Origin of the sequence: Bradyrhizobium sp. CCBAU 25360, assembly GCF_028128695.1 — a bacterium.
In the GTDB taxonomy this organism is placed as follows: domain Bacteria; phylum Pseudomonadota; class Alphaproteobacteria; order Rhizobiales; family Xanthobacteraceae; genus Bradyrhizobium; species Bradyrhizobium ottawaense.
Genome location: NZ_LBJA01000001.1, coordinates 950968 through 1008638 on the forward strand (window position 1 = coordinate 950968; position 57671 = coordinate 1008638).

47 protein-coding genes and 2 pseudogenes (1 of these 49 running past the window's edge) are annotated in these 57671 nt (G+C 58.3%); 26 read left to right on the top strand and 23 right to left on the bottom strand.

The features are described from left to right. The 6 genes from XH81_RS04075 to XH81_RS04100 form a co-directional block, all read left to right on the top strand. Positions 1-967: the 3' portion of a caspase family protein gene (locus XH81_RS04075; RefSeq protein ID WP_271595868.1), read on the top strand. Its footprint begins 410 nt before the window's first position; only the last 967 of its 1377 coding nucleotides appear in the window; its start codon lies off the left edge, out of view; the stop codon is at positions 965-967. Then, positions 964-2328 (top strand): hypothetical protein, encoded by a 1365-nt coding sequence (locus XH81_RS04080; protein WP_271595869.1) that lies wholly within the window; start codon positions 964-966, stop codon positions 2326-2328. The genes XH81_RS04075 and XH81_RS04080 overlap by 4 nt, the downstream gene beginning before the upstream one ends. A 185-nt stretch (positions 2329-2513) precedes the next feature. After that, a complete protein-coding gene (locus XH81_RS04085) occupies positions 2514-3278 on the top strand; it encodes a hypothetical protein (protein WP_271595870.1) in 765 nt (254 codons plus the stop codon). 43 nt (positions 3279-3321) lie between these two features. Further along, the gene (locus XH81_RS04090; RefSeq protein ID WP_271595999.1) at positions 3322-4209 is read left to right on the top strand and encodes a CHAT domain-containing protein; all 888 of its coding nucleotides are present in this window, start codon (positions 3322-3324) and stop codon (positions 4207-4209) included. 14 nt (positions 4210-4223) lie between these two features. Next, positions 4224-4505 (top strand): hypothetical protein, encoded by a 282-nt coding sequence (locus XH81_RS04095; RefSeq protein ID WP_271595871.1) that lies wholly within the window; start codon positions 4224-4226, stop codon positions 4503-4505. A gap of 206 nt (positions 4506-4711) precedes the next feature. Beyond that, positions 4712-4972 carry a hypothetical protein gene (locus XH81_RS04100; RefSeq protein WP_271595872.1) on the top strand — a complete coding sequence of 87 codons (261 nt, stop codon included), beginning with the start codon at positions 4712-4714 and terminating at the stop codon, positions 4970-4972. On the opposite strand, the gene XH81_RS04105 is transcribed toward XH81_RS04100, so the two are convergent. The 7 genes from XH81_RS04105 to parS all read right to left on the bottom strand — a co-directional run bounded on the left by XH81_RS04105 (position 4958) and on the right by parS (position 12831). After that, positions 4958-5911 (bottom strand): hypothetical protein, encoded by a 954-nt coding sequence (locus XH81_RS04105; RefSeq protein WP_271595873.1) that lies wholly within the window; start codon positions 5909-5911, stop codon positions 4958-4960. The two genes, XH81_RS04100 and XH81_RS04105, sit on opposite strands and share 15 nt — an antisense overlap. Beyond that, positions 5905-7092 (bottom strand): patatin-like phospholipase family protein, encoded by a 1188-nt coding sequence (locus XH81_RS04110; RefSeq protein ID WP_271595874.1) that lies wholly within the window; start codon positions 7090-7092, stop codon positions 5905-5907. Before XH81_RS04110 ends, XH81_RS04105 begins: the two co-directional genes overlap by 7 nt. Continuing rightward, positions 7079-9388 carry a ThiF family adenylyltransferase gene (locus XH81_RS04115; RefSeq protein ID WP_271595875.1) on the bottom strand — a complete coding sequence of 770 codons (2310 nt, stop codon included), beginning with the start codon at positions 9386-9388 and terminating at the stop codon, positions 7079-7081. The genes XH81_RS04110 and XH81_RS04115 overlap by 14 nt, the downstream gene beginning before the upstream one ends. After that, on the bottom strand, positions 9388-10575 hold the full coding sequence (locus XH81_RS04120) for a hypothetical protein (protein WP_271595876.1): 1188 nt from the start codon (positions 10573-10575) through the stop codon (positions 9388-9390). Before XH81_RS04120 ends, XH81_RS04115 begins: the two co-directional genes overlap by 1 nt. A gap of 719 nt (positions 10576-11294) precedes the next feature. Beyond that, complete coding sequence (locus tag XH81_RS04125) at positions 11295-11468, bottom strand: hypothetical protein (RefSeq protein ID WP_271595877.1); 174 nt, start codon at positions 11466-11468, stop codon at positions 11295-11297. Between the two features lie 380 nt (positions 11469-11848). Next, the gene (locus tag XH81_RS04130; RefSeq protein ID WP_271595878.1) at positions 11849-12361 is read right to left on the bottom strand and encodes an RES family NAD+ phosphorylase; all 513 of its coding nucleotides are present in this window, start codon (positions 12359-12361) and stop codon (positions 11849-11851) included. Then, positions 12358-12831: a type II RES/Xre toxin-antitoxin system antitoxin gene (gene parS / locus XH81_RS04135; protein ID WP_271595879.1), complete on the bottom strand. Its 474-nt coding sequence runs from the start codon at positions 12829-12831 to the stop codon at positions 12358-12360. The genes XH81_RS04130 and parS overlap by 4 nt, the downstream gene beginning before the upstream one ends. 300 nt (positions 12832-13131) lie before the next feature. Here parS and XH81_RS04140 point away from each other — a divergent pair, with 300 nt between their 5' ends. From XH81_RS04140 to XH81_RS04150, 3 genes are all read left to right on the top strand, one after another. Further along, positions 13132-13485 carry a type II toxin-antitoxin system prevent-host-death family antitoxin gene (locus XH81_RS04140; RefSeq protein ID WP_271595880.1) on the top strand — a complete coding sequence of 118 codons (354 nt, stop codon included), beginning with the start codon at positions 13132-13134 and terminating at the stop codon, positions 13483-13485. Then, positions 13482-14099 (top strand): hypothetical protein, encoded by a 618-nt coding sequence (locus XH81_RS04145; RefSeq protein WP_271595881.1) that lies wholly within the window; start codon positions 13482-13484, stop codon positions 14097-14099. The genes XH81_RS04140 and XH81_RS04145 overlap by 4 nt, the downstream gene beginning before the upstream one ends. A gap of 257 nt (positions 14100-14356) precedes the next feature. Next, positions 14357-14572, top strand: a complete 216-nt coding sequence (locus tag XH81_RS04150) for an AbrB/MazE/SpoVT family DNA-binding domain-containing protein (protein ID WP_271595882.1) — start codon at positions 14357-14359, stop codon at positions 14570-14572. A gap of 246 nt (positions 14573-14818) precedes the next feature. Here XH81_RS04150 and XH81_RS04155 read toward each other — a convergent pair whose 3' ends face one another. Then, entirely contained in the window at positions 14819-17107 is a 2289-nt protein-coding gene (locus XH81_RS04155; RefSeq protein WP_271595883.1) for a restriction endonuclease, read from the bottom strand. Positions 17108-17586: 479 nt separating this feature from the next. On the opposite strand from XH81_RS04155, the gene XH81_RS04160 reads away from it, so the two are divergent. Next, the gene (locus XH81_RS04160; protein ID WP_271595884.1) at positions 17587-19344 is read left to right on the top strand and encodes an SIR2 family protein; all 1758 of its coding nucleotides are present in this window, start codon (positions 17587-17589) and stop codon (positions 19342-19344) included. Continuing rightward, complete coding sequence (locus XH81_RS04165) at positions 19344-20795, top strand: argonaute/piwi family protein (protein WP_271595885.1); 1452 nt, start codon at positions 19344-19346, stop codon at positions 20793-20795. The genes XH81_RS04160 and XH81_RS04165 overlap by 1 nt, the downstream gene beginning before the upstream one ends. A gap of 198 nt (positions 20796-20993) precedes the next feature. Here XH81_RS04165 and XH81_RS04170 read toward each other — a convergent pair whose 3' ends face one another. From XH81_RS04170 to XH81_RS04190, 5 genes are all read right to left on the bottom strand, one after another. Next, on the bottom strand, positions 20994-22070 hold the full coding sequence (locus XH81_RS04170) for a hypothetical protein (RefSeq protein WP_271595886.1): 1077 nt from the start codon (positions 22068-22070) through the stop codon (positions 20994-20996). A gap of 92 nt (positions 22071-22162) precedes the next feature. Continuing rightward, positions 22163-23179 (bottom strand): hypothetical protein, encoded by a 1017-nt coding sequence (locus XH81_RS04175; RefSeq protein WP_271595887.1) that lies wholly within the window; start codon positions 23177-23179, stop codon positions 22163-22165. A 4-nt stretch (positions 23180-23183) separates the two neighbouring features. Then, positions 23184-24020 (bottom strand): hypothetical protein, encoded by an 837-nt coding sequence (locus tag XH81_RS04180; RefSeq protein WP_271595888.1) that lies wholly within the window; start codon positions 24018-24020, stop codon positions 23184-23186. Further along, complete coding sequence (locus XH81_RS04185; protein ID WP_271595889.1) at positions 24013-25461, bottom strand: hypothetical protein; 1449 nt, start codon at positions 25459-25461, stop codon at positions 24013-24015. Before XH81_RS04185 ends, XH81_RS04180 begins: the two co-directional genes overlap by 8 nt. Positions 25462-25474: 13 nt before the next feature. Then, complete coding sequence (locus XH81_RS04190; protein WP_271595890.1) at positions 25475-26221, bottom strand: thermonuclease family protein; 747 nt, start codon at positions 26219-26221, stop codon at positions 25475-25477. 603 nt (positions 26222-26824) lie between these two features. Here XH81_RS04190 and XH81_RS04195 point away from each other — a divergent pair. Continuing rightward, positions 26825-27667: a hypothetical protein gene (locus tag XH81_RS04195; RefSeq protein ID WP_271595891.1), complete on the top strand. Its 843-nt coding sequence runs from the start codon at positions 26825-26827 to the stop codon at positions 27665-27667. 436 nt (positions 27668-28103) lie between these two features. After that, a complete protein-coding gene (locus XH81_RS04200) occupies positions 28104-29153 on the top strand; it encodes a hypothetical protein (protein ID WP_271595892.1) in 1050 nt (349 codons plus the stop codon). A gap of 1016 nt (positions 29154-30169) precedes the next feature. Here XH81_RS04200 and XH81_RS04205 read toward each other — a convergent pair. Then, positions 30170-30475, bottom strand: coding sequence for a hypothetical protein (locus XH81_RS04205; protein WP_271595893.1), 306 nt, complete (start codon positions 30473-30475; stop codon positions 30170-30172). A gap of 288 nt (positions 30476-30763) precedes the next feature. Continuing rightward, complete coding sequence (locus XH81_RS04210) at positions 30764-31129, bottom strand: hypothetical protein (protein ID WP_271595894.1); 366 nt, start codon at positions 31127-31129, stop codon at positions 30764-30766. An 805-nt stretch (positions 31130-31934) separates the two neighbouring features. Here XH81_RS04210 and XH81_RS04215 point away from each other — a divergent pair. The 4 genes and pseudogenes from XH81_RS04215 to XH81_RS04230 all read left to right on the top strand — a co-directional run bounded on the left by XH81_RS04215 (position 31935) and on the right by XH81_RS04230 (position 37712). Beyond that, a pseudogene (locus XH81_RS04215) lies at positions 31935-33200 on the top strand (IS701 family transposase). 1311 nt (positions 33201-34511) lie between these two features. Beyond that, positions 34512-35191: pseudogene (locus tag XH81_RS04220) on the top strand (caspase family protein); the annotation flags it as partial. After that, complete coding sequence (locus XH81_RS04225; RefSeq protein ID WP_271595896.1) at positions 35192-36382, top strand: OmpA family protein; 1191 nt, start codon at positions 35192-35194, stop codon at positions 36380-36382. It begins immediately after the preceding pseudogene. Between the two features lie 143 nt (positions 36383-36525). Then, positions 36526-37712, top strand: a protein-coding gene (locus XH81_RS04230; protein ID WP_271595897.1) for an IS3 family transposase whose coding sequence is annotated in 2 segments (ribosomal slippage) — positions 36526-36778 and positions 36778-37712 — 1188 coding nt in all. Because the reading frame shifts where the segments join, the coding sequence is not laid out codon by codon here. Between the two features lie 390 nt (positions 37713-38102). Here XH81_RS04230 and XH81_RS04235 read toward each other — a convergent pair. From XH81_RS04235 to XH81_RS04260, 6 genes are all read right to left on the bottom strand, one after another. Next, positions 38103-38714 carry a hypothetical protein gene (locus XH81_RS04235; protein ID WP_271595898.1) on the bottom strand — a complete coding sequence of 204 codons (612 nt, stop codon included), beginning with the start codon at positions 38712-38714 and terminating at the stop codon, positions 38103-38105. Positions 38715-38734: 20 nt separating this feature from the next. Beyond that, entirely contained in the window at positions 38735-39277 is a 543-nt protein-coding gene (locus XH81_RS04240; RefSeq protein WP_271595899.1) for a hypothetical protein, read from the bottom strand. Positions 39278-39678: 401 nt separating this feature from the next. Beyond that, on the bottom strand, positions 39679-40833 hold the full coding sequence (locus tag XH81_RS04245) for a hypothetical protein (protein ID WP_271595900.1): 1155 nt from the start codon (positions 40831-40833) through the stop codon (positions 39679-39681). A 33-nt stretch (positions 40834-40866) separates the two neighbouring features. Next, the gene (locus XH81_RS04250) at positions 40867-42057 is read right to left on the bottom strand and encodes a hypothetical protein (RefSeq protein ID WP_271595901.1); all 1191 of its coding nucleotides are present in this window, start codon (positions 42055-42057) and stop codon (positions 40867-40869) included. A gap of 54 nt (positions 42058-42111) precedes the next feature. After that, positions 42112-44373, bottom strand: coding sequence for a S8 family serine peptidase (locus XH81_RS04255; RefSeq protein WP_271595902.1), 2262 nt, complete (start codon positions 44371-44373; stop codon positions 42112-42114). A gap of 92 nt (positions 44374-44465) precedes the next feature. Next, the gene (locus XH81_RS04260; RefSeq protein WP_271595903.1) at positions 44466-45401 is read right to left on the bottom strand and encodes a hypothetical protein; all 936 of its coding nucleotides are present in this window, start codon (positions 45399-45401) and stop codon (positions 44466-44468) included. Between the two features lie 352 nt (positions 45402-45753). Here XH81_RS04260 and XH81_RS04265 point away from each other — a divergent pair, with 352 nt between their 5' ends. The 6 genes from XH81_RS04265 to XH81_RS04290 all read left to right on the top strand — a co-directional run bounded on the left by XH81_RS04265 (position 45754) and on the right by XH81_RS04290 (position 50222). Beyond that, positions 45754-46089 (top strand): hypothetical protein, encoded by a 336-nt coding sequence (locus XH81_RS04265; protein ID WP_271595904.1) that lies wholly within the window; start codon positions 45754-45756, stop codon positions 46087-46089. 610 nt (positions 46090-46699) lie between these two features. Continuing rightward, the gene (locus XH81_RS04270) at positions 46700-47044 is read left to right on the top strand and encodes a hypothetical protein (protein ID WP_271595905.1); all 345 of its coding nucleotides are present in this window, start codon (positions 46700-46702) and stop codon (positions 47042-47044) included. 267 nt (positions 47045-47311) lie between these two features. Continuing rightward, the gene (locus tag XH81_RS04275) at positions 47312-47956 is read left to right on the top strand and encodes a HipA family kinase (RefSeq protein ID WP_271595906.1); all 645 of its coding nucleotides are present in this window, start codon (positions 47312-47314) and stop codon (positions 47954-47956) included. Then, positions 47953-48120 carry a hypothetical protein gene (locus XH81_RS04280; protein ID WP_271595907.1) on the top strand — a complete coding sequence of 56 codons (168 nt, stop codon included), beginning with the start codon at positions 47953-47955 and terminating at the stop codon, positions 48118-48120. Before XH81_RS04275 ends, XH81_RS04280 begins: the two co-directional genes overlap by 4 nt. Further along, entirely contained in the window at positions 48107-48796 is a 690-nt protein-coding gene (locus XH81_RS04285) for a hypothetical protein (RefSeq protein ID WP_271595908.1), read from the top strand. The genes XH81_RS04280 and XH81_RS04285 overlap by 14 nt, the downstream gene beginning before the upstream one ends. 1138 nt (positions 48797-49934) lie before the next feature. Further along, on the top strand, positions 49935-50222 hold the full coding sequence (locus tag XH81_RS04290; protein WP_271595909.1) for a hypothetical protein: 288 nt from the start codon (positions 49935-49937) through the stop codon (positions 50220-50222). A 176-nt stretch (positions 50223-50398) separates the two neighbouring features. Here the strand turns inward: XH81_RS04290 and XH81_RS04295 are convergent, their stop codons facing one another. Beyond that, positions 50399-50809, bottom strand: coding sequence for a gamma-glutamylcyclotransferase family protein (locus XH81_RS04295; RefSeq protein WP_271595910.1), 411 nt, complete (start codon positions 50807-50809; stop codon positions 50399-50401). A 707-nt stretch (positions 50810-51516) separates the two neighbouring features. Here XH81_RS04295 and XH81_RS04300 point away from each other — a divergent pair. Further along, complete coding sequence (locus tag XH81_RS04300; protein WP_271595911.1) at positions 51517-53916, top strand: GAF domain-containing protein; 2400 nt, start codon at positions 51517-51519, stop codon at positions 53914-53916. Continuing rightward, positions 53913-55553, top strand: a complete 1641-nt coding sequence (locus tag XH81_RS04305) for a CHAT domain-containing protein (protein WP_271595912.1) — start codon at positions 53913-53915, stop codon at positions 55551-55553. Before XH81_RS04300 ends, XH81_RS04305 begins: the two co-directional genes overlap by 4 nt. Before the next feature lie 59 nt (positions 55554-55612). On the opposite strand, the gene XH81_RS04310 is transcribed toward XH81_RS04305, so the two are convergent. Next, on the bottom strand, positions 55613-56416 hold the full coding sequence (locus XH81_RS04310) for a gasdermin (protein ID WP_271595913.1): 804 nt from the start codon (positions 56414-56416) through the stop codon (positions 55613-55615). 366 nt (positions 56417-56782) lie between these two features. On the opposite strand from XH81_RS04310, the gene XH81_RS04315 reads away from it, so the two are divergent. Beyond that, the gene (locus tag XH81_RS04315; RefSeq protein WP_271595914.1) at positions 56783-57052 is read left to right on the top strand and encodes a hypothetical protein; all 270 of its coding nucleotides are present in this window, start codon (positions 56783-56785) and stop codon (positions 57050-57052) included. The last annotated feature ends 619 nt before the right edge of the window (positions 57053-57671 follow it).

The following is a 57671-nucleotide window of genomic DNA, read 5'->3' on the forward strand; positions in this document are numbered from 1 at the left end:
TGCTGCTGGGCAATGTCTGGGCCTCAGGGCGCAGATCAATGCTTTCCCGGCCGAACCGGCCACTTTCCAGAATATCAAAACGGCTTTTGAAAGCTGGCTGGCCCGTGCCGGTACAAAGCTCGAGAATGCGGCTATCTGGTACTTCGCTGGACATGGGCTGTTTAAGTCGGAGGCGATCATCATGGCGCAAGATTCGCGCCTGCCCACCGAAGACATTCCGGGCGCTAATCTGATCGCGCCAACGCAAACGCTCTACCGACTTCAGAGCCGAAAGCCCAGCGTGCAATGCTTCTTTGTCGATGCCTGCTCAGAATACAACGCTTATGTAATCAACAATCCGGTGGAAGTACCGGGTGAAGCTCTCTGCGGGGCGAATAATGGCCCTGCGATCCCGAACCGGGATGCGACAATCTATTTTGGGTCTTACGCTGGCGGCAAGGCCTACGGCCCCGCCAATGACGCTCCCTATTTTACCCAAGAGTTGATTGCCTGCCTCACAAAGCGTGCTGGCGATCCAACCTATGAAGGGAGTCAAGTCACCCTCTCCTCGCTCTCGCAGGCTCTTAAGGCTGCCGCGTCCTATCGGGCAGAAATCGAAAAGAACGACGGCATAAGCTTCGCAGAGACCAAGCCGGGAGTGATCGGAGGAAGTGGAGTGCTATGCGATCTTATCGGCCCGCAAGAAATCATTGTTCAAGTCAGGTGCTTGCCCAAGGACGTAATGACGCGCGCGAAGCTCTATATGACGGACGCAAGCAACGGGACGCGCATTGATCGCGCCAAACCATTGGGCGGGTTCTGGTATACGATTGTCGCTCCGGGCAAATGGGCGGCAAATGCCGACCTCGACAATGCGACGTATGTCTGCTCGGCAAATCCGTTTGAGCCAAAGCCGCCCGTTTTTGATGCCATGATCAAGACGCAAGCTGCCATCCTTGCCGGAAAGCCTAGGGGAACCAAAACGTGACCCGCTATCTTGTCGAGATCGCCGCATCGCATGTACCAGACTCGCTCGTCGGCGCCCCGCTTGCGATCGAGCTCTTTTCCCAGGAGGGACGGGCGCGCCGTGCGGTGCTCGAACTGTCGGGCGACCCTCTAAGGTATGAGGTCACGAAGGCTGGCCGCTACTTAGTCAGAACGATCCTTCCTTCGGGTCGCGTCATTTCGAGCGTGGCCGAGATGCCCGAAACGGCGGATGTAAACGACGAGGTAATCGCGAAAACGGTTCTCAATCTTGAAGAAACGGATGCGCCCACCGATTTCTGGCGGGACGCGCGCTCGTTTGCGCAGATCGTCGCGCAAATCAAAGAGAACGTGAGAGCGGGGGAGCCGGTACCGGCTTGGTTCAGCGCGTGGGCTGGCGGTTTCTTCACGCGCGTTAAGAGTCGCTTGGGCGAACTGGCCGCGAACGCGATATCGAGCCTTGTCAGCGTGGTACTTAAAACGAGCACTACAGAAGTCGTCATCGCCGAACGCGGCACAACAGATACGCCGATCGGGCGCACTTCAACTGAGAAACGCGCGACAGGTCCGGTCCTTACCTTTGAGTGCGGAAAATTCAAGGAATGGCGCGACGATCAACACGCTAGCAATCCGACCATCAAGCTGACATTGCTCGCGAGCGGACGGTGCGGTGAAGATGGCACGGTGTGGGCGCCGCCTGCGGCTGAGGCGCGTGGCCCACTCTACCTAAGGATTACCAATCCAACAAAAAGCTTTAGCTCCCTGATGATCTGGAAGCCCGGGGCGCGGCGGGGACCGGCGCGCCTTTCGCTGAACACGCGCACAGTCGGATATCGAAGCGGATCTGTGCTAGGCGCCACGCCTGATCCAGAAGACCCAGTTACGACGATGCTCTTTCAATACGTTCGGAACGGCGCCTTCGAGGAGGCCCGTTTAGGTTTGGATACCCTGGTTGGGCAGCTTGAGAATGCCCCCCAAAGCGCCGATCCAAATCGCGATATTTTGGCGGGCTATGTGCTCTACAAGCTACGCCACAGTTACGCCGATATCTTGATTCCCCGCCTCTGCTCCACGCTCCCGGATTTCTCCGATTGCCACATCTTGAACTGTGCGCAAATGATCGCTGCCGGCAAAAACGACGACGCGCTTGGACCGCTGACCGAAGCGATAGCGCACGGTGTGCCGATTTACACCGAGGGCATTCGCCTTCTTAGAGACAGCGCAAACTTTTTTCGGGATATCCGGCCCGACGACGAGCAGATTGGACAGCAAGTACGCAAGGCGCGTATTTTGGCGGCGGCCGCGAATTTGGATTCGACACTGACTTGTCTGCGCCTCGGTCTCGACCTTTCGACCGAATGGTGAGGTCAAGTCGGAAAGGGCGTCGAATAATAGAATGCGCTTCTCCGGCCTCGGTTTTCAAATGCATTCAACTTTCAGGCCCGCATTAAGCTTATCCGGGTGAGTGCGAACATCCGGTTCCTTGTTCTCGGCCACGGAAACACGTCGCATGTTCGAATTCCATGGCCGACAATTGCTGCAAATGACCGATGATTGCTCCTGATATCCACCAGGTGAACCAGGTCCGCAAAATGGCGGACATCGCGTTCAAAGCTCGCCGTTGGACGCTTGCGGCTTGCCATTTGAAGCATTGCGCGAGACTGATTGGCGAAATCTGGAAACGCGATCTACTGCTACCGGCAGAGCTTCGACCCCTTGCAAGGAACATTGAAGGGCTACTCGCCTACGCCCTTGCCAAGACCGCCGATTTTGAAGCCGCGGTACTGGCACTTGAGAATGGACCGACTCGGTATTTGGACGTTGTTGCTGCGACACGCAACATGACGGACTTCGTCGAGGTCAACGAGATCAAGTATCTTCAGGCGGCTCAAGATTTGTTTGTTGCAAAGGCTCGAGAACGACACCGCTTACCTAGGCACGACGATTTACCAAAGGCCATAAATCTGCAGTTGGTCATCCATAATACCGTGAAGGGAGCGGACGCAGCAAGATTGAATGCCATAAGCGCTGAACTAGAAGCATTCACGCGCGACAAGGCAAAGGCCGCGCAACTGATGAACGTCTTCTTTCCAATTCTCGAAGGGCGAAAGCCTGTTGAAGGCTTCGTAAGAGATCCCGAATTTCTGACGCGCGCCTTCGATCTCTTCAAAGAACAGGGCCAAATTCTACGGAGGTACGATTTCTCCAACGTTGTGGATCCCGTTGCGGGCGAGGAGAAACGAGCGAGAGAAACGTTGCGCGATTGCTCAAGCCGCCTATCCGAGGACTGGTTCGACGTTACTTGGGAGAATTGAAGCTGCGACAAGGCGTATCGAAGTCACCGCGTTCTTGCCAATTGTGTATATGATCACTTGTGAACATGGCTGCTTAAGTTTGATTGTCCATTCTGCCGAGCGCGAGCAGCGTCGCATTGAAGCCATCTTCATGCGTGACGTGAATGCCTCGAAGGTCGAGAAATTGGTAACATCATTCGCCGGACTTCGCTCACGCATCACCGTAAGAAGGCGTTTCGGCCTCGGGCGATGGGTTTCAGACCTGGAACGAAAACTCGTTCAGCTGTGGCCGGTCATGGCGCGAACCTTGAGGGCCCTTGAAGCGGCGGATTGTCGCGCCGCGGTCCTAGTGCCTCACGGCGAACTAGCCCGACTTCCCCTTCACGCGGCCCGTTCCGGCCTGGGCAGCAGGTCTTACGCGGCGACCGAACGTATCGCGCTCTCATATAGTCCATCGGCCGCGTTGCTCGCGCGCGCTCGAGTAGTTGCGGGGAAGTTTCCTGCACTGGATTTTTTGGGAGTCGCGGCGCCATTGCCAACGTCACAACGTCCGCTACCTTGGGCCAAGGCAGAGGTAGAGATCATATCGAGCAGATTTTATCGGACGAGTGATAAGATCATCTGGATGGCGCCCAGCCTCTTGGTTGGAAGTGAAGCAGAGCGTGACATGGTCATGAGCTCCCTGGGCGACTATCATCCCATTCGGCACTTCGCCTGCCATGCAAAGTACAATGAGTCCGATCCACTTATGAGCGGAATTTATGTCGCACACGACGACCTATGCTCCGTCGCCGACTTTCTGAGGAGAAGCAGCGCGTTCAGACTGACTGTCTTGTCTTGCTGTGAATCGGGCCTGGCTGGACCTGCCATCATCGGCGACAATTTTGGCCTGCCTGGCCTTCTTATGGCTACCGACACGGCAGCTCAACATTTCGACGAGTTCCAGATCTGAACGCGACGCTTCTAATGTTGCGCTTCTACGATCACTGGCTTGATGATGGCGAGCTTCCGCTCGTAGCGCTCGCAAAGGCACAGACCTGGCTAACGAGATCGTCCCGCGCCGACAAGTGTGCTTATCTTCAATCAAAGCGACAGGCCAACGACGCGCTCGTCGTTCCTGACAACGTCAAGACGACGGCGAGCGCCCATTATCGAAGCCTTGAATCTGAATTGCGGCAGACAAACGCGCTTGAGGAACAGGTGGCCAATCTAGTGACTGCGTCGACTTTCTTCATAACCGGCTTCTAGCAGTGCGCGGCTCGATTGTGATTTGAAACTTGCTATTTGACCCGAACAGGCGACGGCCACGGATCGGTACCTGGAGCGCGATGGACGCGGGCGCAAGGGAGAGACCATGGCTACCGCTCCGCTTGCGTCAGTGCCCCTCTGTCCCGTACAGCGACTGCGACATCGCCATGATAGAGCCGGAGGGCTCTACGGCGCCGGAGAGGGTCATGTGCACCGATGCCAAGACCCGCTGGATCATCGGCAGCCCGTCCATCGGGTCGAACCGCCGCGACGGTGACATCACACCTGAAGAGGTCATCCGGATGATCGGAGGCACTTACCGCCTGGCCGCTGTCGCCATCGACGTCGGGACGGAAGAGTTTGCCAGGCAGGCGCGCCGGATCTCCGATGAACTGCAGATCCGGCGGCGGTTGTGGCGCTGGCGGCGAAGATCGCGCAGTGAGAGCCTGGTCTCAACGAGGATATGACCGCCGGGCAACGTAACGTTGTCGCAGCGTGTCGTCATTCATGTTGAGAAGTCGTCTTTTCTTGGACACGTAGCGCTTCGTCGACGAAACCTCTTCCGAATCCGACTTGAGGTTTACGGCGACGAAGTCGCCCGTATGCTCTCCAACGGACTTGACCACAACATCGCCGGTCTTGGTGGTCATGAGATCGATCCCTTGTTTCCTGAGAAGATCCGTAATCTCCTCGCGAGGGTGTTCGTACTGATTGTCGTAGTTCGAGGAGCAGATGGCCAGGCCAGGTTCGAGATGCGAAAGGAAGGGCTTTGTCGTAAAGCCGTTATCCGCCCCGTGATGGGCGAGAATCATGACGTCCGTCTCTGACCGGAGAATCCGAGAGCGTCGTAGACGGGCGGAGATCATAGAGCATTCGACGTCGCCGAGGCTGAGTACGTTGAAGCTGCCTTTCCTGAGGTGTTTGACGGTGGAGTTGTTGTTGGCGCACTCCTCGTCGATATGCTTCGGATTGTAGTAGGTGTTGCGGTAGGCGACGGCGGAGGCTTTATCCAGCGCCTCAATGTACTTCGGCGTGATGTGCTCGATCTCTGGTATTCGATTGCACGGCGCTCGACGGCTCTGATAGTCGGCGATGATCTCGAGACAGCCTTCCCCATGATCGCTGTAGGGATTGTATCCGGGGCACTCGATCTCGGCAGGACGAAGGAGCTCCAAAAGTTCCTGAAGTTCGTGCTTGTTGCAGTGGTCGGAATCCCAACTGGTGATGTCGAGCGCGTCCGCATACTCGACGCCGCAGATGTCCATTTCGTGCATGAGCGTCCGCCGGTTCACGTCGGTCAATCGACCCTCGATGACCGTGAAGTGTCCACCCGCAAAGTAGGAGAAGGACGAACCAGGGCAACCGAGCTGGTAGGCGCGAAAGCGCGTTACTACACCTTTCAACATGCGATCGGCTCCCAAGAAAGCGAACGGCCAAAGTGTTTGGTGGCGTACGTAGTGAGGGTGATGTCGGCGGCTTCGTATCCATGTCGAGCGAGACGGTCGAAACCCTGTTCGCCAAGAGCCTTCAAGTCGGTTGGATGCCCCGCGGCAGCAGCGGCTTCTTGGTCAGGCTGAACTGCGTCGTAAAAGCCTACGGGCCGGTCCGCCGAGGCCTTTATGTCCACCTCTCGAACAGAATTTCCCATGCGGACCAGCACGCCAGGCACGGCCCCGGTCGTGAGATCCGCAACCAGCATTCGGCTTCGAAGCGAACGAAGCTGATCACTCGCGATGTCGAAGAGTCGAGGTGAAGCCAGGCGGCCGCTTGCCAGTGCGGCAAGTTTGGAGCGAGTCGGCGGGCCGAGGGGGCCCGAAGCATCGCTGCAAATGAGGAAGTCGGATCTCGCCAAGCCCTTTCCAGGCTTGTGGAAGAACTCGAGGCCGAGATTTTCGTAGGCACCACCGTCCCAAAGGCGCACCTCTTCGAAGGGTGGGGCTTTCTTGCGGGTCGGCTTTCTGGTCGCCGGGTCGGTGTCCCACCATCCGTCCTTCGGCAGCGCGATTCGCAGAGCTCCGATGGCGTACGGGACCGCTGCGGATGCGGCGACTGCCGACGACAACGGCACGTCGGGGTCGTAGTGTCTTCCGAATTTCCAGTCGCCCATCTCTCGCTTGGCAAAGCGCCAGTTCTTTCCCGTTTCAAAGCAGGTGGTGTTGATCAGCCAAGTCGGTTCGTCGGGAAGATCAGTCAGTTTGCCACGGACACCCCACCGCCGTTCTAGCAGTGTGGCCAACACTGAGGCACGATGGCGAAGCAGTCGCAGATTGAATTCCAAGACTCCGCTCCAGCCGATCGCGCTCAGACTGAAGAGATCGGTGGCGGATAGGATCTGTCGAAGTTCCGGGAAGATGGTCTGCTTGAATTCGGCCGAGGTCGGCCATCTCATGCCGGCATGGGATACGATGGCCGCGGTGATGAGGCTGCCGCCCGAGACTGTCGACAGGGCAGTAACCGTCTCCATGAGCTGTTCGTCGGCGAGGCGCTTCAACACACCGAGATGAAAGGCGGCGGCCCTCACGCCTCCACCGGAGAGGGCGAGGCCTAGTTTCAGCGGCTGCTGTGCGCCGAGATCAGGCTCGCTCATCGGTCGCCTCCTTGACGATGATCAGCGAAACGGGAAGATCGACGTCGGGCTTGGTAGCGGAATGGATTCGTACGCCGTCGTCGTTTGCGATTCCCATCAGCGCGGGCACGCCGTTCATGTCCAAAAGTTCGGCCAATTCGGCGAGTTGAAGGAGGTCCTTCGGGCTGGGCGTAGCCGCATAGCCTTTCGGATGAGAATGCCATTCGCCGACGTAGACTAGCTGTCCACCTGTCTGCTCGGTGATCGCAGCAATCCGCGAGCGGAGTCCAGACACGCCTCGTTCGAACTCGCTCTCGCTGCCCTTGCTGTCGGAAGGAGGTTCGAGTGCGACGCTGACATGGATGGAGTGCGCTTCCATATCCAAAACGCCGAGGAGGACGCCGCCTGTTTCCGCTGGCAGGTGCTGCTCTCGGAATCCTGTGATCGCCTTGGCCACGTCGTCGGAGAGGACGATGGACCAATCGTCAATCGCGAGACGTTGCCATTTTCCAGCGGAGGCGCTGACGCGTTCCACTGCGCCATCCTTCGTGCGCCAGATCGATATCGAGCCCTGTTCGGTGGACAGCGCACCCGGGATGGCCCCGGAGATGAGAGCCGACAGCAGCGCGGCTCGAGTTTCCGGCATCCGATTGGTCGCTTGCCTGCAGGCGCCCGAGTAGGGGATGGTCGCCTCGGAAGTGTGGAGATGTCCCCGCAGAGCGGGAACTTGAGCGACCATGGCGTAATGTTGCGCCTCCAATTCTCGCAGAGAGGTCGAGCGGTCGTTCGGCTCGGCGAGGAGCACCGCGTCGGTGCCGTCGGAGTTGAAGAAGAAGCTCAGGCGCCGCGTCATGGTGTCCGGCCATGCGGCCAGCCGACGGGATACGGCGATGGAGGCAGAGGCGTCCATGATCATGTCCGCCGTCTCCAGCTTCGATTTGACCGCGGCCTCCGTCGATGGGTCGTTGGAGAGAACATCCGCGGTTAGATGGCCGGACTGCTCCGGATATCTGTTCATCCCGTCCAGGAAGCGCGCGAGGGCGGCGGCCTTGGAGCGCCCTACCTCGGCTCTAGGCAGCACATGGCGCGGGACATTGTGAGGAAGAAGGTAGTCGCCATCGATCACGTCCCAGGTGTAGCGACCCTCCTTCGCGAGGTTTGCTGCCACGTGGGAGCCGACCGTGCCCGCGCCAACGAGCACGGCGCGTCGCAGGTCCACGCCTTCGGCTCCCGAAATCTGGGATGCGAGTTTTCTGTCGTGGCCGAAGTGAACCTCGCCGCAAACGAGCTCGACCGCGTCGGCGGCCGCACTGTCGCGCGTCGTTAGAGACCGGGCGTGAAGTCCATTAGCTTCTTCGAGGCATCCCATCTTCACGCCGATCTGGGCCACGGTCTCGAAGGTCATAAAGGCCTTCAGATCCAGGATCCCGACCTTGTCGCCGCTCTCGGTCGCGACGGGAAACGCAACGAGGATCCCGAGCCGCCATCCCAACTGGTCGGGGTCTCGCTGCGGCTGCGTCCCTTTGTTCCAAGCGTGGCTGGTCCATTCGAGGATCCTGGCCCGAATGAGCGCTTTGAGGCCAATGTCGCCGAGTTCATCTGCCAATTCGCCAAGAGTGCGAGGCGGGAAGCGTAGAGCTCCCATCTCCCGCCGCTCTGCGACTATCGCGATTAGGGCGATGCCGAGCCGTGGGAACGGAAGGGGCGTCGATGGCAAAGTCGCGATCAGAATCTCTCTGTTGATCTCCGCATCGGCGCGGTGAACTGCCAACTCCGTAGGCCCCGTCCCGGCCGCGTCGATAAGAGTGCGGTCGACGATGACGACTGGACCTGCCGCGACGAAAAGCGGCTCTGGTGCGCGCACGTCACCATGAAGCTCGCCACGTGCCGTCTTGCCGAGCCAGATGTGGATCCGAACCAGGAAGTCTGAGGGGGTCCAGTTTAGCTTGGCTTCAGTCCAGGGTCGGTCGTCGATGCAGAGGCTACGAGGATCGTCCCTGTGCCCGGGATTCGTGTGCGGGACGTCGGGAAAATCGTCCCGAAGAGCGAGAATCGTGGGCTGACGGTCGTCTGCAGGGAAGTGAAGAGCAAGGAGCTCGACGGCCTTTAGCGGATGCACGTAAAGCTGCGGCCGGTTCACGTGCACATCGACGATGATAGTCTCGTCGCCGGACCCGGAACGCCGAGCCTCGACGAAGCGGTATCCTTGCGTCCCAAAATCGCAGATCAAGCGAGCGACCGAGTGGGACTTCGCGTTTCGCAAAGCTTCCCACTCGACGGTCTCGCCGAATTGCTCCGAAAGCGGGCGCAACGGCATCAGCCAGCTCGCATCGTCCTGGCGGCTGCGTAGTCGCCGGGGATGGAGGCCATCGCAACGAAGGCGGCACCGGCGGTGGTGATGCTGACCTGGCTAGGCTTCGGATTGCGCAGCGGGGAGTTCTCCATGGTGACCTCGAACTGCCCGTCGATCGCGTTCACGACATCCTGGTAGTACGCGGCGGCCTGCCGATGCGGGGGCTGGACGTCCTTATCGCGTGGCGTCCCCTTGCCGGGAATGATCTCGCTGGTGGAAATCATGATGCCACGGGGCTCGGCGCCTTCTTCGCAGAGCCAGCGAACGTCTTCGATCGGCACGGTCTTATCGACGCCTTTGTCGGCCGAATTCAGCGACTTGTAGCTGCAGTGATGCGGGATCTTGAACACGTGCCAGCGCAGCCGATCCTGATTGCCGTGCGCCTTCGAAGTCTGGACGATGTGCCCGAGCGAGATGTCGTCCACGTCGGAGGCGAAGAGCACTCTGGTATCGGTTGCCCCTTCCCGGAACGTGGCTTGAAAAACCACGGCGTCGTCGTTCCGCTCCTCAACTTCGCGGTCGTTGAGCCGCCAGGCCATCGGGTTGTGGATGAATATCTCGATGCCGCCCGGGGCGTTCAGGTTGTCGAAGCCAGGCACCAACTTTCCGGCGTCGGTGACCAGATGACGGCGATCCTCAAGGCGGATCCCGTTCTTTTCGCAGAAGTCCTTGAGGCGACCAGGCCGCGAGAATACGCGGATGCCTTTGCCCTCGATGAAACGGTGGCGAGCCTCCTGGCGAATGATCTGGGCATCGCCGTCCAAACCCTCTTCCGTGAGCGCGGCCGCCGGCACCCAGAGTTCGCGCATCTTGATGCGGCCATCGCCCTGACGCGTCGAGAACCGTTCGAAATGGAAGAACTCGCCGGCGCGGTTCGTGTGATCCTTGTCGAGATGAGTGAACAGCACGACGTCGAAATAGTCGCGGTCCGCAGCCCGAAGGTCTTGGCGCAGCGCGGTTGGAAGGTCGATGCAGGGGTCGCTCGGATTGTCCGGATTCCGCATGTCGGCGTAGTCCACCAGGATTTTGCGGCCGTCCTTGAGATCGATGCGGGTACAATCCGCATTGTTGAGGGGGTGGAATGTCAGCGTTGCCAAGTTGTCCTCCTGCGGGACCGGCACGGCCGACCCGATCATGTTTTGTTCGCGCAAAAACTTTTCCGGCGGGCGCGAGCGCCTGCCGGTTGGTGATCTTGTCGGAGGGGAGCCCCCGCCCGAGATTGCTAAAAATTTAACGAAGTTCCATATGGACGCGGGGTTGTGACGTTTCAAGACCGCAAGCTACCGGAGAAATACTGCTCCCCAGCTTCTTTTATGCTGCACCGCAGCTCGATGATGGATTCCCATGATCCCGGTCAGGCGCGCGAAGGCCCGAACCCGCAATTGATTAGGATTTTTCGTGGAAGCTGGCGTTCGTGTACAACCGGCGCGGCGACGGCCCGAACGGAGTGCGAGGGCAGAATGGGCTATCAGGTCCTGATCGACGACAACTTCCACTACCAGGACGAATCCGAGCGCGTGAAGCACGGCATCTTCGCCACGTCGGAGGAAGCGGTCGCCGCCTGCCGATCCATCGTGGATGGGTACCTGACCGACGCCTTCAAACCTGGCATGAGGCCGACGCGCTGTTCGAGAGCTACACGCTATTCGGCGAAGAGTCGTTCCCGACAGCCCAGGGGATACGCCCATCAAGTTTTCCGCCTGGGACTACGCCCGCCAGCGGTGCTCGGAGATCGCTGGTGGATGAGGTTTCCTGATCGGCCGTGCCGCTGCGCTTGGTGATTCCGCGGGCCTAGGCGTCCCGCCTGCCCAGGAAGCGTCTCTTTCGACCCATCCTCTTCCTTGGCCCGTTTTTGCCGACGACAGACCCCTCAATTGATCCCGAGGGCCTTAAAGGCCGCCGTCTTCGGGTCTCCGTAGAAGATGGGGTCGACATGTTCCACGACGTCCCCCGTCACCTCCAGGAAGCTGCGCTTGTTCTCGATCGGGATCAGAGCCCGCTTCAAGGCAGTGCGGCCAGCAGCTCGCTTGGTGGCTGCGCGCATGATGGAAGACTCTGCCACTTTGATATCGACGCTTCCGCTTGTGAGACGGATCGGTTGGCCGCCAGGAAGCGCTCCAGTCATCTCCAGGAGCTTGCTGAGTCGGCGCGGGGCGCGGCGGCGGGACCGCCTTGTCTGCCCGCGGCCACCCGGAGGTGCGATAGACTCCGATTGAAGCAGAAAGACTCAGATCGAACGGTAAACGACAAGCTGCGTCGTTTCGCGTTGCTGAGTCTCGGAGCGAGAAAATCCATTAATTTCAGTCTGGGGATTATGGCTCCTTCGGAGTCTATTCTGGTTCAATCGGAGTCAGGTAGCGAGAATTAGGGTTCCATTGGGGTCGCTTGGTCGGTCAGGCGAGATCGTACTGCTACGGCGAAGAATTAGGGCGGTGATGTCGAAGGATGAAGGCGCGTATCTAGCGCGAACGCTTCCTGAAGATGCTGCTGGTACGCGCCTTTCGCCCTGGTCGGGTCGAAGATCAGATTCCAGCTGTGATTGGACACCACACTTGGGATCACGACGAATTCGTGCTTGGCCAGGAGCGCATCCCCGAACGCCTGCTGGCCTGCGCCTGGGATGCCCGGTCGCAGCCAATTGGCGTTCGGAACGTCGGCAGGGCGAACAATATGAATGTCAGACACGTCGGCGATATGAAGCGCGGTCAACACGTGCGGGAGAGTGTCGAGCGCTTTGAAGCCTTTGTGAACCGCCACTTCGAGTATCGCGGTCGCTGGATCAAGCGCGCAATACACAACGCGAACGCCTTTGCTGTTCCACCGGCCGCCGACCTGGAATGCGCCTTCGCCACTATCCCAGGTCGACGCAAAGCGCGCCTGATCGAGGCGCCAAGCGATGAGCTTGCCGCCTCCCAATGGCCCTACAGAAGGCGTCATGCATAGACGCCGTATGCGAGGCGTGTGAGGTACTGTTCAACGAGCTCGATGCCGGCCGGAGTGGCAAGCAGGTCGATCGGACGACGCTGGTCAAGACCGATGGCCGGACGCTCGAGCCACTGCTCGGCTTCTTCCTGCGAACCGAACACGTCGGTGGCCTTGGCCAGGATTTCGGCAAACTTCCAGGTCCGCCCACTTTGCTCCTGGCTGAGCGGCTTGTCCGGGGCGTCCTTGCGTCGCTGAAAGGTGCGAAGGCTCATTCCGAAGGCTTTTTCCAACGAGTCCGTTTGAATGATAAGGAGGTGACGGACGAAGTGGGTCAACGCAGAGCCTGGCAGTCCGTCCAGCAGCAGTTCGTGGGCGTCGAGGGCGCTTGTGATCCGGCGCGACAGGATGCGTGGCCCGCCGAGCAAATCGGCCACCTTCTGTAGATCATTGTCCGGCCCTGGTTTCTCGGCTGTGGCAGTCATAGTAGCCCTCGCGTCACGTGTCGCCAAATATACGTCACATGTCGCGACTAATCAAGCTTGGCCCTCCACGCGACACTCCCTCTCGTTTCGCATTCGATCTGACTCTGGAAGCCAGAAGCAGCAGGCGAGCCAGTCCGATCCTATTCTGGCTCCATCCGAGTCAGTCCAGCCGAATTTTGGTTCCATCGGGGTCGATCCGGCTAGAGAAGGTTAGGGCTGCGCAGCCGGGGCTGGAAGCGGGTCGGCTGGAGTCGGGCCGTTGACATTCGGATAAAAACACGTATTTTATGTATTATGTCGATGCGTCTATTTTCTTCTTTGGACCTCCAGCAGCAGTCCGGTGAAATCCAGCGAGCTGCTGCTCAAGCGCCGGTCGTTATCACCAGCCACGGTAAGCCGCGCGCTGTAGTGATGTCGGTCGAGGAATTCCGCAGATTGAAGACCCTGGCTCGCGAAGAAATCCCGTTCGAAGCGATTGCACGGCAGCCGACAGTGTTCGGCCCCGAACCCGACGATGTGCTTGGCTATCCCGAGCACGACCCGGTCGAGGCCGTCCATCACATGGCAAAGGATGCCGCTGCTGGCATCAACCAGGACCTGGTGCGCCGCGAAGCCGACAGGTTTGCAAAGCACTTTGTTCAAGGCGCCAAGTGAACGGTCAGGAGTTCAGCGATAGTCCGATATTCCTCATCATGGATGCGTCGCCGATTGTGATGCTGTCAGCGATCGAGCGCCTGGATTGGCTGATGGAGCCCTGCGGCACGATCTGGATGACCGACATGGTCATGGAGGAAGTCACGCTCGATCCGGACTCGGGTAAGGATCCGCGGAGCCGCAGGCTTGCCTACACGCGTTCGTGGATCGCCGCGAACAAATTCCGCATTCGCCGCGTGGAAACCGACACCTACAGAACGTACCAACTTGCGTTGGACGGCTGGAGGGCTCAGGGCTCGGATCCCGAGAGGAAGCCCAATTCCCGCGATCTAGGCGAAGCCAGCATTATCCAGACGCTGAAGAGCTTTCGTGGAAAGGTGCAGCCGCGGCAGCCAATCATCGTCCTTATGGACGAGTCCGATGGGCGAGACGCATTGAAGGGAATGCGCCGGATCAACCTCGATGTGTTCGGTACCCGCGCGTTCGTCGAGGCACTATACGCGCACTTTGGAATCGCGGAGGCCGAGCACGCCTGGCAGGCAATCTTGAAGGTCATCACCGCGGATGAATCCAAGGATGACGATGATCCGTTCATCGTTCGCCGAGCGATATAGGCCGAAGGCGGGTTAGAGCCGGTCGGACTTCCGACATTTCCCGCGGCGACAGACTCCGATTGAAGCAGAGAGACTCAGATCGAACCCGAAACGACACCGACAAAAACGCGCGAACCAAGGACAGTCTGGAAGGCCGATTATGAGCCAAGGACCTTCCTCAGCGATGGCCAGGGGCCCTTTTTCGAGGTCGCCAGGCGGCCGCATGTGTTAGCCTTGAACTTCCTTACAGAAAGGAAAATCCTTGACTAGAGGCGTGCATGATTACGAGTAAACTTACAACCAAAGCTCAAACCACGATCCCCCACGCAGTCCGATCCGCTCTGCATCTGAAGGAAGGGGACGAGATCGCTTATACGATCACTGGTGACAAGGTCATCATAACAAAGGCCGAGCTTGCTCAGGTTGATGATCCCTTCGCCAACTTTAACGAATGGGACAGCGAGGCAGATCGGAAAGCCTATGCCACCCTTTAAGCAGGGAGGCGTCCCGCGGCAACGCTTCATAAGACTAGCATAGACACAAGACGATCCATCCAAAGGGATCGCGAAAGTCGCCTATCTCATGCGTCGCGGAAAGATGGGAGCGAAACGACGCTTACGTAACAGACCTGGTGCCGCGCACAAGTTAGCCATTTATGCAGCTTAAAGTTAGTGGTGACTTACAACGGGCACACGCGCACATTGGTCATCGTCAAGTACTCGGCAATACGTAGAGAAACTCTAGTCTGCCCTGTCGCTTCGGAGCGAACCGAACATGTCGCGGACACTGTCCTCCGAATGGCGGGACTCGCGTTGGCGATCACGGTACTCGTCCATCATCCCCTCAGCTCGCTGCTCTTCGTAATCAGTGTACTCAGCGTATACCTCTTCCAGCCTCTCCAATTCCGGACTAACGTCCACACCAAGCGACGAGGCGAACAGCTCATAGGCGCCTCGAAGACCCTTGAAGTCTTCCTCTTTGCGGCATTCGTCGATATCAGAAGCGATCTGGTATCTTGAATTCTCGAACGCCGCCTGCAGCGCAGCCAGGCGCGGTGCGTTCCTAGGTTCTTCGAGGTCGAGCACGCTAACAATCTCGCTGAGTTCAACGGACCTGCAGGAAACTTGCGCCTGTTTTAAGAGCTGTTCAATCAGCTCTTGCTCCAGCTTTGGAGATCGTAATGGCTCCCACGAGACGCGCTCAAGAGCGCGGAGAGCATCGACACCATCGATGATCGAAATTGCCCGACCGCGCCAACTTGAGGACATGTCACCCCCAAGCGACTTAGCAATATCTCGCATTTCCTTAGTTCTCACCGCATCCGCGAGAGGGACGAACGCGGCGAAGCGCGCTTCTTCCGTCCACGCTATCAGGCCGGCCCCGTTCTGCAACTCAACCAGCCTATGCGACCTCGCTATGGCGCTTTCGATAGAAGCGGCAACGACTCCGCCGCTTTGGATAAGGGCTGCCTTAATGCCTTGGACGCCACTTTCGCTTATTTTCCAGACTCGTTCGATTTGGCTGAAATCTACAGCACCAACGACTAGATCGACTGCGTTCTCGGGCGCCCTACGAATGACTGCGTTGACCAGATCGATTACCGAGGGATCAAGAACTTCGAAGGCATTCCTGCCCGTCGGCCGGAGAAACGCATTTTGGAGTTCGGCCATCGCGGTCGCCCAATCTTCCGGCTTTCGTGGAAAGCCCCACCGCATCGCACGTGCTTTGTGTAGCTTTTTGAAAGTCGGTTGGAGGACTACGCCTTCCGCCTTGCCGCCATGGCTGTAAAGCGTGAGCAGCAGAGAGCGGCCAGCGTCGCTAAGTTGATGGTCGTAGGCATGCAACCAAACCTCGGAGGGGTCCCTGAGCAGGTTGCGAACAAAATCTTGGTACCCGCTCGGCGAAATAGATCGAATTCGGCTGAAGCTCGACAGCCATTCGATGAGACGCGGATTGAACTTTGGGTGCCGGACGACTTCGAGATAGAAATCGGATCGCAATAGAGCATCCCTGTAAGCGTCGGGCAGGTCACTGAAATAGAGATGATTGTACAGGATTTGAGCCTTCTGCCCGAAGTTGTAGTCCCCAACACGCAGGACGATCCTGTGGCCGTCGAGGCCAGCTTGACGGAGCCTTTCCGACGCGGCGACGGCTTGCCCAAAGATGTGCTCGCGAGTGGTTAGCACCAGCCGGGCATTCGGTGAGGCCCTTACCATTTCGATGAAGTCGGTAATGAGGCGGTCTTCGTTGCGAAGGAAACCGGATGCGTGATCGCCGAGGAACGTTGCGCCCATGAAATCGTCAAATTGGAAGATTTGACGCTTACCGCGCTGAAAGAGTTTCTGTCCTTCGGCAAGATCGCGGCGGATCACAACCGGCTCCCAACCGCGTTCGAGGTGCGTGTAGAGCAGCATGGAAGCCAGAGTCGTCTTGCCAACGCCCGGCGCCCCAGAAATGATAACCACTCTATTCTGTTCGAGGATCTTGAGGGCGTTCGAATAGGCGTCGCTCCGCACGTTGCGCCGGATAGTGGCGTGAATCTTTTCGATCTGAAACTCGGTCTGAGTGATGACATCGCTGTGCAGTACCCGGTCGAGGACCGCGCGGCTAGCAAGCCAAAGCTTGTAGTGCCTATGCTCAACTTCCGGATGCCTGCCAAGGAAATTGTTCAAGTCTTCTTGGCCAAGTACGTCGCCAATTGCCAATCCGCCGCCAAGGACTGCGGCGATCGCTTGCTTGTTGGCGGGCGAAAGGGGCACAGAGGTTACGAGTACATAGCGACTCGGCTTTAGCGCTGGGATCTTGCCTGCCTCAACCTTGAGATCGCGCAGGAGGCCGGCCAGTCCGGTCCGGACATAGTGCTTCACCTGAACCACAAGATTATTGCCCCCACGGGCATATCGCAGATCAATGCCGCCATCGCGGCCGGTCTTGAAACTTTCAAGCACAACGCCCCAGTCTGCCTGGAGGAGATCCCGAGCCAAGATTTCAAGGTCGTGAGGCGATAGTTGCTGAAAGTCGTATTGCATAGGGGACGTACTCCAGCGAGTCTCCATTTGACGGAAGGAAGCGCCGCTGCAAGCGCTCCGCACCAGACCGCTCATCGATGCCTGCGATGAAAATAGCAAACAAATCGCTTTGCGAGAACGTCGCGGTACCGGCCCCCCTGGCAACCCCGACGAGTTCTTCACCGTCGTCTTCTGCTATACTGCCCTGATTCAGAGCTGTTATTGTGCAACGCAACGTAAGGTCGAGGGCTGGTACCGCCTCTTTTTCTCTCTAAACCAACAGAATGAGCCGGAGTGCTCTGACTTCGGTCCCCGACTTTACGGGACGAGACCGCCTCCCAAGTTTTGCCTTTCAGTATCTAAGGAATAACACCATCAGCTCTATTCCGACTATGTCCACCGCGCAATTCGCGACCGCCTTCGCTCTCAGGCCAAACCTTGTGGCGTGGTTTCTCGGGGCCGGCTCATCGGCCGCATCAGGAATACCGACGGGTTACGCGATGATCCGCGATTTCAAGGCGCAGATCTTTTGTCGCGAGACCGGCCTCTCGAAGCGAGAAATCGACACTGCCGATCCGGTGTGGATCGAAAGGATCGACGCATTCTTCGAGCGGACATCGATCCTGCCGCCAAATGGCGACCCAACCGAATATGCAGTCGCTTTCGAAGCAGTCTACCCGCAGTCCCGACACCGTCGGCAGTACATCAATGATGCGATTTCCAAGGGCACGCCCTGCTTCGGGCACAAGGTTCTCGGAAGCCTCATTGCCAGCGGAAAGGTCAATTGCGTTTTCACCACAAATTTCGACCCGCTGATTGAAGAGTCCGCTCTTTCGGCAAATGCCATTTTACCGACCGCCAACCAAGTTCGTCCAACCGTTGCTGCGATCGACTCTTCCGACCGCGCGATGCGTTGCCTGAACGAATCCGACTGGCCACTGGTCGCAAAACTTCATGGGGACTACCAGTCGGTCGCCATCAAGAATACGGGTTCAGAGCTCGAGGAGCAGGACATCCGAATGCGGCACGTGCTGGTAGAAGCCGGCAAGCGCTTTGGTATGGTATTTGTTGGGTATAGCGGACGAGATGCCTCGATCATGGAGGCGTTGAACTCCGTTCTCGCTTATCAATCGCCGTTTCCGAACGGCTTGTATTGGGTCGCCTCTTCGGCCTCGCGCCTGTTGCCGGGAGCGACTGAATTCCTGAACAAAGCGCAGCTTGCGGGCGTCGACGTTGCTATCGTCGAGTGCGCAACCTTCGATGAACTGACCGCAGACATGGTCAAAACGGTCGACCTTCCGACGATCTTGCTCGATCGGGTGATGCTAGGCCGCACCACGCCGCGGCTCGTGCCCGTGAAGTTACCGACCGTCGAAGCGCGTTCATTCCCCGTTTTGCGGTATTCTGCCCTTCTCATCGAAGCCATGCCACGCAGCGCCAGGCGAATGACGCTCGCGACACCCACGACGTCGGTCGCCGTCAGGGAGTTGCTCAGAGAAAAGAGCTGCAAGGCGACCATCGCGGCGAACGGGCGCGAACTAGCTGTCTTCGGTAGAGATGAGGATATTCTAGAAGCTCTGGCATCACTCGGCGCGAGGTCAGCGGGAGAGGTAGCCCTTGATCCCGTCGCCGATAGCTGGGCATTGGGACTTCTCTACGACGCGCTCGTAAAAGGCCTGGCGAGACGGCGGCCGCTTATTCCCAGGTACAGGCGCTCTGGTCATTCGATAGTCGTTGCGGCGCCGCGTGATGGAGAAGATCCAGAGCGCGCCCGCCAAAACGGGCTGGTGCTTAGGAGGTTGCGAGATGCCTACGGAAGTGCATTGACCGGGACCGTACCGGAGCTCGGATTTCCCTACCAGGAAGGCGTCTTCCTGAAGTTAGACCAAGTCGGTGGACGCTGGTGGTGCGGCTTCGAACCTTTCACTTTCGTGCAAGTTCCGAAGCAAATTCCTCACCTAAGCGACGGTCCGGACGATCCGAGCGCGGTAGACGCAGATCCAATCGACGCTCCTCAGAATCGCGGGGGCGATCCTGTAGGCGACTGGCGCCGGGAACGGTGGGCTCTGCGCTACAATAGAAACTGGGCAGGCATCATAGATGCCTGGGCGCAGCTTCTCACCAATGCCGGCGACAAGAATAAGCGTGCCTTCGGGCTTGAGGACGGCACAGGGGTCGACGCGGTGTTCGAAGTGGCACCGATCACCGGCTGGAGTCGGCCGGGCCATCACCACGTCTATTTCGATAGGACGAAGTGATGAGCAATCCTGCTTTTGTGACGAAGCTTCCGCCGTTCACACTTCTGGACGAACCTCTTCTGGCATTCTCGCCCTCCGACCCCACGCAGGTAGATGTCCACCCGCTCCGGGGCCTCGTAAATTTTGGTCCTTATTCGAAAGGATCGTTCGGAGGATACACGTCGCGCGTACGAATCGCGACAGTGGGTCCGGAGAGTGCTTTCAAGCGTCGCGGCGAGCTCATGGCCTCGCTCCGTCAAACCCATCGCCCTTCCGATCGCTCTGAATATGTACCGGAGTATCCAGGCTTCGAGAGGCTCTTCCAGGTCGCACTTGAGGCCGCACCACGTGACGCACACATCAGATGGCCCGATCTCCTGCACCTACTTCCAGGCGAGGGTGACCCGCAAGCTCGGCTTTTTCTTGCTATGGAGGCCGCGCTCCGACGGCTCGATACGGTGCGAAGCGAATTTGACGTCGTGCTCGTCCATTTCCCCGACGGTTGGAATCCAGCCACACGCGGCAAATTCTTCGATGCTCATGATGCGCTCAAGGCCCTTGGCGCGAAATACAATATCCCCACCCAGGTGCTCAACGATCGAGCGTTCACCTTCGCCCATAAGGCATCCCTTGCGTGGCGCCTGGCGACTGCCTTGTATGTGAAGGCGGCCGGCACACCCTGGAAGCTGGCACCGCTGAAAGGTGTACCAACAGATACCGCCTATATCGGGCTCGCTTATGCGCTCCGCGGCGATCAGCGAGACGCGCACTATGTGACGTGCTGCTCACAAGTTTTCGACATGGATGGCGGCGGCATGCAGTTCGTCGCGTTCGAGGCGCGCGACCCGGTCGCTGACGTTGCCGAGGCCCGTAGAAATCCGTTTCTGAGCCGTGACGACATGCGAGCGGTACTCGCTCGCAGTCTCGAGCTTTATCAAGGCCGGAATGGCGGCAACCTTCCTAAGCGGATGGTCATCCACAAGACTACCGCCTTTAAGGACGACGAAATCGAAGGGGCGTTCGATGCATTGTCCGGCGTACCGGAGATCGAGTGCATCGAAATCAGTTCGGCATCCTGCTGGCGTGGAGTTTGGTTGATCAAATCTGGCCAGCGGACCCCTCCCACGCGACCGTCGGGCTATCCCGTGCCCCGAGGAACGATGGTGGTGAGATCAGGCAACTCCGCGCTCATATGGGTGGCGGGAAATGCTCCCGAGGTCTCGACCAAGGGGGACTATTATCAGGGAAAGAAGAGCATTCCGCGCCCGCTGCAGCTCATCCGCCATGCCGGCAGTGGCCCTCTTGAGCTAAACGCTCATGAGGCGCTGGCGCTGACCAAGATGGATTGGAACAACGATGCACTCTATGACCCCGTACCGGTGAGCATCCGCTACTCCCAAAAGCTGGCAAGGACGATTGCGAACGTCGCGGACCTGCCGAGAAACGTCTATCCGTATCGCCTCTTCATGTGAGACCAATTAATGGGCCAGGAGAGCAGGTCGAAGAGCGCTTCCAGGATCAGCAGCGAAGGTGGCGTTAGTAGGCAGGCAGGGACACCAAATCGTATAATCACAATTGCGATTTTGCGTCGACGCCTGGAGTGAACTGCAGCGTCAGGATGTGTTTTTGCCGGAATCCGGCGCATTAAGGCGAATCAGATCGTAATTGGATCAATTTGCAGGCGTGTTCCACGTTTGGGCAGAAGCCGGCTGCTTTGGCAACAACGACAATGGCGCGGGCTTTGCGGCCGGTCGCCGCCTCGGGGGCGGCGGCATCACAGGTGGAGCAATGCTGGTCGTGATTTCGTGTCCATCCGACTTGCGAAGCCGAATCTCAATGCGGCGCCGCTCTTTGATGTTTGCAGGTATTCCCTGAATGGCAAGCGTCTCATCCGTATTCACGAGTTGCGCGCCGGAGAGTGGGATTAGCTTGTACTTTGAAAGCGGACTTTGCCTCAGCACGCTCACAACTGACACTGCACGAGCCAATCCCAATCCGGCATTATCTGCTGGAACGAGGCTGGCCACATTTGTTGTATTCTTAAGGACGGAAGTCAGATTCCAATCGAGATTGGACTGGCGCGCACCGAGCGGCTGCTCGTCCGTGTGACCGACCACCTCGATGACATCCACATCGTACTGATCGATCAATTTCTGAACGTCCGGCACTTTGTTGAGAAGCTTGTCTCGGAACTCTGGCGTGAGCTCAGCACTGCCGCTCTTGAAGAAATAACCCTCGGCCTCGCTCAAGCTGATCATCGGTGGCCATTGATGGCCAGACGGGCCGTTTCCTGGAGCACCGCGAGCAAGCGCATCAAGTATGGCTTGAGTGGACGCAGGCGGCTCGCCTGGTTTGACCATGGCGCGGTTGATGGTAGCAATCGTGTTCGCATCCCGGACCGCCTTATCGACATCGATGCCGTCTGCACGCAGCGCCTTGATTTCTGCAATCCGGTCGCGCACTTCCTTGAGTGACAACCCGGATTTTTGCAGTTCATCTGCGGTCGCGCGGCTGTCTACCAGCTCGCGCCAGTACTTATCGATGGCCTGCGGATCGCCAGTCCCCGCGAGAGTTTTCAGCTTTTCAACGAGGGTCTCGTTATTTCGAAGAGCTTCCAAGAGATCCTGGTTACGCTGATTGTCCACCGATAGTCGCTCGACTTTCCTGTCCGCCTCTTCCCGCTTCACTTGCTCTTTGCGCAAGAAGGCGGCCATCGCTATGAGCAGGCAGAAGACCAGAAGCAGCATGATCTCCGCCATTGTGAGCCCGAGCACGAGCCCTTGGCGATATGAAGAACTCTGCCGCGTGATTTGACCGTTTGTGACTGACACGTTGCCGCCTAGGTGTTGTGGCCCCGACCCCAGGGACCGGTGGCATATCGTTCTGCATTCTCAGCGCGGATTTCTTTCGTAAGTTCGTTCAGTGCCGCCGCAAGGGCCTGCGTCTGCCGAAGATTTTCATCAATTGCCTTTGCCTGCGTCTCGCTGCTCTTGCTGAACGAGTTGACCGCGCGCGTCAGGCCCTGGATCATCGGTGCGAGCTTTATCTCGATGACCTGTTCCGGCGTTTGCAGGGACGCCAGTTTGCCCACCACGGCATCGATGGCCTTGACCATGCTTGCCGTGCTCCTCGTCAATCGGTCTCCCTGGTCGGTCAACTGCTTCGAAACAGCCTCAAGGGTCCGCACCACCTGATTATTCATCATGTTGAGCGCCTCGCCCGAGCGTTTCGACGCATCCTCGAGGGGCTGGCGGGCCGCTACCGCGAAGCCCTGCATTTCGCCGGCTAGCCCTTTGCGTGTTTCTCCGAGGGCCTCCTTAACCTCGTCGAGGGCGTCGCTGATTGACTGTTGGGCCATTCTCCGGAAGTAGCCGAATTCAAGAACGGCGCTCTCCAGCTCGCGCTTCACGTTTCGGGAGGCCTGGGCCAGCTCCATCCGCGCTGTCGCCTCGACCTCGACCGGATCACGGCGCATCTGGTTGAAGAAAATGCGAAGCGCAATACCGGCGATGGTCGACGCAATCGCAATCCCGAAATTCTTGACGATCTGCTCGGCGGCCCCATCGGAGGAAAATTGGTAGAGGGAGACGGCGAGGCTGGTCAACGTAAACAGAAAACCCATGTAGTAGAGGTTATCGCCGGACTGATCATCCCGTAGGCGAAACAACCGCGCCATCCCGAGCACGAGCGCGTAGCCGATCATAATCAGGACCGGGACGGCCGTCACTTGCACAGCGCTGAAATCATGCATTTTCGAGAAAATGATGTAGGTGCTGCCGGCCAGCACCACCGCAAAGAACAGCAGGCCGCTCAGGAGACCCGGAGGTAGACCCTTGCTGGCACCTTTGGGAGCCATCTCTTTACGCTCCCTGCAGCCGTTTGATGAAGCCGACCATGCCGCGGTTGTCGGAAATCCACTCCTGCCAGAACTTCATGAGCTGGAGATCGTCAACCACCGGCTTTCCATTGATCTGCCGAGTCACCAGCTCAACAAAGATTGTCGCACCACGAAGGTCGGTTTGATACTTCAAGTAGGCGGCGGATTGCTTGTAGCGCAGGTACGACAGGTCTCCGGCCCGAGGATACTGACTGTAATCCCTTGTGGACTCGATCATGTCCGAGATCACGTAAAGCGTTTTCTTGACGTCTTGCCTGGCATTTCCGGCGAACTCGTCAATTGCAATTTGTTGGATCGCGCCCATGATCGGCGAGGCATTGGCTCTTGCGGGGCCAACACTGCTCTTTATCGCTTCGCTCACAGGTTTTCGGAAGTTCTCAACCCAGCGTTTCCTGGCCAGCTCGCGATTGTTTGTCCATTCACTCAGACTCGTCCCATCGCCGGGGTTACACTTAGAGAATATCGACCGGCTGCCCGGCCCTGCGATATTGAGCACGCGAACATCGAGCTTATGGAAGGGGGGCAGCGTGGTCGCGATTTCATCGAGCAAGCGCAGCACCTCGCGACGCGTAGTCTCGGGCAGCTCGTCGGAAGTGTCGACAAGCACGACTGTCACCCCCTGCGGGCCGTTCGCCGGGCAGAGGCTCTGCTCATCCAGGACCGGTTGCCTCTCCGCAAAAATGTAGAAATAAGCCAGCGCGCCGGCGCAGGAGAGCGCAAGCAGGAGAAGCACGACTCCGATCACTCCCGCCCAGCCAATGCCGGGCGCGGTGCGCTTCCGGGGACGGGGTCTAGCCATTCTTGTCCTCCGGGAAGAACTGGTCAATCTCGCGGTACGAGCGCATCGCTCGTTCGAATGCTTCGTTAATGGCCTTGATCTGCTCTTTAAGCAGCCCCTGAGTCTCCTCGATCATCTGACGGAGCCGCTCGCGTGCGGTGGAGTCCGGTTCGCCGGCAGCATAAATAATCCGCTCCATTGTAAATGGCTTATCGAAGTAGGCTGGGGCGGGTGTGGATCGCGCCTTGCGGTTGGCCTCGCGATAGATCCCGAGTAGCGCGCGGCCGGCCTGCTCAATCTGGCTCTGATGCTGCGTGAAGCGCTGACCGAGCCGGCTCCGGCCCAGAAGGATGGAGTCATAGTCGGCGCGACGCCTGGATAAGTCGCTCGACGCTGCATTCATTACATCGGTCGAATCCTGGCGAATGTCCCGAAGCCGCTCAATCAGCTCGCCCTTCAAATTGGTGAACTGCTGGCTGGCCTCGATCCAGCGGCGCTCCAATCCGGCATAGCCGATGTAGGGATCAAAGAACGTCAGGCCATCGGCCATGGCCACTAAAGAGAAGACCAGTCCGACGCTGATGAAGACCCAGGAGTTGACATCGGTGAGGTCGAACGGGGACGTGAGCAGACGGTACAGGACGTCCTGCCCGACGTCGCCTTCCAGACTGGGCCGCATCTCGCGGAGGTGCCCGAGCGTCAGGTTCAGCGCCGACGCGAACGCCAAGTAGGCAAGAAAGAACACCGCCCCGACAAACTTGAGCAGGACGTTTCGATGGAAAATCGGACGAATCAACACCAGCCCCCAGAGAAAGCTCGCGAGAATATTCAGCGCCGCAAAGGTAGCGGCTTGTATTGCAGCACCGATGTAGCCGCCGGTGTTGGACTTCGCGAGAAAACCGGCGTTGACCACAACCTCGACAACAAACAAAATCGCGAGCAAACCGATTTTCAGGATGACCTTGCCGGAACTTGCTAACCGCGCCGGTCGCTCTAGGCGATGCCGCTTCCGGAATGCCTCCCGTTCCAGCTCGGACTCATTGAGGCGGCGACGATGCGTGAACAACTCGTCCCGGCCCATGGTCGCCTCAGCCTCGAAATCGCCAACGGCTTCGGGCGCAGCCTGCTGGATAATGGCAAAACGCTCTTCGAAACTGAGGGCGGTCACCCGTTCATCATAGGTATGCAGGTGGTCCAAATAGATGGTATGCGAGTCCTGCTTATGGGCCTCGATTCTTTCGACTATCAGATGTTCGACGTCGTCCAAGGTCTGGGCATCGGAAGCCGGCCGGTTCTGCGAACCGCGCTCCTTGCCCAGGCTGGTCAGCTTCAGTTCGTCGGCAATCCGGTCCACGTTGAGATCCAGAAAGACCGTCGTCGCGGGCCGATAGTCATGTGTCGGCTGGTTGAGAAGTGCCCGCAGCCGCGCAATAGGGGAAAGCCGGAATTCAGAACGGTTCATCACTGGTCCGCAACTAGAGCTTCGACTTGCGGCAACCGGCCGCTTGGGCCTCGGCCTCGCTGCAGAACCAGCGGCGTGAGGAAGTCGGCTGCATGCTGAGCCGATCGTAGAAGCGGCCGCCTGGGAGGTGGTAGATGCACTGGGGCGCGCTGGTCAGATTCCCTTTGATCAGACAGTTGGAGGGGTGCGGCGCCTCGTCCGTTGGCGCATGCGCGATCAACGCGCGCTGTGCATTGGTAGGAACCGCAAGGGCGCCCAAGACAACGGTTGAAGGATTGCGGTGGCGCCAATCCCACGGAGCGATGAAGGCACCGCTCCAAAGGCCGCGCTTATGTTCGCGGGCAAAGTCCTCGTCAGCGACGAAATCCGTGGAGTAGCGACGAAAGTCCAACGCCCAGCCGTTCCGGACCAGCCACCGGGAAACATTCTCACCATTTACCGTGCAGAAGCCCAACGAGCGCCGGTAGACGTCCTGGCCGGACAACTGACAGTTCCATTCATGGTTGCTGCTGAACGCCTGAAGCCGCTCTTTCGCTTCTAAGCCGCAGTTCCAGTTCGTGCCCGCAGAATCGAGGCAGATTTGCTCCGTTTCGGGCGCGTCAACCCCGCTGAACCGAATCTTGGTCTGTCCGATATAAACGGTGTCGGCATCCACAATTTGCGGCAGTCCTCGAACCTCCGCCGCTAAGGCAGGGTTGAGGCCCAACAGGAGGGCGAGCGCGATAACCACCCGGCGCATCAACAGGAACCCTGTTTTCAACAATCCTCGATAGTTAACAGTCTATTACACCTACTGCGCGAATGGCGAGAGTCGTTTCGTCCCTTGCTCGTATGGTTAATGCGCGAGATTTACTGCTTGGCATCGGCAGGTCGGCTTGGCTGCTCGCTTTGTAGGTGACTGCACATGGTCCGGGTCGATGGTCCGCACCGGCCGGTAGGTCGAGGTGAATGGCCCGCACCGCGTGCCGGCAAGGGCAATCACGCGCATCCCAGAGGGAGCCTTCGTGCGAACCCATCCCTGTCGCCGCCGCGCTGAGGACTCCGGACGTCGAATTCTCCCGACCGGCCGCCATGGCAAAGCCGATAACCAAAGGGAGACCTTATATGACCAACACCATCAAAATCCGCAGCTTGAACGAAAGCTTTCGCCGGACACTCGTCTTCGCCGGCACGCCCTAGTTACACCCGGTGTCCCGCCTTCCGATCGAGCGCCAGGCCTTGCTGCTGGAAATGATACGCAAGTTTCGACGGCCCCCCATGCGATGGACAAAGTTCGGCTTTGTTAACATTACACATCCGGCAGTTGCCCGCGTCTTGCTCCGCACGCAGTACATCACTTAATCTGCTGACTTAATTAAGTTCGATGGATTTATTTCATGCGTATCCTGGCCACCGCACTGTTTCTGCTCCTCGCTGCACCCGCCTATGCACAAGCCCCGACGCCGGATTTCATAGCGTCGCAGCTCAACCGGCTTCTGAACGGTCGCATGCCGCTTCCGCCGCCGGGACAACGATTTCCCGGGCAGCCTCAGCAGACACAGCCGGGTACTTTCCGACGCTGAAGGACCAGATCGAACGCGCGGGCTTCAAGCCGGACAGAAAGCTGCAGAAATGTCTCAATTCAGGCTATCTGCGCGCGGAAGTCGAACCCTTTCTGGAGAAGCTCAGGCAGGGCGAAGTCTCGCTGGAAATGCCGCCACCAGCTCGGGACGCCGTCATCGAGGAAGCGCGCCGGATTCTCGCGGAAGCTGAGCGTCCGATCGAGACCAAGCAGATGCTGTCGATGCTGCGCAAGAAAGTGCGCCTCGGGCCTTCGGACCAAGATCAGTTCTTCTACGCCACCATGAACGAGGAGCGGCAGGAGTTCGTCCACTTGGTCGGCGCGGGCTGGTGGTTGCGCCGGCGAGCGTTCATGGGCCGGACGTTTCCGGCGGATCGTGAGACTCCGAGCTACCACGACATGGTAGACGACGAGATCATTGCAATCGTCCGACAGGCCAAATGCCCGATGATGCCAGACGACATCGTGGCCGGCCTTGCAAAGAGGCGGATCGCGATCGCGTCGTCCGATCCGATTGTATACTTGCGCCGCATGGCCATCAGAAGGCCCGAGGTCGTGAGATTTCACGGCAAAGGCTACTGGGATTCAGCAAGGCCATGGCAGCCGGCAGGGTACGTGCCGACGGCAAAAAAGCGGGCTGCTTGAGAGGTGCAGATGTCGAGAACCGCAATTGCCGCAATCATGCTTTCGCAGCTCGCTAGCGGCGCCGCCGAGTGGAGCGCTGTAGATCCCCGAATTTAGCGCGCTCCTCCTTCAACGCAGCGAGCCTATTCTGCAGATGCAGAGCACTTCTTGTCTGGGAAACCCCAATTGGGCGTTGCGCTCGCGCAACTGACGAGACTTATTGAGCCAACTGAGGGTCTGTGGCGTTCTGATCGCGGGCGCCAACGGCCTTCGGCAGTCCACCTCTGGCATCATTTCATTTCCGCCTTGACCTTATTGGTGCAGACATGCGACGGCCGTCAGCATCCAGGATGCGTGCCTCCCCAGCTTCGAAGCGACCCTGCTCGCCCTGGAATTCTTCGCAAGCAACCGTATAATCGGTTCGGCCGAACCAAGTAGCTTCAAGGGGCACGTCAAGGTGGTTAAACGTCTGTTCGCGATCCTGACCTATCTAATGGTCTTTGCTATGGAGGGGCTCGCAGCAGAGTTTCGCGTTGTAGAGCCTGGGCGAGTGGACGCTCTGCACAATGGCAGTATCGATGTAGATGTCGTTCTGACCAGCAATCTGAAAGACGATAACGAGGTTGTGTGCAATTTCTACTTGGAAGGACTTATTCTCCCGGGCGACTCGGCTAAGTTCCGAAATTTCGTGCAGGCATCGCGGTGGCGTAAATTCGATAGCCCTCGCCTATGCCTTCGATCTCCGGGGGGAGCCTACGATGAAGGCCTCGCTATTGCACGCTACTTAATGGATGAGGCGATCGGCACAGCTATAGAATCGGGAGCAGTCTGCGGTTCTGCCTGCGCTCTTATTTTTATGGCAGGATCAGCGCCATGGAAAGGACAACTCAATCGATTTTTGCACGTTAACGGAGTGCTTGCGTTCCACGCTCCTTATCTTGATGCTTCAAAAATGGGCCCCAAAAACTATTCTGGTGCCGACGTTGCTGGATCATTTTCTCAGAGTGTGCAAGCAGTCAATGGCTTGATTAAACTCGGCAAAGATCGCGTACCGCATTTCTTTGATACTCAACTTCTCTCTGAGATGTTGGATCGTGGTCCCAATGAAGTGTTTGCGATCGATACTGTATCGAAGGCGATCAGGTATCGGGTTGCTCTTTATGGTGCGCATGCACCAAAGATGTCACCCCAGGTACTAGTCAACGCCTGCATCAATTATTTTTATGACGGAAACCTTGAACTCACCCCTCAAGAGCTGAGCCGCATCAAATCAACGACAATGAAACGCTTCCCTCAGGGTCTGCGCGCAGAATTCGATGTCGCCCCAAGAGGAGGATCGTGCGTCATTGATGTGGTGATGGGTGGTGGCGTGGCAAACCGATGGGCGTTCTATCCGAATTATCCTGGCGCTGGAGGCTTCGACGGACCGACGGGCATTACTCTTGCATATTGGTACTTGTTCCCGCCGTCGACGCCGATCGCTTCGATTCCCCGGCTGATGCAGTAGTGGGGCCAGCTCGGAGCAGCCCAAGGTGGCCTGCACTGCGTCGCACGGCTTGTGGTGCGCGCGTCCTTGAGTGGTCGAGAAGAAACTGGCGCTTGGTGGAAGCGTGTGTGATCCTCGCTCAATACTGGATGACCCGGATCGCATAGATTAAGCCCGGTTCCCTGCGGCTGTATCCAATGTATTTGACAGTAGCTACATTGCCACCGAACTGGCTAGCTGCCGCTCCCATATACTCAACTGGCTTGACGCAGATCCAATGAGCCAAATGCACGCTGATCTCATCTAGTGCGATCTGTTTGTAGCTGGCTTGACTAAGCCACGGGCCACCTATCAGCGTTTGGTTAGGGCCGCAATCCTAGATGATGGCAGCATACATTGCCTCTGCCTTCATCAGCTTGCCGTTCTCTGGCTTGTTCGGCTTGCTGCTTCTTGATTGCATCCAGGTCGTCGCGGTTCCAATCCACATCCCTGGTCCATCCCGTACTGGCGCTTTGCTGGGTCGACTGCATGTAACGGGTCATGCAACTGCCCACGAGTGAATTTTCTCGTTAGGACCAACGGTAACAATGATCTTGGCTGCCGCTATGGCACAGGATCCCTTCCGCAAAAGCAGTGGCGCTCGGGTTCAGATCACGTGCTGGACCTTGACGCCTACACGCCTACACAGCGTTGCTGCACCAAGTTTCGCATTGGCTGCAAGATGTCGCGGTACACGGCGCGATCATCCAAGAGTTTCTCCCGTTGCTCAATCGGGAACATGACGTAAACGCTGATGGTGCGAGCTGTGCAATCACCTGCTTGATTTCGGCCTGTGCCCAAGCGGTGGAGGCAAGGAGTAACGGAACCAGCCCAAATGATCGCCACATCACTTCTCTCCTGTGCAGTGCATTTATAGCAGGCTGAAGAAGTCTTCTACGAGCGCGCGATGAATCACATCAATTCATCCGACTTCTCGGATCGGCTCTAACGGAAGGACGTTTTGGCCTGAGAGGCCGGACCAGCCCTATCCGCGCTTCCTACTCAGGGCAGCCTCGGACCAAACCTGTCGGATCCCATCCTAGAGCCATAGCTGCGAGTTGTCGGTCAGAACCACTCGCGCTTAGTGCTTGGGTCGCCTTTTGCCGATCATGGGGCGATCTCTTCGGATCGTTCGCGACAAAACGCAAAAAGTTCGTTCCAACCCCATCTTCGGGTGGCGCGTTCTTTGGAGCCACACACGGCTTGCCCGTGGGATTGTTGTTGGGATTATTGTTATAGTTCTGAGCCAATACTGGCGCGGCGATTACTGCCCCCAGGGCAGCAGCGATGAGAAGTTTTTTCATTGTGATTGCTCCTGTGTGCCGATCGCAATTTCAAGATGTCGCGTAGCGAGGTGCTCACTTAATCCCCACTCCAAAAAAACGGCGCTGTGAGCTGCCCCGGTTCGGTTGCCGCCAGAGCAGCCAAGCGGCCTCGGCGGAGCCACGCTGGTCTGGTCCACCGATGATCAAGCCGGAAATACGACCCCCTTTGCGGGTTGCTCGGATAGGCCATCGATCACACCCAAGTGGCCTCAAAGAAAGCCTTAAATCACGTTGCGTCTGACTGAGACTCTCAAGAGTCCACACAGCCTAAGGTAAATCGCAAACCTTGCAGTTGATGGCAACTAACACCCAGCCACTGTTCCGCTTTTCGTAAATCATCACAACCCTCTGCGTCGTGCCGAGTGGTGTACCATCTGCGAAAATGAAATCGGCATCCAAGAATGCTTGGTAAACCGGAATGCCCATGGGCTTGATGTCCTGGCTATCGACGAACGTTGCCGATCTAGCCTTGAGCGATTGCCCCATCGCTCGGATGGTCCGAGTGGTAAGATCGGATACAACGGCTGAATTCGAAGGAGGACAGTCAAACATACACCAAGCAGATGCAACGGTCGGCATAGAGAGACCTGCGAAGAGCAGGATCAACTTGAAAACTGTTTTCCTCTGAATCATTTGATGATCCTCGACGTTTACTGTGGTTATCTCCCACCGAAATACATCAGCTGGACCAAAAGTCCGTAGCTGCTCGCCTAGGACGCAAGAGCCTACTTGGTTATTTGGTCGGCATTTTCATCTGAGTAGAATGCCTTCGCTGCAATAGCGCCTCCGGCGCAATTAACGCCAGGAAGGCGACAAATCGTTCCTGGCAAAGAGATTACGGTACGTGTCCAGACCGGAAGGCATTTTATCTCGCAATTGGCTTCGGTCAAAAGAATGCCGGTGAACTTTTGGCGTCACAATCTTTCGTGCCACAGAAACTCGCCGTTTCAAAACTCGACAGTTGTCCGGCGTATTTCCTCAGTTTCTTCATCGGTTGAACACTCTCGGTTTGACGATGCAGCGCGGCTCGCACAGTGACCATTGTCATAACCGTTCAGAACTGCGGCGACTCGCCCGTTTATCGGTCGGTAAGTATCCGAACCCTGGCCTGACTTTTTGCCTGATCGACGCCAGAGCGACTGAAGCATTGGTGAATTATATCACTTCGAAGCGAGGAACATAGCAACAGCAGTCAATCCGCCGACTCCGCTCTGGTTTTCCGTGTAAGCCATCTTGACCCATCTACGGTCATCGACTGCATGACGGCACAGCTAATGTCTCGCCATGCCAGCCGCGCACGGCACCGTCTACTGTCTTGGCCCACCAAAGGTTTCGGCCCGATGCACGATGTAGTACTACTGAGTCAGGTGGTCGCAGGAATTGAGGCTGAGAATCAAGTAATTGTTTAGATTCAATCTTTTGGCAGGCGGAGGGCCAGATGGATCTCGATCAGAGTGAAGCACGGTTCGCGTGGGAGCTTGGGAGCGTGCTCGGTCACGCGGAGCGGCTGAGGCCGTTGCGCGACTATTGCACGGGTCTGATGTTGCCCGGTGAACGCAAGAGCGTCGAACCGATGGCGGCGCGCACGGCGCCAGCCCGGACGGCGGCACAGCATCAGTCGTTACTGCACTTTGTCGCCAATGCGACGTGGTCGGACGAGGATGTGCTGGCCAAGGTGCGAGCGACGGTGTTGCCGGCGATCGAGACCAACGGACCCATCGAGGCCTGGATCATCGACGACACCTCGTTCCCCAAGCAAGGCAAGCATTCGGTCGGCGTGCATCACCAATATTGCGGGCAACTCGGCAAGCAGGCCAATTGCCAGGTCGCGGTATCGCTGTCGATCGCCAATCACTCAGCGAGCCTGCCGGTCGCCTACCGACTGTATCTGCCGCAGGAATGGACCAGGGACCGTGCCCGGCGGAAGAAGGCGGGCGTTCCGAAGGAGATCAAGTTCAAGACCAAGCCGGAGATCGCGCTGGAGCAGATCCGATGGGCGTGCGAGGCCGGCCTGCCGCGAGGCACCGCTTTGATGGACGCGGCCTATGGCAGGGACTCGCGGTTGCGCAACGGCATGACGGAATTGGGCGTGCTTTACGCGGCCGCTAGCACGTCGGACATATTGATGTGGCAGCCCGGCACCGGCCCGCGGCGCATGGACAAGCCGCTGAACAATACCGGCCGACGCGACGAGCCCGATCTGGTCTCGGCCAAGAAAGTGGCGCTCGGTCTGCCGAAGCAGGCTTGGCAGACGGTGGCGTGGCGGGAAGGCTCGGCCGAGCATTTGGCCTCGCGCTTTGCGCGCGTGCGCGTCCTTGTCGGGTCACCTAAAATGATCCCCGAGAAATTGTCGCTCGAATGGCTGTTGATCGAATGGCCACAAGGCGAAGCGGAGCCGACCAGATACTGGCTCTAGACGCTGCCGGAGACGATCGGCTTCGAGCAGCTCGTCGATTTGGCCAAGCTGCGCTGGCGCATCGAGCGCGACTATCAGGAGCTGAAGCAGGAGGTCGGGCTTGGCCACTACGAGGGGCGCGGCTGGCGCGGCTTCCATCATCACGCAACCCTGTGCATAGCGGCTTACGGATTCCTCATCGCCGAGCGGGCGACGATTCCCCCCTCAGGACCTCGTTCCACCGCGCCAGTCCAGGTCCCTCCGTTACCCGACAATTACCGACCCAGAGGCTCCGCCCTCGCGGCCTGAACGCCACGTCCCGAACTCGATCGCAACCTTGCGCGATCGCCTCATCAAAGGGCTCATCAAAACTCTGCCGCGATGCCCTTGTTGCGGCGGCACCGTCGCATCACGCATGCGCCGGCGGCCATGACGCAGTAAGAGTAGGCCGCGCTGCAATGCAACGGAGGGGATGGAGCTCTCGTCCGACACAAGGTGGGCATCATGTGAAGCTTGCCGCACAGCGCAGCCGCCTTGAATGCTGCTGGCAGATTGCAACACTTCACTTCGAGAGTTAGAATAGTACTTTCTCGTGCGTGTGGAAGCTGCTGCCGTAGCCGACGCATCTTTCGAGCCCAGCAATGAGAGCTACAAGATTGTTGAGTTTATCGAACTCGCGACGATTCCTTCGTGACCTCAGCATAAACCGCCGATTGTAAGTGCCGGTGCTAGAACTCCGCTTTTTTCAAATGACGGCCGCTTCGAGAGTCACGAACTAGGAGCCTGAGCGAACGATCAACGCGGCAAGAGGGTACTTTCCCGCTCGCCCTGCTCGCGTTTTACTTCGTTGTTAGATGATTGCTCTTGTGCTGCAGAAGACGAGGTCGAGACTGGAGCGTAACATGCCGAGAGCCACATCTCTGATTGGCGCGGCGGTCTACTCGTCTTGAACATCCTCGCTTGTGCGGCGCTAGACATGAATGTCGCTGTCAACAAATCCGAGAAGCACACATACGTGAACAGGGGGCGCAATACGCCCCGGCGACGATGCGAAGTTCAGGCAACTCATTCTTCCTTATCTCCGGTCCGGTCATCTGATTTGGCAAGTGAATATAATCAGCCGTGGAGGTGACGTGCGGGCAGCGATGAGCATCGGCGATCAGATAGTCAGCTTCAGACACGAACGGTCACTGCATATAACGAGCGAGTTATCATCGATAACCGGAAAGTCGCCACAGGGAGAACTACTTGTATCATCAGCGTTTACGTCAGTCTGGGGCGGCGGATCCTGGGCTGAGGATGAGGGTTGCCTCGAAGACCATTCCAGGTGCCACGTCGACCACTCCTGAGCCCGTTGGCAAGAAGCACCAATCGGCCAGCACTTTTGCTACGGTATCGGGCCCCTGAGTGAAGCCTGGTACGAGGAGGAGTTGTTAGGCTCGCTCGTTAAGGTCGGCTGTTCGAAAGGAGACGCCAGCAGCGGTTTGAACGTTGAACTCGGACAACCGCAGCGGTATCGTGTGGATCGCAAATCTTGCTATTTCAAGCGCACCAGACCTCACTGTCGCATTGTCTGTGCATTCTATTCGCAGTTCTTTGCGCAATTTATGAGAAGGACCGATGCAGCAACTTCGTCTGTTCATCGCAGGTCTGTTGATTGTCTTCTCTTCATCGATTGTCAGCGCTGAGACGAGAGTTGCCCCTGTCATCGGCAACTCAAAATATTTGAAAGCCTCTCGTCTGATCAACCCTGTCAACGACGCGGCAGACATCGAGGCGTCTCTGAAGCGTCTGGGGTTTTCAGTGTCAACTGTTTTGGATGCAAACTACGACGCGATGAGGCGTGCTGTCGGTGAGTTCACCAGGCGAGCGCGGGGCGCAGAATACGCTCTCTTGTTCTACTCCGGTCACGGTATGGAGATTGGGGGCGAAAACTGGCTGATTCCCGTCGATGCCGAACTACAGGCCGACACCGACGCGGAAACCCAGGCTATAAACATGAAAACCGCCATGTTGGCGGTTAGCAGTTCAAAGACGCTCGGACTCGTTATCTTGGATGCGTGCCGCAACAATCCGTTCCTTGCGCGCATGGAGCGAACCAACCGAACTCGTGCCGTGCAGCCCGGATTTGCTCACGTAGAGCCGGGCGACAACATCGTGGTAATCTTCGCGGCCAAGGACGGCACACCGCTCTTGATGGCTCTGGTCGCAACAGCCCGTTCTCGGAGGCCCTCATCCGCAACATCGAAACGCCAGGACTGGAGATTACGCAGCTGTTCAGGGTAGTGCGTGACGACGTCATGCAAGCCACAGGACGGAAACAGCAGCCTTTCGTCTACGGCACTCTCTCCAAGCAACTTGTCTATTTCAAGCCACCGGCGGCCGAACCTTCGCAAGACGAGCTGCGCTGGCAACTGTTAACGCAGGCCGCGGCCTCGCAGGAGTTTAACGAAAACACACCGACGCGCGTGAAGCATACCTTGGAACTGAAGGCGGTGGAGCAGTTCATTCGTGACTACCCCAACAGCAAGCTAACTCCTGTGGCGCTGGGCCGGATTCGCGCCTTAAAGAAACTGATAACCGAAGACCCGCCCACTCCAGATACGACACAAGATGAGGCCGCCTGGCAGCATCTTCAGGAGACGAGATCTGGAAGGCTTTTCGCGGCGTTGAGTTTGCCTGAGCGACTCCGGGCGGAACAGACGGGATTGGAAGAATTCAGGAAACAATACCCTAACAGCCGCCACGACAAGGAGGCGGCAGCTCGCTTGGCAGAATTGAGGGGCGCAATGGAGCAGAATCCATTGCCGGACTCGGAAGAGGAACATGCGTGGCGGGTTCTGAACGAAATCGAGGCTGGAACGCTATTCAAGAATATGGGAGACCAGCAACGCTTAGTGTTGGAAGCAAGCTCGCTCGAAGAGTTCCTCAAGCATTGGCCAAACAGCACTCATTCGTCTGATGCGCGCGTCCGACTTCAAAGATTAGAACAGAAGCTGGCTGGCAAACTGAATTCGGCAACTCAGAGCGGTGGGGCGGCCCAAAAGGGTGCCGACGACGCTTTCGTTTCGAATCTTTTGGGGCGTCCGGCCGGATCGCTGCGTCCGGACGAGCGGAGGCGTCTCGCTGCACTGGCCGAACATCGGCCCAACCTCGAGTTGGACATCCCTTTTGAATATAACTCCGCTATCATCTCTGCTAGAGCTCTCCCCGTACTTCGCGCCCTCGGACGAGTCCTCGGCGGCGAAAACTTCAGGCGGGCTTCATTGCTCGTTGCTGGACATGCCGACGCTTCGGGTGCAACAGAGTACAACCACGAACTCTCGCAGCGTCGAGCCGAGGCAGTCAAGAAATTCCTCGTTGACGAGAGCAAACTGACTCCAAGCAAACTCATTGCCTGCGGATTTGGGCAGGGCTACCCCAAAAACAAGAAAAATCCGCGAGCTGATGAAAATCGTCGAGTACAGGTAGTGAATTTCAGCGGATTCTGACTTCGAGAAATGAAACCGCGCCGATTGGGTGACTTTTGGACGCCGAGATTCTGGACGCACAGGCGACAGCGACGGCGGCATGACCTGCCACTGCGTATTTCCTCCAGAAGGAGTTAGAGTCCGGCCCGAAGAGGGACGGACAGATGAAGCGAGCAAGGTTCACGGAAGAGCAGATTATCGCGGTATTGAAGGAGCATGAGGCTGGGGCGAAGACAGCCGACCTGGCTCGCAAGCACGGTGTTTCCGAGGCGACGATCTACAATTGGAAGGCCAAATTCGGCGGCATGGACGTTTCCGAAGCGAAGCGGCTGAGGGCCTTGGAAGAGGAGAACGCGAAGCTGAAGAAGCTTCTGGCCGAGCAGATGCTCGATGCGGCCGCACTTCGCGAGCTCCTTTCAAAAAAATGGTAGGGCCCGCCGCCAAGCGCGCTGCAATCGCGCATCTGCAGGCCGTCATGAGCCTGTCGGAACGGCGGGCCTGCTCGATTGTGGGGGCGGATCGGAAGATGATCCGCTATCGCTCCAGCCGCCCGCCGGACGCAGTTCTGCGTGGCCGATTGCGCGATCTCGCCAACGAGCGGCGGCGTTTCGGCTATCGCCGGTTGTTCGTCTTGCTGCGGCGGGAGGGCGAGCCATCGGGGATCAACCGGATCTACCGGCTTTACCGCGAGGAAGGGCTCACCGTCCGCAAACGGCGGGCTCGCCGCAAGGCCGTGGGGACCCGTGCCCCGATCCTGGTCGAGGCGAGGCCGAACGCGCGCTGGTCGCTGGACTTCGTCCACGACCAGTTCGCCAATGGCCGACGCTTCCGCATCCTCAACATCGTCGACGACGTCACCAAGGAATGCCTGGGCGCCATTCCGGAGACGTCGATCTCGGGGCGGCGCGTGGCCCGCGAACTGACGGCAATCGTCCAGCGACGCGGCAAGCCAGGAATAATCGTGTCCGACCATGGCACCGAATTCACCTGCAACGCCATGCTCGCTTGGTGCAAGGACGCAGCCATCGATTGGCACTTCATTGCGCCGGGAAAGCCGATGCAGAACGGCTTCGTCGAGAGTTTCAATGGCCGGATGCGCGATGAGCTACTCAACGAGACCCTGTTCTTCGATCTCGATGACGCCCGCGCCAAGATCGCCAACTGGGTCGCCGACTACAATCTCCAGCGTCCCCACTCGTCGCTGAAATACCTGACCCCCGCGGCCTACGCCGCCCACCTCACCGCAACGGACGATCGGCTGCGCAACCCCGACCAGCTCCGCCGATCGTCCGTTGCTCCATCCGCGCCACTTGGCGCACAAAACCCCGAGACTCTAACTGCCGCTGGATGAAAATGCAGTGGCAGGTCAGGCAAGGTCAAAGGTCAGCAGAACCCTCGGCATACAATAAGCATCTGACTTACAGGGCTTTGCGGTATGCTGGCGATGGTGTGACGGTTTCGGCCAAATATATATAGAACTAATCTTCTTTCCGACGTGGTCGGCCAACTTGAGTTCTCTCTACGTTACGAGAAACACTATCGCAATTGTCTCAAGGGTTGGATTTCTTTTGGGAGAGGCTGAGTTTCCAAGAGGTTGCGCCCTGCGAGGGTTTGCCGGAGACTATCGATAAGGCCTCGCAGACTAGCGGAGAGGCAATGGAGCGATAACCACACAAGTGGTGAAGGTCCGTCTGCTCGCCTGTAGCATTCTTCCATTGAGAGGTGTTTTGTGAAGTCGTGTTCAATCCTCGTCCTCCTCCGGCGTCCGCAGCGGATCAGGACTCGGAAACAGTTCCCGCTCCCGAAGGGCCGCCCCGATCCCCTCAGCCGTTAGTTCGCCCTCCAACCGCAATAAGCGCGCCTCGGCCCACTCCAACATTCGGGCCAGTTCGCCGGAGGCATGCTTCATCAAGTCGCCGCGCGACCTCGCGACAAACGGTCTGAGCTCGTTGACCTCTGCTAAAATCGCAACGAGTCGCTTGAAAAACGAGCCGCGCTCTTCCTCCCGCTCCTCGCGCGCTCGCGCCAATGCTGCAAGACGTCGTTCCCGCTCCCATCGGCGCTCACGGCGTTCAAATTCTTCGCCCCTGGCTTTGACCCCAGCTAAATAGGCCACGATCCCGCCGACAATGGAGTTGATGAGATTTTCGAGTCGTTGCCGGCGTCCATCGGCCCAGTTGCGGCGTAGTTCGACATACTTGTTCTCGATTTGAAGGCCCAGTTCGCCGGATCGGACAAAATCGAACGCCGGATAGGCACGCTTGGTGTCGAAGGACCAGAGATTTGCGCGTTTGTCGCGTTCCCGATTCCGTTTCTGCCGCTCTTCAAGCGCGAGCTCCTTCACCGTCGGCACGTGAGCGCCTTTCGATCCGCTCAATCAGGGAAAACGTCAGGTCGTCCGGCGCGACTGCGACCCGCATGTGACCACCGAGCAACTCCATGGTCAGTCCACGCGAAACGCGCGAGCGCATCACGAATCGTGATCACACGCTCAACACTTTCTATGCTAATTTCGATTCCGCAATTGCCCGGCCCACTGGCGCTTACGACACCCTTGCGGTTAGGTTTGGCTTTCCGCAAAGCCTTTGCGGCTGGTGCGACTGATGGATGAACCTGGATCGGACGCATCTGCGCAACGGCGGCTAGGGGCAGCTTCATCTTTGGGGTGGCCTTTTGGCGCTGGCGTCCCCGCTCCAGGACCCCTCGAACCTCGGGCGCCAAATTGCGTTCTAAGCCGAAGATGGTGATCTGCTCGTGTTGCGGATCGGCCGGGCCGTGGAACGGAATCTGCCTGGCTTGTTTGCCTGCCGATTTCTTGGCCCAATAGCCGCGCGCCGGCGTCGGCACGCGATGCTTGTCGCAGATCTTTTTCAAGGCAACATCAGATATTCCAAAACCGTCAGCGACTTTGGTCATCGGCTGCGACCACACTAGATCGTACATTGCTCGCCGGGTGAGTTCGTGCTCGGGCATAGCGCTTGTGCGGACCAGTTCTGGCAATTGCAAATCTTCACGTCAGGAGGAACACCGATCGAAGGGTCCTTCCGAGGTCCACACCCCACACGGCCCAAACGCGCCCCAGAATTTCTCCAGAGGCAAAGCTGAGAAACTGGGTTGACACGATTGACACCTTGACAGCCTACCACAAGTAAAACTCGACGGCAGGTTCATTCTGCTACCTCTTAGGTACTCTTCGTCGGAGCAGACTTCCCAATGCTGACCACTGATAAGGTTTCGTATGAAATCTAATCAGAAAAGAGGGCTAGTGTAGCCGCTCCAAACTCCGCTGCAATCCTCCGCGACGAAGTGTATGTTACCTAATTGCGGTTGGAGGCCTGGGTCAAGGACCACATGAAATCGAGTTGCATGAATAGGCGTTCGCCATTTTGGTTGAGAAACCAGTCCGTCGGGGGCGGTCCAACGATGAAAGCAAAATTCAGACCCCCGCCGTTCTTATCGATGGTCGCGAACGCGTGGCACGTGATGCAAGATGATCTTGCTTGGATAGCTTCCAGCTTGCTGTTGGCAAGCTTCGTCGGAACGCCCTTCGTGTCAACGAAGTCTGTCTGCGTTCCCCTTAATCGATAGTTCTCCCATTTGGTCCCTTGGAGTCCGATGCCCGTCGGCGCCTGTTCGCAATCGTGGGGCGCCGTTGGGCATGCAAAACGATCGACCGACTTGAGCTCCCACGCTCCGCCCTGCTTGTTGTCGATATGCTCGAACGTCATCCACAACCAGTTGGGGAGGTCTTTGGTGCTGATGTGCAGCGCTGTCAATCCCCAGACCTCCTTGCTACCGCCCGCCCTGGAAACCTCAGTCCAGTGATATCTGCTCTTATCGGCCTCGTTTGTTAGCTTGCGCCAAGTCGCCTTGATCTCCTTCGTATTTGGAGGAAATTTCAGAATTTCGATTCCTTCATTGACCCTCTTGATCTGTCCTTCGATATTGAAGAGTTCCTTTTCCTTTATGAACGCATAAGCGGTCTCGTTCAACCGAACTTCGTTGCCTCCATCGGCGACAGGTTCGTCGAACTGTGGAGAGATCCCGGCCGACAATGGCCCTCTCGGACGAAGTGCAAACCCTGTCATCTTTTTAACGGGGGCTCGGACGAATTCTCGCTCCTCCCGGGCCACCACGGGCCCTGCACCGCCGCCCAACCAAGGGCCGGGATCCGCACCATCTCGCCGGAACACTGTGTCCGGCGCGTCGGGGCGAACGTTTCTCCAAGTTTCCCAGACGACAGGCCCTGGCGCTCCGAATAGTTTGCTGGAATCCGCTTGCTTGCCAGCGACATTGGCGGGCCAATTGAGAGCGACAAAAACCTTCCAGGCGTAACGATCGCTGTCGAACAAAGCCGCACTCGTGTCCTGCGGCTCCTTCCATGGCTCTGCGGCTGGCTGCGAATGGGCGGATGAGGTTGCACCCACGAATAAAGCAATTACAGTTCCGAGCAGTCCACGATTGACTCGCATAAAAACCTCCTCGTAAAAATTGCTCGTGATGAATTAAAGTCCGGGAAATTTGACTTTAGCCTGCGCCTTTGACGGTCCAGCGCCAGGTTTGAAATAGGTGAGTTCAGCGTCGGCGTCGGCTGGAGCTGCGGGAGCCTCAAACCAGAAATTATAGGAGGTCCCCCACCGGATGGCATTCGCCCCCTCGTTTTCCGAGAACGCCTGGGTTGACCAGCCGATCCGACCATCGCTTGTCAATGATACCCAAGGATCGTTCGACAGTGTCGCATCGCCGTGTGAACGCACCGCGCTGAATCCGATGTTTGAAACGGCAACACTTCCTATCGGAATGCTGAACGACCGGACGCCTCGCTCGCTGTTCATGTTGTAGATGGCATATTCATATCGATAAGTCGTGCGCGATAGTCTGATGACATTGCTGGCAACAATGACCGTGCCGTCATCCGGTGCGCCGCTCACTCTGCTGAATTCTGCATAAGGCCAGGCGCGAATAGCGGGTAACTCGCGGCGGGTCGGATGATTACTTGGATCGACATTCTCGATCGAGAATTTTCCGTCGACATTCCGCGTCACGCGCACTTCAAGATGTGAAACGTTGTTGTCGCCGTTGCCGGCTGCGGAGTCGTCGGCCGCGACGTACTGTCCTTCGACAAAATAGCGTGCGCCGGTCACCGCGAGATCCGACTCGCTTACTTGAAGCCCGTGGTCGATCCCCGAAGGCGATGGCTGAAACGCGCTGAGCTCCTGCGCAGCCTTCTGGCCGTCATAGAAACCCGTGGTTGGATTGATCAGGCGGCGCGAACCAAGATCGGGGCCCTGGTTGGTATTGGCGCCGTAGGGGTCAGAGCATCCTACGCCCAAACCGCTCCCGCTCGGATTGGCTTGGCAACCAAATCCGCAGACGTTCTGCTGAAGCGCCACGAATCCGTGCTTCACCCAAGACTGACCGATCTGGGTCATGCGTCCGTCGAGCAGACGGTACATGTTCATGGAGATAACAGGGTGCTTGTTGTCTGGGAGCTTCAGCCAATTGAGCACCGAATCGCCGGCATTGCAGGAAGTCGTGCCGACCGTCAACGCGGCGATGCCATTGGACTGTGCATACACGCGGGCGCCAACTAGCTCACCCAAAATAACATCCGGTCCTCCGGCGTTCGCCCGATGAGTAGGAGGGCAGGTCGCCAGTGCAAGTGTCATTAACGTCAAGCAGACTAAGCTTCTCATGGAATTCCTCCCCCGCCTGATGAAACATTGAACCGACCGATCTCAGCCCACCATCTACTCTTCCGTTGAGACGACGAGCGAATAGCTCTGTCCTCCTGTAGGGGATCCGATCTTCGTCGCGCGCACCGCAGCGCTCCAGTTGCCGGCGACGGGATTGTCGACAGTCACCTGTTCGACCACATTGCGATGGTCGACGCCGCGCCCGGCAACTTCGTTTTCCTTTCCGGGTACCGTATTGAGAATGAACGGCAGATGCTGCTCCGCGCTCGGAGAAACCAGGAGCAGATCCAGATCGTTGGTAAGCGCTTCGGAAGTGAAGGGGCCGGTTGCCCTGTCATCCCACGCGAGTGTTACTTTCAGACGCTTGCGGTTCGGCGGCACGACCACAACGCGTGTCTGAATTTCATTCTCACGAGCCACCGTCGCTTGAAAAAATGCTTTCTGATCCATCAAGGTCAGAGTCGGTATCAATCGAACGCGACCGAAGCCATAGACGAAATCGGGCCCTGGTCTTCCGAGGTCTTCCGCGCCGTGAATCAGCAAAGCCTTGTATGTTGAAGGGTAGACGTCCGACTTCTGGAAGCCGAGTTTACCCATCTTTTCGATCAAAAGCGCTACTGTGCCGGCTACTGCCGGCGCGGCCATCGATGTACCGCACATCCGTCCGATGCCGGTGGCCGGAACCGCCGACACAATACCCTGCTCCCCTGCTCCCAATTGCCGGCAGCCAGGCGCGACGACATCCGGCTTGATCCGTCCGTCCGCTGTCGGTCCCCATGATGAGAACTCCGTCATATTGTTGTTGTCGGCATCGATCGCACCGACCGTAATGACATTCTTGCCGGTCCCAGGGGGAGTAATCGATCGGAAGTTCGGAAATCCGAGCGCAAGGCTCATGCCGCAAATGCCGTCATTGCGAGCGTTCCCGGCCGAGAAGATGATTGGGATGCGGCGAACGGTCTGGTTGCCTCTTTCTCCGCTAGCGATCGCGTCGAATTCGGCGGTCCCCAGCGGCGAATAGGTCGCAAGTTGGCTACAATTCTGCGAAGTCAGATTCAGGCCCCACGAATTGTTCACCAGATCTATTGCCAGTGGCTTTTCGATCAGCAGCCCGAGAAGCTCATGATCTGCTTCGATAAAGTCGAATGAAAGAATTTCCGCCTTAGGCGCGATGCCCGGATAATGATCCTCCGTATCGCCTGTGGCAGCGGGTCCGGCAGGCGCTGACGCAGCGTCAGCCAGTATCGTTCTCTTGACCTCGTCTCCAAACGCCGGCAGTGCGCCTTCTTTATTTGATGCGCCGTCGCCGGCGATTATCGGCGCCGAAAATTCCCCATTGCCTGCGATAGTGCCCGCAACGTGGGTCGAATGCTGATGATCGTGACGCAATACGCCACGCTCACGATCCAGATCCACCGACAGCCGCCCGGTGAAGGAAGGATGGTCTTCGGCGACATGTCCACCGTCCCACACGCCGACACGGACGCCGGCTCCAGTCAAGAAGTGGGGGGCTTTCGCCGCGAGGTCAGCGCCGATATTCCGGTCGACGTGGGTGTTTTGCAGTGTGGGCGTGAACACCGGCTCGATGAACTTGACGCTCTTGAGCTTCGCAAGCTCTTGAATGGCGCTGACGCTCTTGACAGTCAGTTCGAATTTTTGAGTAAACGGGCTTACCCGTGTGATTTCTCCGAACGCTGCGATCTGGGGTTTCGCGGCTTCGAGGTTGACGTCTGGCCAAACCTGCACGCTGACTTTGATCGGAGAAGCGGCCGGCAGCGCGGCCCCTTCCTCTTGCGGCGAAGGACTGCCGAGAAGGGATGGATCCACCTTGATATGAGCGTTCTTCTCATCGAGCGCCACGACATGCTGGATAGAATTGATGCCTGCGGACGCCGTCGCGAGCTGGCTTGTGAGCGTCTGCTGAACCCTCGCCGTATAGACTGTGCCTCCGACAAATTCCTCGACGACGATGCCCTTGGCGGCAAGTTGTCGGGACTCTGCATCGGATAGCCGGCGTTCAAAGCCGAGGAGCACCCTGTCGCTCTCGATCGGCTTTGGCGCGGGAGCAGGAAGGGCGGCTGCCCCGCCGGATTCGTCCGTGATCGCCGGAGTTTGCTCGGGGCGGCCGACCTTTGCCGCCCCCTTTGCCTTCTTCAAACCCGGCAGGTCCTTTTGCGAGGGCGCAGCCTGCGCAGGTTTTGGGGCTTGCACGGGCTCAAGCGTGACCGGCCCGGTGCGCAGCTGAATGGTCTTACTGAAACCAGCATCCTGGGCTGCTACCGGAGCGACAGCACTAAGGGAAACAAGACAGATCATCAAACACCGGTGGCGCATGCAGCTACCCCTCGAGGTTGAGGCGTCTCCATTCGTCTCGTCGCGGCGGAACCATTGCTCCGGGCGCGAAGAACCTATTGCCACAAGCATCGGTTGGGCGGCGCCGCCATTTCGCGTCGAGCCCTGAACGGGATAGAATACACAAAGTCAGTCTGCATGAAGAACGGTTTGCCGTCCTTCAAATACCAGCTGGGGAACGGGGGCCCCCGTTCGTCGTCCCCCGTCTTGTCTCTCAATAATGCAAGCGCCATGGGCTGTGTTGGCCCCACCGTACCATCCGGCGATCCGTGCGCCGTGGCGTGACAGGTGATGCAGGAAGATTTCTGGAAACCGAATTCAATGTAATGGTCAGACAGTATCGACGCTTTTCCGGTCGAAGTGACAAAATCGGTCTGGGTGCCACCGAGAACGTAGTTTTCCCACACTGTCCCCTTCAGCTGAGCGGGTTGGCCGTGGTTATCAAAGAGTTCGAACGGGTTAGCCGGCGCATCCTTGTGGTGGAAGGTCGCCCAAAACCAATTCGGAACATCCTTGGTCAGAACGTGTAGCGTGGTCAGCCCGTATAACTTGTCGCCCTCTCGCGCCGTGTAGTAGCGGCGGGGCTTTCCCTCCCCAATCGCCTGCGGCGTGAACTCAAGCCAAACGGCCTTTACTTCAATTGAGTCTGCCGGAAACACAAGCAATGGCTTTTTCCCATCGACGAATGCCTTTGCGTAACGCCCAAGGCCATCGGAACTCCACAAGCAGTTCTGCTTGATAAACTCATAAGTCACCTTGTTCATATGGGTTTCGCCGATTCCCCCGCTGTCGGTGAATACTCCTTGGTTGGGTCCCGTATCGATCTGGATACTCGGCCGGGCACTGTCTCCCGCTACCCTCGGTTCGTTTCGCGCAACGTGAAAGGTTTCCTCTGGCGTCTGACCAACACCTCCGGTGCCAGTCGGGAGACTGAGGTCGGCCCATTGTGGGGGTTCGGAGCCATCACGTAAGAAAACTTCGGTACGCGCCAAGCGCCACGTCTCCCAAACCGAAGTTGTGCCAGGGGCCCCGAACGGTTTCGCGCAGTCAGGCGACCCCCGTGCGATCGTCTTGTCGGCAGAGGGATGATTGAGAACCATGAACAGATTCCACGCATGGCGGCTCGGAAAATCTAGCGCATCCACACGCTGCGGCATCGTCCTGCAATGATTAATCGATTCCGCCGTTGCCGCGCCGGAATCGACAAGGATGGCAACTCCCAACAATGGCCAAAGGAAATGTGATCTGCTCAAAAACTCTAAATAAGGCACCTGAAAATACCTTGCTGACTAAGGAGCGGCACATCTAAACTCAACTTGAGAAAACAATAAAGAGGTTTTTATCGTGACACGTGTAATTTCATTTACAGATGTGAAAACAATCCTAGATAGAGCGATTGATGCTTGGCGTGAGCGAAACGGTAGACCGCCACTTCTTTCGACCCATGGTCCGGAATTCGGATGGAATTCACTTGACGAACTTCTGCACAGCGAAGCATTCGGCAATCCGTTGATACAGCCGGATGTAATCGGAACGGACGCGGCTGCAAACGCCAATATCATTGCTGCGTTGACGCACGGCTTAACCGGCTTTCCTCGCATGCCCGTCGGAGGCCCCTTCCTTTCGGAAGAGGATGTCCAGACAATTGAAACTTGGATCAAGGCTGGCTGTCCACAGTGAGCTCGTCCGCGGACCATGACAAATGGCATCATCTCCCCTCACGCTCTCACCTTGACTGACAACAAACTTCGCGACCTAAGGCGACCGTTACGAAATGACGAAGCAGCCGGATGGGCGCGATAAGTACTGCGACGGGATGACGACCAGCGTGCCGGCGTCTAATACTCGTCGTACCGACTGCCGACACGGCGGCTACGTCATTTCGAACAAAATCGAGGACAGCACTACTAAGCAGACGGCTTGCCTGCGCAAACTCGTTCTCGGACCTCCCATAAAGCAGGAGCTGGCATACTCATAGGCGACCCTGATAGCGACGAAGACCTTTCAAAGGCTATAAAGCCTCATCGACCTTGGGCGTTTTAAACACGACCTGCGCGGCGAGCGCGGTTTTAATTTAGAAGCGTTGCGTGAAGTCACGGATCGGCGTCCGCTGGTTCAAATATCTTTCCGAGTCCCCGTCCGCCGATAGATCAGCTCGTCCTAAGCTATACTTTCGACTGCTAGCCTAGCGGGGAAGTCCTAGCCACAAATCACTACGCACAAATTTTCATGACCCGCGCGACAACAGATCGCAGCGTCAACATCAGCATCGCTCTTTTTGGGTGGACACATGAAGAGCAACGGTCCGCGAGTGCGGGAAACGTTATTGGTTCATTTCAGTATGAAGAAACACGTTGTCACCATGATTGAGTTTCGCAATCGTTTCATCCACAAGCGGACCCGGTTTGCCGGCATCCCGGTCGTCACGGCCCAGGACAACATCGTTGCCGATGAAATGCAGGTCGGCGTCAAGGGCCTGTTCGCTTCCATGTTCCTCAGGGATCTCGCGCACAAGACCCGGCGCGGCCAGGCGGGTGTAGTCCGCGACGGCCGCCATAACGGCGGTCGCAGCTACTTCTATCGCCCGGTGCTCGGCAAAGCCGGCGAGCTTGAGCTCGACGCCACCGCCATGTGAAAGAGGTTGAGGATGCCGCTCTTAGTCTCAATTTAATCATGGCAAATTTCTTGAGTTTGCGCCCTATCATCGAGTCTTATCTCTCATCAGAACCCTAGCCCCTTGCGCTCGCGCGGCGGTTGCGATTGGATCAAGCTTAGAACCCCGCCCCTCAACCCTTCATAGCCCATGTCCATCAGATTTGGCGTTCTACTCCTCGGAGCCGTGCCGGTCGGCACTGGACTGAAGGGCGCAGTGCGCGGGTTTGCGGACGTTCAGGGTACGGACGTGGCGGTCGTCGCCAAGAAGCTGCCAGACGCTGAAATCCTCGGCGAGATCTACTGCTCCCTTTTGTGCCGCGCGGTCGGCCTTCCGGCGCCCGAGCCCTTGCTCCTGAAGGATGAGGCCACAGGCGCGTGGATGTTTGGGTCCGTCGATCTTCCGCACCCCAGCTGCTCGCAGTTCCTGAACTTCGACCCCAAGAGCCCCCAGTCGCAAGCAATGCTCGGAGAATTGCTCGGAAAATGGCCAGCCCTCCCAAAGGTCGCGGCCTTCGACGAGTGGATCAACAACCGGGATCGAAACCTTCAGAACATCCTCTGGCAGGACGAGAACACGTTTGCCTTGATCGACCATGGGAAGGCGCTCAACCTCGATCCGAACTACGCCGACCGCAACGTGATGATCGAATGCTGGCTCGCCTTTGTGGCCAACGGCGATGAAGTGGCACAGCAGCGGCTGAAACGCGATGCACTTCGGTTTGCGGGCTTGTTCGATGACGCCCAGGCGCGTGATTGCGCCGCGGATCTCGTCGGGGCCACTGGACCTGAGCTGCCCCAAGCATTCGCCACTTTTGTATGCGATCGTCTAGCGAACATCGTTAACCACATCGGGCTAAGCTTCCCCAACTCGCAGCTTAGGATGCAGCTATGAGCATCAAACTCGATGTCCAAACGGCGCCTTCCTACCGGGCCAGCTGGGCGCCAGTATTCTTCGAACCTATCACGGGCTCGGGTGAGCGCATCACCGTGGGCATTGTGGTCTCTGATGCGGCCGGCGGAGAAGTGAAGCGAACGGTGCGCGATGAAGTTCTTTAAGGCACTATATGGGTCGAAGCGGGCACACCTGTCCCAGATAATCGATTTCGTGCTGACGGCGCTGCGGTCGCAAATAGGCGTGGCGCCCCCCATTATTCCGCTGACCGGCTTCTCACTTGGCTCTTGGCACGAGGCATCCTCTCGTGCCGAACGATATGGCGTGTTGCGTCAGGCCGTCTATCGATCGTGCTCCATGGCCAGTCTCGACGACCTCGATGCGCAAGAGGACCAAATCACTGCTCAAGAAGGCACCAAGCGGTGGCAGGCGCAAGTGCGGCAAAGCGTTATCGAGCGCCGCCCGGAGCTCGCCAACAATTTCAAATGCGATGTGCAACTCATCTCTAACGGCTTGCCTCCGCGCATCGGATTTCTTCACGAGGGTCGAGGCGCCAACTTTGCGACGCTGCGTCCGAATGGACTATCTGCATCGGTTGGCACCGTGCGCGGCAAGCTCTACGAGTTGGTCATGGTCAAGCGTGAAGGCTTTGTGAGCCGCGGCGCAGTGATCTTGGGCGCACCACGCGAAGACGACATCACTTACCCTGAGAAGGCATTGCAAGCGACAATGCGAGCGATCGCAGAGCTCAAACACGAAGCGGCCAAAGATGATCTCGAACTGATCCCGGCGCACAGCGTGCCCGAAGCTGCGGATCGGGTTCTGGCGCTGGCTGCATAGCCCACCCGCATTCACCCGCAGCCGGCCGAGGGTGTTCGCCATACCGCGCGTCGATCATGTGATTGCAATAAAACGATTCACGAATTGTTTCAGCGCCATCGATCTACGCTCGCGTCAGAGTCGCGAATTGAGTCCCATCAACGACTTACGCTGATCCGTCCACACGACGCCCAGATGCGCGCTCCGCGATTGCGGCCGGAATCCTCACCCGGATAGACTCGCCGCGGCAGAGGGGGCTTTGGTGTTATCCCGTTTAAAGCAGCGGATAGAAGTGCTCGCCGGTCTCGATCCGAAGATCGGCGGCAATGAGCAATTCCTGTTCGGGATGCTCATCGGCGCGGTCCTGACGGTTTGTTTCTATCTGGCCGCATTCTCGCCCCGCAGCTAGTTCCGCTCCAGTGACGTCGGGAACTCGCAAGGCGTTCACGCATTCCCTTTGCAAACATCCTATCGAGACGAACAGGAGGAGATAGGAAATGAAAATCCTATTAGCAACGTTTGTCGCGTTGTCGGCACTTACGACGTCGGTTTTGCCGGTCGACGCCCAAGGCTATTATCGAAGGGGCTATGGCTTGGACGAGTCGGGTCGGAGCACAGACCCGAATTGCTATCGTGGACGACACCAAGTGTACGTTTGCGGCGGCCGGGATCGTGATTTTGATGATGATCGCGGCTATTACGGCCGCCGCAGGTCGTCCGGCCTCGATCAGTATGGACGCAGCATGGATCCAAATTGCTATCGCCGCGGCGGCTATGTCTGCTGACGCTAGTTGGCCGATACTTCGGTTGGCCTCAGAAAGACTCGGAGCACCCCGGCGTCGATTAGAACGAGGCTGGCGATGGACGCTTGCACACAAGCCGCAAGAAACACGTTCATCTCACGCCCCCGCAGCGCTCATCGCACCTTTTCCGCGGCCAGGTTGCAGAATGTGCCGCCGGTGTTGAAAGCCCCGGTCACGCCGATGAACCGGAAGCCGGCAGCGTCAGCTATCACTACTCGATTTGTCTACCTCGGAGGACAACTGCACCTTGCACCACCGACCGACCAGGGCGGAGCTCAGAAGAGCTACACGATCGTGATCACTGTTGGACCGACCGCCATGTTGTCGATGTCGCTCAGGGACCGGCAGGTGCTTAGATGAGTCGACTCCTGTTTATGGCCGCCGTTCTTCTTGGCGGCACAAACGTCATTCATGCCTCTTGCTACGCCCCCTCGGCACCGTACTGCTCCGCGCGCTATGGAGCGTTCGACGATCAAGATGAGTTCGATCGGTGCCGCCGAGAAATGACGAATTACCAGATTGAAGCACAAGACTTCCTCGCTTGCATCCGACGTGAAACGGAGGAGCTAAAGCGCAAGTCCGACAGTGTCATCGACGAGTACAACAATGCGGTCGAGGGGTTCAATCGAAGGGCGCGAGGATGACATCCTCAAAGTCAGCTTCGCACATTCGATGAGCGGGAACTCGGGGCGCTGGGTTAACTCAGCAAACCGGGGCGGGCTGCATAGTCCACGTAGATCGTTTCACCCGGTTCATTTGACCGTGCGAAGGCCGCACCGATCGGGTTCGCGGCGGCCTTCGTCGAACCGGCGGGGTCGCCTCACTTGCGGTCCTGCGACATGGTGATCTGGCAATCCCATCTTCCGAGCGACCGCTTGCAGCGCTTTGGCATATTCGGGATTGCCACTCGCCCCTGCGGCGGGTTCGGCAGGTTGAAGCAAAGAGCGAGCTCGCCTTCCCCGTCCGCCAACTTCGCCAGCACTGGCTCGGGGCGGTACGCAGCGACGCTAGGGTCCGAATACAATTGGTCGACCTCGGCGTGAGTACGCCGCATAATCGTGCCGTAGACTACGCCGTCCGTGCTTGCGACCAGGGTGGCACGTGCACCGAGCGTAAGCGCAAAACGCTCGACATAGGCCTGCCTGACTTGGCGCGGCCGTAGCCCTTTGGCTTCTAGGGCCTGGGGATCCATAAACAATCCATAGAAGAAGATTGTGACCTGCTCCGCCATGAAGGCATTCTAGCCGTTCCTGGCGCCAAGAAAAGCCCGAGCCGCTAGGAAGCCGACGGTGTCTCAACGTTTGCGCCATCGCAGGACCCGGCACAGTTGGACACATCAACGTTCGGCTCGGGAATATCGCCGCGGCACAAGCGGAAGCGAAAAGCGGCGCGCGATGGGATTCGCATATAGCAAATGGCGCACGGCTTGAGCCGGCTACCTACAATCAACGCCACATCGTGGGCGGCTTCAGGGCCTTACAACCCGCCGTTCTCAACGCATCCGTCGAAAGTTGCCCCTTTACGGCGACCTCAAGGATCTTGGAGGCGACGTGCGTTCTGACGCCGACTTCGCTGACGGGAATATCCTCGCATACTTCTTCAGGCACCCGCTGCCTGTTCGCCCGACGACCGAGCCATGCGGCCGATCGGAGTCCGTGGCCACTCGCCGCCGGTGTGCGTCCTCCGCCATCGGCCTTTCCGCACCCACGACGCGCAGTAGCTCGCGCGCTCCGACCGACTAGGAATCGATAATTTGCGAGGCAGGATCGCTCAACGGCCCGTTACCGATACGATAGCCCCGGGTAAAAGCATTTCGCACGCAGGGCCGAAAATCGAGAATCTAGAATCTTGCCCGGCTGATGTGAACAAGCTCACACACAAGAGGTCGGTCAAAGGCTAAGTTAGAGCGGTTGCAGGCACCGAAACAATGGGGGCCTCATGAGCGCTCTACAGTCGCACCAGGTTTTGCCCAGCGCGGCGCCCTCGGCGTTGGAGCCATTCCGAGGGCTGACCGCGCATACGCAGCAGATTTTCGATGCCGCGCCTCTGCCGATGCTGGCCATTCGGCTTGACAATGGAAGGCTACTCTACGCCAACCCGACTGCACGCTCGGCATTAGGACTTCCCGAAGCAGGCGCAATTACCGTATGGGATCTCCTCCTGGAGGAAGCGCAGCGCGAGACCTTCAGGCAGCAGTTGCAGAAGCGTAGGCAGGGCCACAACGATGACTATGAGCTCACTTTCTGCCGCTTCGATAATAAACGCCGGATTGCCGTGCGGATCGCCGGTATCGCCCTCCTCGATGATCAGGGAGCGCTGTTCGCAAGTCTGGCCATCGTCAGGCCGGTCCACGTTTCGCGCGCGACCGAAGCCATTCTGAAGGAAACCCAGTCAGTGAAAGGTTGGAACGCAGTGTTCTCAGCCTTGGCCCGCCAACTTGAGAAGGTGCTTCCCTTCGACGAATTCAGCGTCGCCCTGATTGACGAAAAACGCCTACTCTCGAAGGTCATCTTCAACTGCGACCGCGCAATCCAGGCGGTTCCGATCCCTCAGAAATGGTACACTTTAACGCCCACGGCGCTCGATCGGCTACGGTGCGATCCGCTGATCGTTCCAAATATCCGCGACTATCTGGTGGAGGTTGGTCTCGCCGAACTGACAAAGCGCCCCGGCGGCGGCCTTATCCGCGGCCTACGATCATTCATGAGCGTGCCAATCGTGCGAGGCGGTCACATCCGCGCCGTCATCTGCCTAGTGAGCCGCCAATCGGCGTTCTACGACGAGCGGGATGCGACGTTCATCAGCGAGCTTCCTATCGACGGTGTCGGCCAAATGGCCCTTCATTATCTCGCGGTAGATGAAGAGAAATTCATCAAACGCTTCTCGCGCGACGTCTGGACATGCGACACCAATGTCAGGATCGCCGAGCGAATCGTCCACGAGCTCTGCCAACATTTCGACTGGCGGCACGTCAGCCTGTTCGAGGTTCGCCGCAACTCGGATCAGTTCGTGCTGCGCGCGCAGGCGGCGCGGCAAGCGATGGAGGCAGTCCCCTCCGAGCTTTTCCGGCCGATCAAGTTGGGCGCGCTAGGCGAGGCCTGCAGCAACGGTCGGCTGGCGTCGTACCCAGACCTGCCGGAGTCGGGCCCGACGCGGGTCAACGTGGCGCCGCTGCACCAGTGGACACGGTCCCTACTCTGCTATCCGGTGAAGATCAGAGATAGGGTGCGCTGGATACTGAACATCGAAGACGATTCTCCCCACGCCTTCGCGAAGGAGGAGATCGGGAGTTTGCGGCGGCTGTTCGAGACCGCATCGGTCGCGCTGAATGTGTTGGCAGACCGACACGTGCTCCGGGCAGTCGTGGAGGAAAGCTCACAGGGAGTCATGATAATCAACGAGGAAGGCATCGTGACCGGAATGAACCCCGAGGCGTGCCGTCTGCTCGGCGTATCCGCGCTCGGAAGCAGCGTCATCGAGGAGGCCGGAACCGGACGCCCGCTCGCCGACTTCGTTCCTGACCCCTACGTGTGCCAAGCCCTGATCGGCGTGATCGGCAGGACCGCCGAGGAAAAGATCGAGGTCCAGAGATCGGACGGCCGAGTGGCAGATGTACTGATGTCGGCCCGACCGCTCGAGAACAACTTCGGACGGCGCGCAATCTTCATCAAGGACTTAGCGCCGATGCAGCAGCTCAAGGAGCGTGAGTCGGTGGAGGCCGCGTTTCTCGAGCTGGCCGAGCAGGTGCGGATTCCGCTGTCGCTTGCGACAAGCCTGCTGAACCGGGCGCTGGCGAAGATCGCGGACAGCGCGGGCGCGTCGTACCTGGACAAAGCACTGCGCCAGCTCGCAAAGTTGCATATCACCTTCGATCGTCTGGCTTTGTGGCGGCCCGAACTTGACGCCGAGAATGTGCGCATCAACCTCCAAAACCTCGTCGAAGAGGCGCTGGGCGACCTTCCAAAGCCGGAGCGCAGCAAGATCAGCACCGCCATCCGCCCGAGCGACCTTTCAGCTTACGGTGATCCGTATCAACTGAAGAATGCGATCCAGTCCGTCCTCGCCTATCTCCTCCGTTTCTGTCCCGAGCAAGCCGGCGTGGATCTGACCGCTGCGCAGGAGAACGGGCGTATCGCGATCAAAATCTGGGGATCGGTGCCGGATTCCAGTTGCGCACAAGCCGCAAGCGCAGGTCCGCTTGAGACCATCGCACTCGGCGAGCCAATCGTGCGGCGTATCATCGAGAGGATGCACGGGGCATACTCTCGGACAAACGAAGGCGGTCGGACCGAGTTCAAGATCGTGCTGAAGGCCGCTACCCACGGGGGGCGGTCATGACTCAGTCGGTGCTGATCGTCCATCATGAGGTCGAATACCATCAAATCATCTGCGAGGCGGTTGAGGATGCCTGGGATCGCGAGGCGCGCTACGTTATGGCCTCCAACCAGATCAAGGCGATCGAACGTCTCTCTCAGCAACGCCAGGAGGAGCCATACGCGCTGTTAATCATTGATCGTGACATCGCCCGCGACGCCGCCTCACCCCGCGATCCGAGCGCGCGCGTCGGGCTCGACCTCGTCGATCACGCCATGGGGCAGAATCGCCGGCTATTCGCAATCGTGCTGGCAACCCATATCGACGATGAGACCAACCGCCGGATCAACCAGCACCCTTACTGCCGGGCAGTATCGTATGAAAAGATTGAAGACGACCTGCGTTCGACGCTCAACCAGCTCAAGGAACTGCAGCGGCGCCTCGACGCAGGGCTGCCTCCCGCTCCCGTCGAGCAGCCGCCGAGCTTTGTGCATGTCTCTGTCCGGGGCACGGCGAAGATGTGCGAGCTCAGCTATTTCGACAAGAACGGCAGCCACAAGCACGTTGATGGGCCGATCGAGCTCAATGATGAGCTGCTCGAGAACCTGACCCAGTATGCGAAGCACCTCAAGGACACGTTGGGTGAACGTTATGACCTCTGGGAGTTCATGCTTTCCGAATGCGGGGCAAAAATCGACAAGGCATTGACCTACAGCACCAAGGTCAATGCCGCCCTAATCGAGGCGATGAGCCTGGCAGACCTCGGTAACATCGTCTTCTGCTTTCATACTGACCGGCTGCACTTTCCAATTCTGTACGAATCGCTGCGTCGGAACGGCAGGTTCTGCGCACTGGAATCCACGTTCGCCCGTCGACTTCATATCGAACACCTGCGCGGCTATCCGTTGCTCTGGGGCGCTAAAGCGGGCGAGCAGCGGCCGCTGCGCTGCATTGTCATCGAGGCCAACGTCAAGGGGAAATTCGGCGACACGATATTGCGCCCGCTGCCGCATCTGGCGAGCGAGTGCGACGAGATACGGAAATTCGACTGCCGCACTGGCAATCGCCGGCGCGAAGCAAAACGCCCCGTGGAGGTGACCTCAGTCAGCACGAGCGAGCTCGACCCAGTAGCGTTCCGCGCTGAGGTGAACACCCAATTGCGTCACAACGGGCCGTGGGATGTAATCCACTATGCCGGGCACTCGATCTACGATGGTGAGGGCCTAGAGGGGAAAGGATACCTGTTCTACCCCGCGGAGCGGGATGGCGATGTCGAGGCGATCCCGCTGGATGTGTTCATCAACAGCCTGTCCCAGGTCGGACTGGTCTTTTTGAGCAGCTGTCAGAGCTCGAGCGAAAGCATCGTGTTCGGCTTGGCGGAGCAGAGCGTTCCCGCCATCATTGGGTTCCGGTGGCCGATTCGCGATGACCTCGCTTTGGCGTTTGCGAAGGATTTTTACGAAGCCATTATCGTCAGCGGAACGCATCTCGGCCCGGCCTTCGTAAAGGCCCGTCGCAATCTCAGTGACAACTATCCGCTCACACCGCACTGGTTCGCGCCGGTGCTGGTCGTTCAGAACACACCAGACGTGGAGAAGCAGACATTCCCGACTTCAGTCCTGCCGCGCTGGCCAGCCGGCGCTTCGGCCGTCGCAGCGTGAGATGGCCATCTGGCACGCTGGCCAGATCGGCGAACGAACCACCAAAGAGCGGACGCAGCTCACTCCCGCCAGTCCGTTGCCTCCAAAATCAACTCGTCGGCGAGCGGAGCCGGAGGTCGGGGCAGATCTCCGCCGCCACGAACCAGCTCGTAGTGCTCAATCGCGTCGATCCCGAAGGAATCGCGTTGCTGATCGTAACCGAGTTCGACAAGCTCGACGGCGATCGCGAGCGGCTTGCCGCCATTGACGGTGATCTCACCGGCCGAGCCCGATGTAATGGCGATGTTCGCGGAGCCGCCGGCGCCGACCGCTTCCGCGCCGAATGCCACCTTGGCCCCCTTATCGTCGGTGGCAACTACCGTCAGCGACGGCGTCCGAATTACGCCGATAGTGACTAGGTACTTGTTCTCCTGCCGGATCAGCGGGTGGTTCCAATCAAAGCGCTTGCCCTTGAGGGCGTTGCCGAGGGCGAGCGGCGAAACCGAATCCCTCCTCGCATCGAGCAACCGAAAGCTCAGCTTCCGCGCGCCCTTGGCCTGCATAGAGGCCTTTGCGTCACCGACCATAGATCCGAGGCCTGTGGCAGCGAGGAACGGACCCAGCAGGTGGAAGCCGGCGTCTAGATCGACGGCATCGGAGACCTGGTTTGAGAGGCCGGCGATCATCTCGTCTCTGGCTATGTCCGGCATCTTAAAGCCGCGCAGCATCAGCTCAGCGATCGGGCCAGGAGATAGAATCCCCTTCGGCGTGACGATATAGCAGTCGCCAACCGCGGCGCCTTCGCGCGGGATCGCGAGCAGGTGGAGATGGTACCGGTTGAAGAAGAATTTCGCGAGCGGATCATCGTTTGTGCGGCGACACATAGCTCGGCTCCCTTTGCACAGGAAGGCAAAATGATACACGCCTGCCGGGCACCTGAGCAAGTTTTCCACCGAACAGGAATGGAGGCTGACCTGCCCTGACACGCCGTAGGTTCCGGCGCAGGAAGTTCTCCAAACGGTTCCAAGATGCAAGGGCGTTCACGGCAGGCGCATCGGGCGATCTCTTGCCGATCGGAACCGCTAGTGCCCATCTTTTCGTGTGCCCGAACTGCAAGCGCGCTCAGCGAACCGACACAAAGTTTACACCGGTTCGTATCCCGCCTGACAAACTCGCGGCCCCTTCCGAGTCATAACAAGCGACAGGATTGATGATTTGCGAGCTACTTACGATGCTGCTTTGATCGCGGCATGCCTCGCTCTACATCACGCCATACGCCCACACACGCCGACGGCCGGCCGATGAAGATCACCTTCGGCGAGATGCGCGCGATGGGCTTGCGCGGCATCCTGGTCTACTGCCACTGCGGCCACCACGTCGCTTTGAGGGCTGATCGCTGGCCCGATGAGGTCCGCCTATCTGATATCGAGCCGCGCTTCGTCTGCGCCGGCTGCGGCAACAGGGGCGCCGATGTCAGGCTCGATTTCGAAAGCGGCAGGCCACCGCAATTCGCCAACTGACCGAGCTTACAGGCTCATGGAAAGGATGGCGACCAAGCCCAGGGCCGCTGCCCCCCACGCCAGTATATGAAACATCCAAGGTTTTATCCAAGGTTGCATCGTCGCCTCATGCTAGGGAGGCTGTATCGGGGTCAGGCGCGCTAGTTGCGATAGATCAATGTCCTTGGAAAATCATCGGTGCTCAGAGAGACAGAAGCGCTATTGCTGCGAGCACCGTGTTGAGGGCCCCAACTGCGATGATGGCGGCCGTCAAATTCGGTCATTCCTCATTGTACTTCCCCACGCCAACAGGGCGAAATCTTAGTGCAACAATTTAAGCGTGAAAAGGGTGGCAATGCTGACCCTGGGGCGCCACCTGAGGCGACCTTACTTATTCCGGCGCTGCTGCTGCCAGAGCGACCGAGCCAAACTTGTAGGTGTTCCGCTTATAAATACACGCTCGGAGAACAGAGCATGACCGATTAATATCACAGATTGTTCTGACCGGAGAACGCCCGCTGACATGGAGCTTACGACAGGACGGCCTCAGCTTGAGGCGTTGGGGTCTGCTCCGGCTTCAGGGGGGCGTTGGGGGTCGTCGGAGCAGAGAAGTAATCCGCCAGATTGCCACTTGTTCCCG

Bases quoted from the DNA above. Each gene is read 5' to 3' on its own strand.
- XH81_RS04110 (WP_271595874.1), bottom strand. From the start codon at position 7,092: ATGAGCGAGCCTGATCTCGGCGCACAGCAGCCGCTGAAACTAGGCCTC.
- XH81_RS04155 (WP_271595883.1), bottom strand. From the start codon at position 17,107: ATGCAATACGACTTTCAGCAACTATCGCCTCACGACCTTGAAATCTTG.
- XH81_RS04150 (WP_271595882.1), top strand. From the start codon at position 14,357: ATGATTACGAGTAAACTTACAACCAAAGCTCAAACCACGATCCCCCAC.
- XH81_RS04170 (WP_271595886.1), bottom strand. From the start codon at position 22,070: ATGCTGCTTCTGGTCTTCTGCCTGCTCATAGCGATGGCCGCCTTCTTG.
- XH81_RS04255 (WP_271595902.1), bottom strand. From the start codon at position 44,373: ATGATCTGTCTTGTTTCCCTTAGTGCTGTCGCTCCGGTAGCAGCCCAG.
- XH81_RS04185 (WP_271595889.1), bottom strand. From the start codon at position 25,461: ATGAACCGTTCTGAATTCCGGCTTTCCCCTATTGCGCGGCTGCGGGCA.
- XH81_RS04105 (WP_271595873.1), bottom strand. From the start codon at position 5,911: ATGTTGAAAGGTGTAGTAACGCGCTTTCGCGCCTACCAGCTCGGTTGC.
- XH81_RS04280 (WP_271595907.1), top strand. From the start codon at position 47,953: ATGAGCATCAAACTCGATGTCCAAACGGCGCCTTCCTACCGGGCCAGC.
- XH81_RS04300 (WP_271595911.1), top strand. From the start codon at position 51,517: ATGAGCGCTCTACAGTCGCACCAGGTTTTGCCCAGCGCGGCGCCCTCG.
- XH81_RS04240 (WP_271595899.1), bottom strand. From the start codon at position 39,277: ATGACCAAAGTCGCTGACGGTTTTGGAATATCTGATGTTGCCTTGAAA.
- XH81_RS04175 (WP_271595887.1), bottom strand. From the start codon at position 23,179: ATGGCTCCCAAAGGTGCCAGCAAGGGTCTACCTCCGGGTCTCCTGAGC.
- XH81_RS04205 (WP_271595893.1), bottom strand. From the start codon at position 30,475: ATGAAAAAACTTCTCATCGCTGCTGCCCTGGGGGCAGTAATCGCCGCG.
- XH81_RS04100 (WP_271595872.1), top strand. From the start codon at position 4,712: ATGTGCACCGATGCCAAGACCCGCTGGATCATCGGCAGCCCGTCCATC.
- XH81_RS04125 (WP_271595877.1), bottom strand. From the start codon at position 11,468: ATGCGCGCAGCCACCAAGCGAGCTGCTGGCCGCACTGCCTTGAAGCGG.
- XH81_RS04115 (WP_271595875.1), bottom strand. From the start codon at position 9,388: ATGCCGTTGCGCCCGCTTTCGGAGCAATTCGGCGAGACCGTCGAGTGG.
- XH81_RS04290 (WP_271595909.1), top strand. From the start codon at position 49,935: ATGAGTCGACTCCTGTTTATGGCCGCCGTTCTTCTTGGCGGCACAAAC.
- XH81_RS04160 (WP_271595884.1), top strand. From the start codon at position 17,587: ATGATCCGCGATTTCAAGGCGCAGATCTTTTGTCGCGAGACCGGCCTC.
- XH81_RS04085 (WP_271595870.1), top strand. From the start codon at position 2,514: ATGATTGCTCCTGATATCCACCAGGTGAACCAGGTCCGCAAAATGGCG.
- XH81_RS04210 (WP_271595894.1), bottom strand. From the start codon at position 31,129: ATGATTCAGAGGAAAACAGTTTTCAAGTTGATCCTGCTCTTCGCAGGT.
- XH81_RS04095 (WP_271595871.1), top strand. From the start codon at position 4,224: ATGTTGCGCTTCTACGATCACTGGCTTGATGATGGCGAGCTTCCGCTC.
- XH81_RS04165 (WP_271595885.1), top strand. From the start codon at position 19,344: ATGAGCAATCCTGCTTTTGTGACGAAGCTTCCGCCGTTCACACTTCTG.
- XH81_RS04245 (WP_271595900.1), bottom strand. From the start codon at position 40,833: ATGCGAGTCAATCGTGGACTGCTCGGAACTGTAATTGCTTTATTCGTG.
- XH81_RS04140 (WP_271595880.1), top strand. From the start codon at position 13,132: ATGCGTCTATTTTCTTCTTTGGACCTCCAGCAGCAGTCCGGTGAAATC.
- XH81_RS04295 (WP_271595910.1), bottom strand. From the start codon at position 50,809: ATGGCGGAGCAGGTCACAATCTTCTTCTATGGATTGTTTATGGATCCC.
- XH81_RS04250 (WP_271595901.1), bottom strand. From the start codon at position 42,057: ATGAGAAGCTTAGTCTGCTTGACGTTAATGACACTTGCACTGGCGACC.
- XH81_RS04130 (WP_271595878.1), bottom strand. From the start codon at position 12,361: ATGACGCCTTCTGTAGGGCCATTGGGAGGCGGCAAGCTCATCGCTTGG.
- XH81_RS04195 (WP_271595891.1), top strand. From the start codon at position 26,825: ATGGATTTATTTCATGCGTATCCTGGCCACCGCACTGTTTCTGCTCCT.
- XH81_RS04315 (WP_271595914.1), top strand. From the start codon at position 56,783: ATGCCTCGCTCTACATCACGCCATACGCCCACACACGCCGACGGCCGG.
- XH81_RS04180 (WP_271595888.1), bottom strand. From the start codon at position 24,020: ATGGCTAGACCCCGTCCCCGGAAGCGCACCGCGCCCGGCATTGGCTGG.
- parS (WP_271595879.1), bottom strand. From the start codon at position 12,831: ATGACTGCCACAGCCGAGAAACCAGGGCCGGACAATGATCTACAGAAG.
- XH81_RS04285 (WP_271595908.1), top strand. From the start codon at position 48,107: ATGAAGTTCTTTAAGGCACTATATGGGTCGAAGCGGGCACACCTGTCC.
- XH81_RS04270 (WP_271595905.1), top strand. From the start codon at position 46,700: ATGAAGAGCAACGGTCCGCGAGTGCGGGAAACGTTATTGGTTCATTTC.
- XH81_RS04225 (WP_271595896.1), top strand. From the start codon at position 35,192: ATGCAAGCCACAGGACGGAAACAGCAGCCTTTCGTCTACGGCACTCTC.
- XH81_RS04305 (WP_271595912.1), top strand. From the start codon at position 53,913: ATGACTCAGTCGGTGCTGATCGTCCATCATGAGGTCGAATACCATCAA.
- XH81_RS04310 (WP_271595913.1), bottom strand. From the start codon at position 56,416: ATGTGTCGCCGCACAAACGATGATCCGCTCGCGAAATTCTTCTTCAAC.